Source organism: Pseudomonas sp. AC016 (genome assembly GCF_979253365.1).
The window spans coordinates 3377501-3435171 of the sequence record NZ_CEEDCC010000001.1 but is presented as its reverse complement, the minus strand read 5'-3'; the positions used below and the strand labels follow the sequence as shown (position 1 = coordinate 3435171).

Below are 57671 nucleotides of genomic sequence, written 5' to 3'. Positions count from 1 at the left end.
CAGCATATCCAGCAAGGTGCTCTTGCCACAGCCGCTTGGGCCGACCAGCGCGTAATGCTGCCCGGCCTTGAGCTCCAGGCGCGGCACCACCAGACGATAGCGCTGGCCTCCCTGGCCTCGGGACTTATGCACTTCGCGCAGACTCAGCATTACGGCAACGTCGACAAGGGAACGCGGTACAGCGCATCACCCGGCTCGGCATCGCCGAAACGTACCCAATTGGCCAGATCGTTGTGGAAGGTTTCATAAAGACGGATCTTGGAGTCCAGCTCGTCGATGAAATCTTCCTGCTCGGCCACGCTCAGGGACAGCCACAGGTCCTGAGTCATGTTCAGCGATTTGCTGCGGTACGGCAGGCCTTCTAGGTATTCACCCAGCACACCGCCTTCGGCGAGATTGCCGCCTTTGCGCAAGGCGGACGGATCACGGCTCATGTAGGCACTGGCACTGGCGATTTCCTGAAAGAAATCCTTCGGCGAAGTCTGAGTCTTGCGTGCGGCATCGACGATCAGTTTCAGTGACTGCTGCAAGTCGTTGAGCTGCAGTTTGGTGAGCATCACGCACACCTGAAACGCAGGCAGCGCCAGGTTGGTCACGTCACGATCAGCTGTCCAGGCGCTGACCAGCTGTGGAGCCTGACTGGCCGACTTGCGGCCCAGGAAATCCATGTGCATGGCGTAACCGACTGCCGCCGATTTTTCAGCGACACTCGGCGCGGCATTCAACGTCGGTACAGTCTGCGACGGGTTGCTGCGTACCTGATGCACAAGGTCGGCAAAGGACGAACCGATTTCGTCGACGCGCTCGCCGAATCGGCGCACATCCCCGCCTTCCACCGGCACATACAGGTCACCGATCTGCGGGTTGGCATCGGCCGTCAGGGTGCGGTACTGCTGCTCGGCGAATGCATGATTTTTCTTGCCGGCGTCCGTGCGCAGGTGCAATGCGTAAATCTTGATCTGTTTGCCTAGCGCGGCCTGGCGCACTTCAGCTTCGTTCATCTGGGTGCTGCTCAATGGGTCGTTCTTGCGCAGCGAGCCGGCGTCGGTTACCAGCAGGATCAGACGTCCGCCGTAGCCCGACCAGTCCATGCCATTGACCGCCTGCATCACGCCGGCAAAGGCGTCTTCATTGAACGCATGGCTGGAGACGGACGTGGCCTTGACCTGTTGCGCCAGTTCCATGAAGCGTTGAGGGTCGCGGCCCTGATCCAGCGTCACCAGCGTTTTGGTCAGGTACTGAAGGCCGGGCGTTTTGGTGGTGTTGTTGCGAAAGCCCACCAGCCCGAAGCTGACGCTGTCCAGTTCACCGCGCTGGCCAATTTTTTCCTGCAGTTCATGCACCACATCGCGCACCCGGTCGATGTAGGGCTGCATCGACACGGAGGTGTCCACCACCAGCACCACTGCGGTACGGAACGCATCGGCGCTGACGGTTTTTCTGACCTCGTTGCCCGCAGTCTTCTGCGGCAGGTTGCCCGGATCGATCGAAGCCACGTTCAGCAACTGAACCGGTTGGCCGTTTTCATCGAAGCTTTCCCGCGACTCGAAAATCGGCAGCAGGTAAAACTGATCTTGCGGCACGGCACTAGCGGCCGGCTCCAGCGCCACCACCTGGGCATTATCATCAGGGTTTTTCTGCGCCGTGAGCAGCAGGTTTTTTGCCTTTGCAGGGTTCTCGATCAGCGTTTCCAGTTGCTCTGGCTGGCGCACGAACATCACCGGTGCCCGGCCTGAGCGCTCGGTGAACTTGAGCACCAGACTCTGCTTCCAGTCGCTGACCTGTTCGGCGGGCAACCAGCCCTCGCTACGCCCATCGGTGGCTGCGCCCACGCGCAGCCACGCACGGCCATCGATTGTTGTGCGCTGGTAGACATACAACACGGAAAACGCAGGCAATTCCTTGTCGGCCGTCGCGCCCGGCTCAGCGGCAAAGCGGGCGCCGGGCTTGCTCAGTACGCGTTGAAACAGGGTTTTCTTGCCGGGCATCAACAAGGGACGCTGGCCGCCATCGCTGTCTGGGGGTGATACAGAGGCGCTTGCCGAGGTGGCCTGGCCTGCGCGTACGGTCGTGGCCGCAGGCGGCGAAACAGGAGGCGTAACCGCAGCGTTCGTCGATGCCTTGATATCGGTTCTGGCCACCGGCGCATCCGCCCGCAAGAACCAGTAGCCGCCCACGCCAATGGCCGCCGCCACGGCAACCGCCAGCAGAGCCAACGGCAGAACGCGGCGTTTTTGAGGTTCCGGGGTTTTATCAAGGCTCAGGCCCGGGGCGGGTGGCAGCGTTGGCGCAGGAGGCTGCGGCGGACCGCTCGGAATGTCGATGGAAACCGGCGTCATTCCCGCCAGGTCGTCCTTCTCGACAGCAGGTTTTACCAGCGGCTGAAAGACCGTGCGTTCGGCGTCGTTGAGCGCCAGGGCGTCCAGTGCAACCAGCAACGCCTTGGCGTGCGGATACCGGTCAGCCGGGTCCTTGGCCAGCAAACGCGCGAGAACGTCCTGATAGCGGCCGTGATGAATCGGCAACTCGGGCAACGGCTCGGTCAGGTGAGCAAGCGCCGTGGACAAGGCATCGATACCGTTGAACGGCAGCTCTCCGACCAGAATCTCGTAGAGCACGACACCCAGCGCATAGAGATCGGCACGACCGTCGATATCCTGACCACGCGCCTGTTCGGGGCTCATGTAACTGGGCGTACCGACCGCGAAACCCGCCTGGGTGAACTGGGTACGGTCGTCGAGCGATTTGGCGATGCCGAAGTCGGACAGCACGGCATTGCCGTCGGCACGAAACAGGATGTTGGCGGGCTTGACGTCGCGGTGAACCAGCCCCTGCTCGTGGGCATAGCCCAGTGCCGAAGCGATCTGCCGGATGTACAACACGCCCTGCTCTGCGCTCAAGCCTGACGCTATACGCTCTTTGAGCGTGCCATTGGGCAGGTACTCCATGGCCATGTAGTACAGCTCATCGACGTTGCCGATGTCATGGATGGTGACGGTATGAGGATGAGACAGGCGCGCCAGCGTACGACCTTCGCGCAGGAAGCGCTCGCAGAAGCTCGGGTCAGCCGCCAGCGAAGCGGCCATGACCTTGAGCGCCACCTTGCGCTGCAGCGAACGCTGAGTCGCCAGGTAAACGGTCGCCATGGCGCCTTCACCAATTTCACCCTCTATGTCGAACCCGGGAATCTCTATGCGCATGTGTGTATTTTTCAACCGGCTTTAACGACGATGGCTGTAATGTTGTCCGGAGCACCCCGGGTCAGCCCCAGGTGCACCAGGCTGCGCACGACTTCGTAAGGATCCTTGTGGCCCAACACGTCACGAATTTCATGATCTTCGGCGGTTTTGGTCAGGCCATCGCTGCACAGCAGGTAGCTGTCGCCGGGCAGGATCTGCAGGCGGGCCATGGACAGTTCAAGCTGGTCCTGCACGCCAATGGCACGCGTGACAATATTGGCGCGAGGATGCACGCGAGCCTGGGCTTCATTGAGCAGGCCGCTGTCCATCAGGTCCTGCACATAGCTGTGGTCGCGCGAAATGCCGTCCAGCACGCCATCACGCAAGCGATACAGACGGCTGTCGCCAGCCCACAGACAAACACCCTCATCTTCACGCACGGCCATCACCACCACGGTGCTGCCCATGACGCTGACGCCACGATGATGTGTTTCTTCGCGCACCGTGGCATTGATTTCATCGAGGCGCAGGCGCAACTGCGCTGCGCAGGTGTCAAGCGCGGAGGCCAGTTGAATGCTGCGCAGGGTATCGACGATCAGGCTACTGACGTAGTCCCCGGCCGCATGCCCGCCCATGCCGTCGGCTACAACCCAGAGTCCATCCGCAGGCATCTCCAGAAACGCATCTTCATTGATCTGGCGAACCATGCCGACGTGGCTGAAGCTGGCCGATCTGTAGGTTATTTCAGCGGCTGGGTTCATCAGTGCTCAGCCCCCTTGCCCAACAAAAAACTGCCAAAGTCCGCAGCTGCGGGCAGCCCCTGACAACGCAGCAGGCCCGGCTCGATACACTCCGAGCCTTTGCCCCACCACAGGCTGCTGCCTTCACAGGCTCGTTCGACGAGCGCCGCAGCACGCGCTTGGGGCGTGACGCTGGCAAAACGCTGCAAGCCGGAAAACTCGCTGGTCGGCTCACGGAGTGACAAGGCGGGCGTACCCAGCGCCTGCAGGCCGGAGTCGAAGGATTCGAACGTCGTGTGCGGCTCAAGCGTGGCCAGCAGCAGTTCCTCGACTTGCTCGAACCAGTCATCCGCGCCGCCGATCAACGCACCGGGCGCATGTTCGCCTTCCAGCGTAAATGCCACGGTCAGCGGGAAATAACGTCCGACGCGGTCGATACTCGGCATCAAGACGCCCGCGACGGCATCCGGCCCGCATACACCCGCAGCCAGTACGAAGCGCCATAGCGGGCTGATCAGATAAGCATCGAGCCACTGGCCGCCCAACTGTTGCTGGCTGGCGAGCAGACCGGCAGCCAGCCAGTTGTCCCATGGCTGAATGAAACTCTGCGGCAGACCACGGCTGACAAAATCGCCCCGGCTCGCCAGTTTTCCGTAGAAACCCACCGTCGTCATAACCGCTCCGGCAGACTGAAACCGCTGAGTATTCGGCTCTTGAACGGGTTGAACGCGCTGTTGGCGCGCAGCTCGTACGAAATACTCGCACCGTCCACACGCAGACGCAGGTTGAAGCGGTCGGGCGAGTTGCCCGCGGTCAGGTCCGACTGCTCAAGCAGGCGAAACCAGGCCCAGGGGCCATCGAGCGTCACGCCCGAACGACCGCTGGCCGAAGGGGGTGAGATCGACAGCCGCACCACGCCGATGCTGCCTGGATTGGGCCACTGCATGGCGACCGGCCGGCTCGGCCCGTGGTCGTAGCTGATCTGCTGACCATCCAGGTCCAGCAGGAACTGGGTGATGGTTGCGTCCATCGCCACGGGCTTGAGTTCGAAACGTACGGTCGGCTGTGTGCCGCCAGAGCGGAAGAACGCATCACGGATGGCGCTCGCGCGCTGGAAGGTCTGCAGCACACCCGCATTAATGCCCAACTTCTGCGCCGCACCCGGCTGCCAGCGCCAGGTGCTCGCGGACGTATCGACATAAGGTTGCAGGTATTTGCGGAAATAGCTGTCCATCACGCCGCCCACGCCGAAGAACTGGCCGAAGTCATCCAGCGTCGCATCGCGTGCACTGCCAGGCGACATGGGATAGCGACCGCTGAGGGACTGGCGGTAGACGTTCACCACTTCGCTGACCCAGGCGGCGTTGAGCTGATTGCGCACGCCGCCCATCATCGTGTTGGTGGTGGAACTGACCACTGATTTGACCAGCCCCTGAACCAGCGGCGGCTGACGCTCCGCCGTCAGGCTGACTCGGGCAGCGGCCGCCGTTGCCTGATTCTTGGCTTCACCCAGCAAGGCATCGCCGCTGGCACCAACCATCGCACTGACTTGCACGTAAAGCGCATTCATATCGGACAGCAAAGCGTCGATGGCCGCAGGCTCGCCCTCGCCTTTGCTGACCAGGCTTTTGAGGTCGGCAAAGTGCGCGCTGACCGGATCCTGCGTGGCCGCCGGCGCTTGCACGGCTGCCGCCTGCTGCTGACCGAGAAGCGAGCCCAAACGCTGCTTGAGCTGATCGACATTGCCATCGACCTTCTGCCCCTGCGCTGCGAGAAGTTTTTCTTCCTCCTGCAGATCGGTTTCCCTGGCAACAGCCGCCAGCAACTTCTTCAATGGCGAGCTGGGGCCAGAGATCACCCGCAATACATCGGCCGCCTGCGCAACGCTGGTGATCGGCACAAAGTCGATGTCGGCCAGCAGCGCATCCCATTGGCGAACGTAGTCCTGAAAGTACAGACGCCGCACTTCGGCCGCGAGACTGGCAACGTCCTGCTGCTCGGCCTGATCGCGGCCCAGTACCCACTGTTCTTCTGCCAGCGTCGAGGCCTGATTCAGGCTACTGAGCAAAAAGCCTTCTCGATAACCCTTGGCGGTGAACAGCCCGCTGAGCGGTTCCGTCAACGGCTTGCCGCTCTTGCGACTGAACACCAGTGCCGCGTCCCGTCCGCCGGCCTCACTGATACGGAAATCCGGCACGCCATCGGGCAGCTTCTGACGCTTGACCCGATCGTAGACCCGCTGCGCTACCGGTAATTGTTGCAACTGGCGTCGCAAGTCGTCGATCAAGCGTTGATCCAGGCGGGCCTTGGGCGGATGCCGCTCGAACAGCGCCTGCAAATGCTTGCCCAGTGCGGCACGCTGCTCCGGCGGCAGGTCGCGAGGCAGGCTGCTGTCCCAGTCCAGCGCAATCCAGGCCTTGATGAAATCGGCGTCGTAATGCTCGTTATCGGCCAGCATCAGGTAAGCCTTCAGGCCTTCATACAGAAAGTCCGAAGAACCACCGCTCTGCAATTGTTCCTCAAGACGGGTGACCAGCCTTGGCGCGAACACAGCGATCAGCAGCTTGCGATAGACGCTGCCCGACTCGGCTTCAAGCATGTCGCCCTGATACAGCCCCGACCCTTGCGCCCAACCCGGCGGGTCACTGGCCAGATGCCGGACCGCATTGAGCAGCGGCAACACCGCCAGCACGTCGCGCTGGGCCGGGCTGAGGTTCTGCACGCTCTGTCCCAGCGGCGCGACTTTCTGGTCCACTTGCGCAATGTAAGCCTGGTTGGCGTTATAGCTCACGAGCCATAGCGCACCCACCAGCAACACCACGGCGACGGTCGCAGCCAGTACGCCACGGGCGATCCACTTGCGACGTCGCTCCACCTTGGGGTCGACGCCCATCAGGCCCTGCTCGGCAAACGCCACCGCCGTGAACAGGCGTTCGATGAAGTAACTGCGCCCGGTGCCGGTCTGACGTGCCAGTTGCTGGCGATCGAGGTTCATGCTCTGAGCCATCGAGCCGATCAGCCGGTCGATGGGGCTGCCTTCCTGCGTACCGCTGGTGAAATACACGCCGCGCAACAAGGCACGTTCTTCGAACGCGTTGGGCTTGAACACACCATCGAGAAAGCTTTGCAGTGATTGGCGCAGCGCAGCGAACTGCTGCGGGAAGCCATAAATCAGATCGCGCCGCGCCGGATCACGCTCCTGCTGCAGACGCTCCACCAGGCGCTCGTTAAGTCGAAGCTCCAGACCCGCGAATTCTTTCTGGAAGTCCTGCAGCGGGCCGTCCACACTCTTGCCGTCATCCAGCGCAAAGGTCATGCCCCAGACCTGCGCACGGTCTTCCTTGCTCAGCGCGTCGAAAAACTCCATGAAGCCAGGCACCAGATCCAGCTTGGTCAGCATCAGGTAGATCGGGAAGCGCACACCCAGTTGCGTGTGCAGCTCCTGAATACGCAAGCGAATAGCCGCCGCGTGGGCAGCACGTTCTGCGTCAGTGCCCAACAGCAGATCGGACAGGCTGATGGCAATGAACGCCCCGTCGATAGGGCGGCGCGAACGCTGGGTCTTGAGCAGATCGAGAAAGCCCAGCCAGGCCGCCTTGTCGACCTGGGCGTGACTGTCCTGAGTGGTGTAGCGACCTGCCGTATCGAGCAGCACCGCCTGATCGGTAAACCACCAGTCGCAATTGCGTGTACCGCCCACGCCGCGAATGGCGCCGGCACCCAACTGTGCCGCCAGCGGAAAATGCAGGCCGGAATTGACCAGCGCCGTGGTCTTGCCCGAACCCGGAGGGCCGATGATGACATACCACGGCAACTCGTACAGGTTACGACGCTGATCGCCGCCCAGCCGGGCTTTCTTGAGCAGCGTCAGCGCTTCGTCCATGCGCTGGCGCAGGGTCGCCAGTTCTTCCGCCGTCGCAACGCTGGCAGGGTCAGGCGCCGTCTCGGCGGCCAGGCTTTGCATCACAAGGGCGGCCTGGCGGCGGGCCTGAATGATGCGAAACACGCGGTAGCCGATCCAGGCTGCGAACAGCACGATGATCAGCGCCCAGCGACGTCCTTCGGGCACCAGCACTTCAAGCAGAGGACCGACGAACCAGATGATCAGACTCAGGGCAACAAGGCCCAGCAACGGGACGAGCCAGCGAATGACAAAACCGAAAAAAACCTTCACTCGACCCCCTCCGCCAACACAGTGATTTCAACCCGACGGTTCTTCGCCCGTCCTTCGGCAGTTGCATTGGAGCCCAAAGGCTCAGTATCGCTACGACCTTCTGCGGTGAAGCGTTGCGGCTGACCGGTCTTGGCGGCAAGAATCTGCAGCACCTGTTCGGCGCGAGCCTGGGACAAAGCCCAGTTGGACGGGAATCTCAAGGTTGCGATAGGCCGGTTGTCACTGTGGCCGGTCACACGCACATCGCCCTTGACCTTGCGAATGGCCTCGGCAATACGCAGCATCAACGGCTGGAAATCATCGACGATGGTGGCGCTGCCCGACGCGAACAGCTCGTCACCGCGAATGGTCACCACCGAGCGATCTACAGCATCTTCGACGGCCACTTTGCCAGCCTTGATTTCTTCGGCCAGAAAGCCCGCCAGACGCGGCCGTTCGATCAGCTTGGGCTGGACAACCGGCCGGTCGATGGACTGCACCGGAATCTCGCCCAGCGCGTGAATGTTCTTGAAGACCGGCTCTGCATCCGACGCCAGTTTCAGACGCAGAACGAACAACAACAGCAGCAACAGCGCCAGCCCGATGGCGACACCCACCCAAGGCGGCATGAACTGGGTCAGGCGGTCACGGGCCAGCGTCAGCCCGCGCCAGTGGGGCGACAGTTCTCGCTCATGTTCACCGCGCGCACTGCGAATCGCCGCGCTGGTGCGTTCCCGCAGGGCTTCAAGTTCACTGCGTCCGTTGTTCATCACCCGGTAGCGACCTTCGAACCCCAGGCACATACACAGGTACAAGAGCTCGAGCAGGTACAGCCGCTCGCGTGGGCTTTGCAGGCAATGGTCGAGCAACTGGAAGACCTTTTCACCGCCCCAGGCCTCGTTATGCACCGTAATCAGCAGGCTCTGCTTGCCCCACTCACTGGTGCTGCCCCACGGCGTGCTCATGACCGCTTCATCCAGCGCGGTGCACAACACGTAACGCCCCAGCAGCACTTCATTGCGCGCCACGCCGGCCGCCTCGGCCCGCTCCTCGAACTGACGCAGGTAGGCCAGCAGTTGCGCCCGCAGACTGGCAGGCGCGGGGTGTGCGATGGTATTGCGCAGCCGGGTCAGCAGCGCCAGCAACGGACCGGCAGCGCTTTCCAGCGGGTTGAGACCATGCGCCTGACCGCTCGCCAATGGCGCTGCCGCCATGCTCAGCGGGGGGGTCGGATCCGAGTTGCCGGTTGGCGCACTGCGCCCGCCCGGACGCGGCATGAACTGGGTACGATCACTGGCAGGTGGAGACGAACCGTCGTCGTTGGAATGCATCGCGACTTATCCTCGAATGGCCCAGAAGGCCAGGTTCAGCCCGGGGAATTCACCCGCAATGTGAAAGGCAAAACCGCCCGAATGCATCAGTTGCTTCCAGTGCTCACTGCCGCGGTCAAGCTCGTAGTACGTCGATCCGGCATGAAACGGGATCTGACGCGGAGCCACTGGCAGCGGCAACAGACCGATACCGGGCAGTTGCAGGTTGACCAGATCCCGGATGTGCTCCACCGAACCAATCTTGCTCTGTTGGCTGAAACGGCCGCGCAGAGTTTCGCTCGGGATGTCGGCGCGGACCACCAAAATGAAGCTGGCCGCGTCGATCAGGGTCTTGTCCGCCAGCATCGCCACATGAATGCCATAGGCCTTCTCGACAATCGGAATCGGCGTGGCCTTGCTGTCGATCAGCATCGACAGTGCTTCGCGCAAGGCATGCATGACCGGGGTGAAGCTGAGCGTCAGGTCGTCATGCTGATAACGGGGAAACTCTTCAGGGCGACGCGTGCTGGACGAGAAGGTCGCAAATTCACCCGCCAGGCTGACCAGCTCGCTGTAAAACCGTTCGGGGTGCAAAGGGCTCAACTGGCTGAGGTGGTTGATCAGCGGCTCAGCACGATTCACCAGTTGCAACAGCATGAAGTCGGCAATTTCCGAGGCGCCACCCGCGCCGGATGCGACGACTCGTCCGGCAAGCGCCTCACCACGCTGACGCAGCAGACCTTGCAGCTCGCTGCGAAAGGCTGTGAGCGGCCTGCTCGCTGCCACATCGAGGACCGGTGGAATGTAGCTGTCGTCCAGCACCAGCGCACGATCAGCGCGCTTTTCCTTGATCCGCACTACGCCAATGCTCGCGTAATCGGTCAGACCATCCTGAGCCGTCAACAAACGCAGGGCCCGGGAGCCAACGGCTACCGGCGCGCGGTTTTCAAAAGGTGCATTGTCATCACGCACTTCGCGGACCTGACTGCGATAGCGCGCGCCACCCAGCTCTTCGCCTTCATCGACAGTATCCCGAACGCCAGCGCGCTTGAGCGGCAGGGCCAGGTAGACGACGCCATCGCGCAGGCTGTCATCAATGTTCAACGGGCTGGGCGCCAGATCGTCATGGGGAATGCTGAACGGCGTGCCGTCAGGCAACAAGCCTCGTGCCGACACGATTGCCAGCTTGCCCTGCGCCAGCAGGCCCTGGTCGATCAACAGTTCGGAAAAGCCCCAAGCCCCCGCTGACAAAGGCCGGCTGCGTGCATCGATCAGGTTTTCCAGATAACGGTCATGCTGCTGGAAGTGCTGCGTTCCGATGAACATGCCTTCCGACCAGACCACTCGATTGTTCCAGGACATGGATACTCCGTTTGCCTATTGAGCCGGGCGGGATGGGTTGGCGACAACGTCAGTGCGCACGGCATGCACATCGAGGCTGATCTGATATTCGCTGGCTTGCCGCGCGGGTATGTCGAGCACCGCACGCCACTGGGCGCGGTCGATTTCCCGATAGCCGACCACAAGGCCGACATGACGCGTTGCAGAGTCCAGATGACGTACCACGCTCTGCAATTGGCCAGGCTGGATCAGGACTTCATCCTGATCGATCAGGTCGACGCCCAGCGTGGCAGTTGCCCGGTCGGCCAGCGCGAAATAGTCCGCACGCAAAAAAGACGCGGTGTTTTTCAATTCGTAGATCCGCACCCGTACAGGCGCGGCCTGACCCGAGGAGCCGGGATTCAACCCCGGGATCGCCTGAAAGTTGAGCGTGACGATGCTCTCCGTACCGGCCGCGGGCGCGTCCTTGGGAGCTTGCACATCCTTGGCACAGGCACTCAGCAGCAATACGGTGAGGGCTGCCGATACAACGCTGCGAAACATCCTTAATCCTCAATGCAGTTGTGGCTGTCTATGGGTCAAACCGGCCGCTCAGGAGCGACGTACGCGTGCACTGTGTTCCTCGTATGCACGACTGAATTCGCGCCCGAAAAGGTCTTGAAAGTCGTCTTCCGCTTCGCGCGAGATGCTGCTGTAGAGCGCGGTGAATTGCTGCCAGTACTGTGCCTGACGCGAACCGCTGAACAGGCTCGACAAGCCACTGGAAGGCGCACCCAGGCGCGCTTCCAGTTCGGCAGGCTCGAAACGCTTGAGCAAGTGTTTGATAGCGGCCTGCACGCCGGCCATGACCGCCAACTGGTGCGCGCGCAGGTCATCGAAACTGTCAGTCACAGCCTGCTCCGGCCCCATGAAAGCCTGATTACCGTGACGCAGGAGCAATAGCATCGCCTCGTCGGCATTCGGTGCAAACTTGAGCGGGTTGTTTTCCACAGGTCCGATCATGGTCTGTTGCATGCGAAATTCGGACTTTAGGCTACTGCGTGCACGCAACACGTCGATCAGACCCTCGACCATCAGCCGGTAACTGCGACCGATATCGTGCATCTGCGCCTCGGCCTGAGCATTGTCGATTCGCAACTGGTCGAGACCGGCACCGCGCAGAAAGGCTTGCAGTAAGTCAGGCTGCCCTGAAACCGAGGCCTGTACCTGATGCGGCTCAATCGCAGGGGGCGTGACAGGGGGTGGCGTCTGGACAGGCTCGGGTGCAACGGACACAGGCTCGATCACAACAGGCGTTACAGGCGCGGGTACGAAAGCCTCTTGAGGACGGGGTGCGGCAGGAGGCACCGAGGGTTTGGCGATATCCGCAAACGGATCCCAGTCATCAGGGATGAGCCCCGCTGCCGGAGCCGGAGCAGGCGCAGGCGCAGGCGATACAACGGGAACAGGTTTAGCCAGCGGTGCAGGCGCACGAAAATCGTGCTGTTCAGCCGGCACATGATCGGGTTGGGTGGGTGGCGCGATACTCGACGGAGAAAGGAAGTCGAACAGATCAGGAAAGGTGTCCTGAGCCGAGCCACCTTGAAACTGCGCGGTCACGGGCGGGCTGCTGAATGCGGATGAGGGCGAAGGCGTTGGCGCGGGAGCACTCTGGCGTCCCATCAGCGCTTCGAAACTGTTGGACGAGTCCACGCCTGCCGCACCGATATCGACCATCTGCACTGCGGAATCGATTCGTACCTGGATTTCGTATTCACCTATGCGAATGATCTCGCCATCGGCAAGCGGCTCGCTGTTTCCACGGCGCAAACGCACGCCCGCATTGACCAGTTCGACGCCATTGGTGCTGTAATCGGTCAGGTAATAGCGGCCGTCTTTATATTGAATGACGCAGTGTTTCTGGGAAACAAGCCGTTCCGGGTCAGGAAGTACCCAGTCATTCTCTTGACCACGGCCAATTGCCATCACCCCCATATCCATTGATTTTTCAGGACATTGCCCGGGGGTAATCTTGTGGTAACTAGTAATCGTCAAGCACAGCGACATCCTGCCTCCTTGCTTATATCGCACCCAAAGAACAACCGGATTAACGCAATAGAGAATCGCGACCTACACCGACGAAAAACGTTCAAAAATATTTGAATTATTTACTGTCATTAAAGCGCACGACTTTAAGCATAAACTTGCGGCGCTGATACGGCCCGTCCGGGAGTACCGTTCATCCTGACGTCCCCGTCACAACTGCACGAAACGGGCGTATCTTAACCTTGACAAGCGATATGTACTACACCAAAAATGCTCAACGCCATCATCAGCGTGATTTCATATTGATATCACACAGAGGCAGGCGCAACAAAGCTTGAAAAGTTGCTCATAGAAATTTCCTACCGCGCAGCACTACATCATCTGATTTGATAAGGAGATCGGTTTTGGTGGATGTTCCGTTGTTGCTGGCTGTCGTTTCCACGCACTTGCCTTGTGGCGAGGACCTGGAATATGACCCGGACTTTCTGCAGTTGGAGCGAGACGCCAAAGGCAAGCCCGAGCGCGCCATGGGTGACTCGGTGCAGCCCGCCGAACCGCCTCAATGGCGCGCGATCGAACAGTCGAGCGTGGCGCTTTTAAAGCGCAGCAAAGACTTGCGCATCACTCATTTCCTTATGCAAAGCGCGCTGGCCCTCGACGGGTTCGCGGGTGCGAGCAATGTGCTGACGCTCGTCAGCGAATTGCTCAAGCAGTACTGGGCAGACATCTACCCGCAGCTTGATGCCGATGATGACAATGATCCGACCGTCCGCATCAACGCACTGTCAGGCCTTGCCTGTGAAGCCAATGTGCAACTGTTGCGCGAAAGCCCACTGATCCGCTCCCGCGCCTTTGGCACGATCAGTCTGCGCGCGGCGCTCAACGCCAGTGGTCTGCAGATGTTTCACGACGAAACCCTGAGCAGCGAGACCCTGGCCGGCGCCATGCGCGACAGCGACCCCGAGCAACTCAGTGCCACTCGCACGGCATTGAGCGAGGCGCGCAATGCGGTCGACTTCATCGAGAGGTTCGTCTCCGAGCAGGTGGGTTCGGCGCAGGGCGTCGACCTGTCGGCCCTCAAGCAACCGCTCAGGCAGGCTATGCAGATTCTGGGCGAACACGCCCCCGCCAGCGTTGAAACCGATTCAGCCGCCACAACGCCTGCTGAAACGAATGACAGCTCTGCGCATGCGTTTTCTGCGCCCATTTCCGTCGCTGCCCGCTCGGCCGAAGACATCGCCAATCGCGACGACGTGCTGCGCAGCCTTGATCGAATTCTGAACTATTACAGCCGCCACGAGCCTTCCAGCCCGCTGCCGGTGCTGTTGAACCGAGCGAAGAATCTGGTGCATGCCGATTTCGAAACCATCGTGCGCAACCTGATTCCAGACGGTATGTCCCAGTTCGAAAACTTGCGCGGACCCGAGGCTGACTGACTTGCGCACGAAGTCTCAACCCGGATCACGCAATCCCGTTACCGGCAACGACCGATGACGCCAATACCGTCGCAGCAGCGACCAGGAGGAGCAACGTGGCGAAAACCAGTTCTCAGAAATTCATCGCGCGCAACCGCGCGCCTCGAGTTCAGATCGAATACGACGTGGAGCTTTACGGCGCCGAGAAGAAGGTCCAGTTACCTTTTGTCATGGGCGTCATGGCCGATCTGGCCGGCAAGCCGGCAGAGCCGCTGGCTCCGGTGGCTGATCGCAAGTTCCTGGAAATCGACGTCGACAACTTCGACTCGCGCCTGAAGGCCATGCAGCCGCGCGTGGCGTTCAACGTGCCCAACGAGCTGACCGGCGAAGGCAATATCAGCCTGGACATCACGTTCGAGAGCATGGATGACTTCAGCCCTGCGTCCGTTGCACGCAAGGTGGACTCGCTGAACAAGCTGCTTGAAGCGCGCACTCAGCTCGCGAACCTGCTGACCTATATGGACGGCAAGACCGGGGCTGAAGAAATCATCATGAAAGCCATCAAGGATCCCGCGCTGCTCCAGGCCCTGGCGAGTGCGCCAAAGCCTCAGGACTCCGAGCCCAACGCGTAATCAGGACCACAGATCATGACCGAATCGAGTCGCGAAAATCAGGTACAACAGGGCACCACTGAGCAAACCAGTGAGTTCGCCTCGTTGCTGCTGCAGGAATTCAAACCCAAGACCGAGCGTGCTCGCGAAGCGGTTGAAACCGCTGTGCGCACCCTGGCCGAACAGGCTCTGGCGCAAACCGACCTGGTGTCCAACGATGCGATCAAGTCGATCGAATCGATCATTGCCGCCATCGACGCCAAGCTCACCGCTCAAGTGAACCAGATCATCCACCACCAGGATTTCCAGCAAGTGGAAAGCGCTTGGCGTGGCCTGCATTATCTGGTGAACAACACTGAAAGCGACGAGCAATTGAAGATCCGCGTGCTCAACATCTCCAAACCGGAGCTGCACAAGACCCTGAAGAAATTCAAGGGCACGGCGTGGGACCAGAGCCCGATCTTCAAGAAAATGTACGAAGAAGAATACGGCCAGTTCGGCGGTGAACCCTACGGCTGCCTGGTGGGTGACTACTACTTCGATCAGTCGCCTCCTGACGTAGAGTTGCTGGGCGAACTGTCCAAGGTCTGCGCAGCCATGCACGCCCCTTTCATCGCCGCGGCATCGCCGACCGTGATGGGCATGGGGTCGTGGCAAGAGCTGTCGAACCCGCGTGATCTGACCAAAATCTTCACCACACCGGAGTACGCCGGCTGGCGTTCGCTGCGCGAATCGGAAGACTCGCGTTACATCGGCCTGACCATGCCGCGCTTCCTGGCGCGTTTGCCGTACGGCGCCAAAACCGATCCGGTGGAAGCCTTCGCCTTCGAAGAAAACACCGAAGGGGCCGACAGCGCCAAATACACGTGGGCCAACGCTGCCTACGCAATGGCCGTGAACATCAACCGTTCGTTCAAGCACTATGGCTGGTGCTCGCGTATTCGCGGTGTCGAATCGGGTGGTGAAGTCGAGAACCTGCCGGCTCACACCTTTCCGACCGACGATGGCGGCGTGGACATGAAGTGTCCGACCGAAATCGCGATCTCGGACCGTCGCGAAGCCGAACTGGCCAAGAACGGCTTCATGCCGCTGTTGCACAAGAAGAACACTGACTTTGCAGCGTTCATCGGCGCGCAGTCGTTGCAGAAGCCTGCCGAGTACGACGATCCGGATGCCACTGCGAACGCCAACCTGGCAGCCCGCCTGCCGTATCTGTTCGCGACATGCCGTTTCGCTCATTACCTCAAATGCATCGTGCGCGACAAGATCGGCTCGTTCAAAGAGAAGGACGAAATGCAGCGCTGGCTGCAGGACTGGATTCTCAATTACGTCGATGGCGATCCGGCGCACTCCACCGAAACCACCAAGGCCCAGCATCCACTGGCTGCGGCTGAAGTGGTGGTCGAGGACGTCGAGGGCAACCCGGGTTACTACAACTCACGTTTCTACCTGCGTCCGCACTATCAGCTTGAAGGCCTGACCGTATCACTGCGTCTGGTCTCCAAGCTGCCGTCGGCCAAAGGCGCCTGACATCGTCGGGGCATGAGGTCGGGCTGCTGGCTGGTTACGACGTCACGCACTGACCGGTTTCGCGAGTGCACTCCACTCGATCGCGGGCACGCCGTGCGCCCATGGGGGCGCGCGGCCAGTCAACAGAACAGTGGTTCACACCACATCAGGAGAGAACATGGCTGTCGATATCTTTATCAAGATCGGTGACATCAAGGGCGAGTCCAGGGACGAGAGCCATAAAGATGAAATCGATGTACTGAACTGGAGCTGGGGCATGTCCCAGACCGGCAACATGCACACCGGCACCGGTGGCGGCGCGGGCAAAGTCAGTATTCAGGATCTGTCGATCACCAAGTACGTCGACAAATCCACTCCGAACCTGATGATGCATTGCTCCAGCGGCAAGCACATCGACAAGGTCAAGCTCACCGTGCGCAAGGCCGGTGGCGAAAAGCCGGTTGAGTACCTGATCATCAACCTGGAAGAGGTGCTGATCACTTCCCTGAGCACCGGCGGCTCGGGCAGTGATGATCGCCTGATCGAAAACGTCACGCTGAACTTCGCTCAGGTTCTGGTCGATTATCAGCCTCAGAAAGCCGACGGCACCAAAGAAGGTGGTCCGGTCAAATACGGCTGGAACATCCGCTCCAACACCAAGCGTTGAGTACTGGCGCTCCCGGTCCTGTCGGCCGGGAGCGCTCGGTTGGTAACTTCATGCCTAGCGGTAACTGAACCATGGCCAAGCCTTCGTTTGTCAGTTTGTGGAACGAATATCTCAAGATATGGGCAACGTTCGAACAGGGAAAACCTTGCGACGGGCCTTGGGAAAACCAGTGCGCCATACGCATGAGCTACACGCTGAATGCGGACAGGACCATCAAAGTCAACAAGTCCACCTACACCGAGCCCAAGTGCAAGCATGAACATGCGCGCGGGGCCGAATCACTGGCCAACTGGCTGTGGAAACATCATCTGGGGCGTCCACTCATCCTCGGTGGCACGGCTCAGGACCGGCTGAAGCTCAAAGACAAGACCGGCATTGTTTTTTTCAAGGACTGCTTCGCACAATCGGGCCAGTCCGCAGACGCCAGGACCGGCGATCACATCGACCTCTGGAAATACGGACTGACCGCGGGCCGTTACGACGATCCCCGGCACATGGCCCGGCAGATCTGGTTCTGGGAGCTGGCATGAGCCTGTTTTTTCGCGCGCCATTGTTGTTGAGCGGCCTGCTGGCCAGCCTGTGCGCCTGCGCGCAGGCACCGGCCACACCGACGTCTGCCAATGACTATCCGGTGCAGGTCAGCCTGGCCGGAAAAACCTACACGCTGGGGAACGACGAGCAGCGCTGCACCCTGCTCAAACCGGACCACAGCGTATTGCCGCTGGACATGCCATGGCCCTGCCATTTCAGCATCGGCAGCGACGGCAAGGCGCATGTCGAGACCTATAACAATGTACCGATCGTGATCGTGCTGCATGTCGAACCCATCGCGCAGAACAGCCTTGAGTGCCGCTCCGAATACCGCGCCATACGCCTCAACAAAGAACAGCTCGAACCTTCGGTCACTGCCCGGAGCGCCAGTTGTCTGCGTGGCAGCGGAGATCGGAAAGACTACACAGCGCTGTTTGACTGGTGAACGACCTGACCCTGCGCGAGCGCCTGCAACCTTCGTTGCTGGACCGCCTGACCGACGATGAACCGGGCAATCCGCAGGAAAGCCCGGACAAGCGCGTGTTGTCGTTGAACCAGCTCAAGGCGTCAGTGCTGCGCGATCTGGCGTGGCTGCTGAACACCACATCGCTGCTGGACGCCGACGCTACGCTGCATACCCCGGCGGGCACATCGGTGATCAATTACGGCCTGCCGGCACTGGCGGGAAACAGCGCGTCGAGTGTCGATGTGAGCCTGCTCGAGAGCCTGATACACCGCGCCATCGTCACATTCGAACCACGCATTCTGCCCCATACCTTGCACGTGAAAGCCCATGTCGGTCGAGATGAAATGAACCATAACGCCATGAGCTTCGAAATCCAGGGCGACCTGTGGGCACAACCTGTTCCCTTGCCGTTGCTGCTGCGCACCGAGCTTGATCTGGAGTCCGGGCATGTGCGGGTGATGCCCGCCGAGCAGAGGCGACGCCCATGAATCCGCGCCTGCTGGGCCTGTACAACCAGGAATTGCAGCACATTCGCGAGAGTGCTGCCGAGTTCGCCAAGGAGTACCCGAAGATCGCCGGGCGCCTGACCTTGTCGGGTCTGGACTGCGCAGACCCTTACGTCGAGCGACTGCTCGAAGGCTTCGCCTACCTCACCGCACGCGTACAGCTGAAACTGGACGCCGAGTACCCGACCTTCACCCACAACCTGCTGGAAATCGCCTATCCGCATTACCTCGCACCCACGCCGTCGATGACCGTGGTGCAAATGCAGACCGACCCGAACGAGGGTTCGTTAAGCGACGGCTTCACCCTGCCCCGCGACAGCGTAATGCGTGCCAGCCTCGGGCGCGACTCGCAGACGCCCTGCGAATACCGCACCTCCCATGAGGTCGCGCTGTGGCCGCTGCAAGTCACCCAGGCCGATTATTTTGGCAACCCCTCGACTGTGCTCGGACGTCTGGCCGCCAGCGAACCCAAGGCCAAGGCTGCTCTGCGCATCACATTACGCACTGGGGCGGAACTGACATTCGACAAGCTGGCGCTGGATAACCTGCCACTGTATCTGCACGGCGCCGACGAACAGCCGTTCCGTCTTTATGAGCAACTGCTGGGCAATACCTGTGCAGTGTTCGTGCGTCAACCGGGCGCTGACTGGGTCGAGCGTCTGCCCGCCGATGCTCTGAAACCCTGCGGTTTCGATGATCGTGAAGCAGCGCTGCCCGTGGTTCCTCAGGCTTTTCAGGGCTATCGGCTGCTGCAGGAGTACTTCGCCCTGCCCCAGCGCTATCTGTTCGTCGACTTCACGTGCCTGAGCCGCGCAGTACAGCGGTGCGCAGGTCAGGAACTGGAGCTGATCGTCCTGTTCAACAGCTTCGATCAGAATCTGGAAAGCAGCATTGGCGCAGAGCAGTTCGTCCCGTTCTGCACACCTGCGATCAACCTGTTCCCGCGTCGCCTGGACCGCATCCATCTGTCCGATCGTGTCCATGAACACCACGCCATTGCCGACCGTACCCGACCGATGGATTTCGAGATTCATTCGCTCAAGAGCGTGACCGGTCATGGCACAGGTCCGCACCAGCCGTTTCTGCCGTTCTATGCCGTGCGCGACCCGTCACGCTATGGCCACGACAAGGCCTATTACATCCTGCGCCGCGAACCACGCGTGCTGTCCAGCGAGCAGCGGCGCAACGGCACGCGCTCGAACTACGTGGGCAGCGAGACGTTCATCAGCCTGGTCGACAGTCAGCAGGCCCCCTATCGCCATGACTTGCGACAGTTGGGCTTGAGTGCGCTGTGCACCAACCGCGACCTGCCGCTTTTCATGAGCGTGGGCAGCGGCAAGACCGATTTCACGCTCGCCGACAGTGCGCCGGTCTCCGCCATTCGCTGCCTGGCCGGCCCTAGCCGCCCGCGTGCCAGTCACGCGCACGACAACAAGGCCTGGCGGTTGATCAGTCAGTTGTCACTCAATTACCTGTCTCTGAGCGAGCAGGGTCAGGGTGCCGCAGCTTTGCGCGAACTGCTGCGGCTGTACGGCGACGATAACGATGCAGCGCTGCAATTGCAGATAGAGGGCTTGCGCGAGGTCAGCAGCAAACCCTGCACCCGCCGCCTGCCGATGCCAGGACCTATCGTGTTCGGGCGTGGCCTGGAGATCACTCTGGAGTTTGACGAGAACGCTTTTCGCGGCACCGGCGTATTTCTGCTGGGCGCCGTGTTCGAGCGTTTCCTGACACGTTATGTGTCGATCAATAGCTTTACCGAGACGGTGTTACGTACCACCGAACGCGGCGAGATCATGCGATGGAAAGCCAAACCCGGACGCCGTCCGACCCTTTGAACACATTGACGGCGATGCAGAGCGAGCCCTGGGAATATGATTTTTTCCAGGCATTGCGCCGTATCGAGTGCGAAGCACCGGACCTGCCCAGGTTAGGCCACTCCGTGCGCCTGGCCGACGACCCGTTGCGCCTGGGTCAGCAGCCTGAAAGCGCTTTCGCGCCCTCGACGCTGGCATCGATGACGCCGCCCGGCGACGGCAAACCGGCACGCCTGGAACAGTTTTTCTTCGGCCTGGGCGGCCCCAATGGGCCGTTGCCGCTGCACATCACCGAGTATGTGCGCGAACGTCAGCGCAACAACGCCGACAGCGCCAGCAAGCGTTTTCTGGACGTGTTCCATCATCGCCTGCTGAGCCTGTTCTACCGGGCATGGGCCGAAGCACGCCCTACCGTCAGCCATGATCGGCCGGACGATGATTACTGGTCAGCACGCCTTGCGGCGCTGAGCGGGCGCGGTATGTCGAGCCTGCTTGAACAAGGGCTGATCGCCGACACGGCCAAACTGCATTTCAGCGGTCACCTCGCAGCACAGACCCGCTACCCGGATGGCCTGCGGGCCATTCTGTCCGAATATTTCGGCCTGCCGGTGCAGATCGAGGAGTACGTCGGTCAGTGGCTCGAACTACCCGAGCGCAGCCGCGTTGGCGTGAGCTCGAATCAGTTGGGCGTCGATTTCTGTCTGGGCAGCCACGTCTGGGATCGCCAGCACAAATTCCGCATTTGCCTGGGCCCGCTCAAGCTGGACGACTACATGAGCATGTTGCCCGATGGTCAGTCGTTCAAGGAGCTGGTGGCCTGGGTCGCCGAGTACCTGGGGCACGAGCTGGACTGGGATCTGAATCTGATCCTCGAACAGCCCCAAATCCCCGCCTTTCAACTCAACGGACGTCAACGGCTGGGCTTCAACACCTGGCTCGGCCAACCCGACAAAGATGCCAAAGACCTGGTTCTGGACCGGCATTACGCCGAGCAGACCACGCCAGCACACACATCAAGGAGCAGTAAACATGGGTGAGATCAGTCGCGCCGCGCTGTTTGGCAAACTCAACAGCGTGGCTTACAAGGCCATCGAAGCCGCCACGGTCTTCTGCAAATTGCGGGGTAATCCGTATGTCGAACTGGCGCACTGGTTTCATCAACTGTTGCAGCTCCAGGACTCGGACCTGCACCGCATCATCCGCCAGTTCAACGTCGAACCCGCACGCCTGGCCCGCGATCTGACCGAAGCGCTGGATCGACTGCCGCGCGGCTCGACGTCAATCACCGACCTGTCATCTCACGTCGAAGAAGCCGTTGAGCGTGGCTGGGTATACGGCAGCCTGATGTTCGGTGAAAGCCAGGTACGTACCGGTTATCTGGTACTCGGCATTCTCAAGACCCCAAGCCTGCGCCACGCGTTGCTGGGGCTGTCGTCCGAATTCGACAAGGTGAAAGCCGAAACCCTGAGCGAACGCTTCGATGAATACGTGGGCGACTCGCCGGAAAACGCCTTGAGCGCCAGCGACGGTTTCAATGCCGGCGCCGTACCGGGCGAGGCCAGCGGCGCCATGTCGCCCAGCGCGATGGGCAAGCAGGAAGCGCTGAAGAAATTCACCGTTGACCTGACCGAACAGGCGCGTACCGGCAAGCTGGACCCCATCGTGGGCCGTGATGAAGAGATCCGTCAAATGGTGGATATTCTGATGCGTCGTCGCCAGAACAACCCCATCCTGACAGGCGAAGCCGGGGTCGGTAAAACCGCCGTGGTCGAAGGTTTTGCGCTGCGCATCGTCGCTGGCGATGTACCGCCCGCACTCAAGGACGTCGAGCTACGCAGTCTGGATGTCGGCCTTCTGCAGGCAGGCGCCAGCATGAAAGGTGAATTCGAACAGCGTCTGCGTCAGGTGATCGAGGACGTGCAGGCATCACCCAAGCCGATCATTCTGTTTATCGACGAAGCCCACACACTGGTCGGCGCCGGTGGTGCGGCAGGCACGGGAGATGCCGCCAACCTGCTCAAGCCCGCGCTCGCACGAGGTACCCTGCGCACCGTAGCGGCGACCACATGGGCGGAGTACAAGAAACACATCGAGAAAGACCCTGCGCTGACCCGACGCTTTCAAGTGGTGCAGGTTGCCGAACCTTCAGAGGACAAGGCGTTGCTGATGATGCGCGGCGTGGCCTCGACCATGGAGCAGCATCATCAGGTACAGATTCTGGACGAAGCGCTGGAGGCATCGGTAAAGCTGTCTCACCGGTATATTCCGGCGCGCCAGCTGCCGGATAAATCGGTGAGTCTGCTGGACACCGCCTGCGCCCGCGTTGCCGTCAGCCTGCACGCGGTTCCAGCCGAAGTGGACGACAGCCGTCGACGCATCGAAGCGCTGGAAACCGAGCTGCAGATCATTGCCCGCGAACACGCCATCGGTATCGTGACGGGCACTCGTCAGGCACACAGCCAGACATTGCTCGATGCCGAGCGCTTACGTCTGACCGAACTGGAAACACGCTGGGCTGACGAAAAGGCACTGGTCGACGAACTGCTCGCCCTGCGTGCGCAATTGCGCGACAGCGTCGGCGTTGTCGACAGCGATGTCGTGAGCGAGCAAGGCCAGGCCCTGCGCGAACAACTGATCGACCTGCAAAAGCGTCTCAGCGATCTGCAAGGCGAGAACCCGTTGATTCTGCCGACCGTGGATTATCAGGCCGTCGCTTCGGTGGTTGCCGACTGGACCGGCATTCCGGTGGGTCGCATGGCCCGCAACGAACTGGAAACCGTGCTCAACCTCGACAAGCATCTGAAGAAGCGCATCATCGGCCAGGACCATGCCCTGCAAATGATTGCCAAGCGTATTCAGACTTCCCGCGCCGGACTGGACAACCCGAGCAAGCCGATCGGCGTCTTCATGCTGGCGGGCACCTCGGGTGTGGGTAAGACCGAAACCGCGCTGGCACTGGCCGAGGCCATGTACGGCGGCGAACAGAATGTCATCACCATCAACATGAGCGAATTTCAGGAAGCGCACACGGTTTCGACGCTCAAGGGCGCGCCACCGGGCTACGTGGGTTATGGCGAAGGCGGCGTGCTGACCGAAGCCGTGCGTCGCAAGCCGTACAGCGTCGTGCTGCTGGATGAAGTGGAAAAAGCGCACCCTGATGTGCACGAAATCTTCTTCCAGGTCTTCGACAAGGGCGTGATGGAAGACGGCGAAGGTCGCGTGATCGACTTCAAGAACACGCTGATCCTGCTGACCACCAACGCTGGCACCGAGCTGATTTCACACCTGTGCAAGGACGCGCTGAACGTCCCGGACCCTGAAGACATCGCCAAGGCGCTGCGCCAGCCATTGCTGGAAATATTCCCTCCAGCCCTGCTCGGCCGACTGGTCACCATTCCGTATTACCCGCTCAGCGACACCATGCTCAAGGCGATCACCGTTCTGCAACTGAACCGCATCAAGAAACGTGTGGAGAGCACCCACAAGGTCGCATTCGATTACGACGAGGCCGTCGTCGATCTGATCGTGTCGCGCTGCACCGAAACCGAAAGTGGTGGACGCATGATCGACACCATTCTCACCAACACATTGCTGCCGGACATGAGCCGCGAATTCCTCACCCGCATGCTGGAAGGCAAGGCGCTGGCCGGTGTGCGCATCAGCCAGCGCGATAACGAATTGCACTACGAGTTCAGCGATGCAGCGGCCTGACGCCAGGCACCTGCTCCGGGTGAACATTGAACAGGGCTGCTCATGAATTTCCAGCAACTCACCCGTCTGGCACAGGTCACCAGCCCGCTCGGCCCGGATGTGCTGCTGCTCAAGGAAATGAGCGGCGGCGACGAACTGGGTCGGTTGTTCAACTATGACCTGCAATTGACGTCCGTCGACGGCTCGCTGGACCTCAACCAGTTGCTCGGCAAGCCCATGAGCCTGTCGCTGCAACTGGACGGCGGCGCGCAGCGCTATTTTCATGGCATCGTCGCGCGCTGCAGCCAGAACGTGACCCGCGATCAGTTCGCCAGTTATCAGGTCACGCTGCGGCCTTGGCTGTGGCTGCTGACCCGCACGTCCGACTGCCGCATTTTCCAGAACCTGACGATCCCGCAGATCATCAAGCAGGTGTTCCGGGACCTCGGTTTTTCGGATTTCGAAGACGCCCTCAGCCGCCCGTACCGCGAGTGGGAATACTGCGTGCAGTACCGCGAGAGCAGCTTCGACTTCGTCAGTCGCCTGATGGAACAGGAAGGCATCTACTACTTCTTCCGGCACGAAAAAGATCGTCACGTGCTGGTGCTGGCCGATGCCTACGGCGCCCATCAACCGGCGCCCGGCTATGAGTCGGTGCCCTACTTTCCGCCCGATGGGCAGCATCGCGAGCGCGATCACATCAATGACTGGCGGCTGGCGCAGGAAGTCCAGCCCGGTTCGCTGGAGCTCAACGACTATGACTTCCAGCGCCCCAGCGCCAGCATCGACGTACGTTCAGCCATGCCACGTCCGCACACGGCGGGTGACTATCCGCTGTACGACTATCCCGGCACCTACGTGCAGAGCCAGGACGGCGAGCATTACGCCCGCACCCGACTTGAAGCGCTGCAAAGCCTGCACGAACGCATCGAACTGAGCGGCAACGCCCGCGGCCTGGGGGCCGGGCATCTGTTCAGCCTGACCGGCTTCGGCCGACAGGACCAGAACCGCGAATACCTGATCGTCGGCGCCCGCTACTACGTCGCTCAGGAAAGCCTGGAAAGCGGCGGTTCGGGCGGGGGCGCGCAGTTCGAACTCGGCCTGAGCTGCATCGACGCGCAGCAGAGCTTCCGGCCGCTGGCCAACACCCAGCGTCCCATCGTCAAAGGACCGCAGACTGCGCTCGTGGTCGGTCCTGCCGGAGAAGAAATCTGGACCGACCAGTTTGGCCGGGTGAAGGTGCATTTCTATTGGGACCGCCACGACCAGTCCAACGAAAACAGCTCATGCTGGATTCGCGTGTCACAGGCATGGGCCGGCAAGAACTGGGGCTCGATGCAGATCCCGCGCATCGGTCAGGAAGTGATCGTCAGCTTTCTGGAAGGCGACCCGGACCGCCCGATCATCACCGGCCGCGTGTACAACGCCGAACAGACCGTGCCTTACGACCTGCCCGCCAACGCGACTCAGAGCGGCATGAAAAGCCGCTCCAGCAAAGGCGGTACACCGGCGAACTTCAACGAAATCCGCATGGAAGACAAGAAAGGCGCGGAGCAGTTGTACATCCATGCCGAGCGTAATCAGGACATTCTCGTCGAGAACGATGAAACCCACTGGGTCGGCCACGACCGCAGTAAGACCATCGATAACGACGAAACCGTACACGTCAAACACGACCGTACGGAAACCGTTGATAACAACGAAACCATCACTGTCCATGCCAACCGCAGTAAAACGGTGGATCGCAATGAAACCGTTAAAATTGGCATGAACAAGTCGGAAACCATTCTCATGGCGTCCCTACAGAATGTCGGCCTGGGGCGCTTGGAAAACGTGGGGCTGGGCTACAGCCTCAACGTCGGCATGGCGATGAATACCTTTGTGGGCCTTAGCCAGACCACTCAGGTGATCAAAAAGAAAACATTGTCGGTGGGTGAAAGCTACACGTTGAGCGTGGGCGCAAAGGATGACGGCTCGACCATTACGCTCGACGGGAAGAGCATTCAATTGGGCAGCAAAACCATTGAGGTGATCGCAGATCAGGAAATCCGTCTCACCTGCGGACAGAGCACCATTCGCATCACCCCCTCCGAAATAGAGATTCTTTCGCCCAATGTCGATATCAACTGTTAGTCCAGTCGCTGCTGCTTTCCCTGCTTTGGGCACGGTGCTTGAAGGGTTGAGCCGATTGCACGTGGCAGGGAGATCGATATGAGCGGCCTTCCCGTTTCACATGTAGGAGAAAAGGTTTCAGGAGGCGTCATCGCGACCGGGTCGCCCACGGTGCATGTGGGCAGCTCAGGCGTTGGCATGGCCGACCGCGTTTCCGCCTGCGTGCCGAACGTCGGTCAGCCGGTCAATCCAATGCTGGGCTGCAAATTGCTGCCCGAAGAAGTGGATTTTGCTCTCGCAGCGCCGGACACGCTAAGTTTTGGGCGCGGTTATCTGTCCAGCAACCCGCGCATAGGAAAGCTGGGACAAGGATGGTGGCTACCGGGCGAAAGCATGGTGCTGGAACTGGACGCTGATACCTGCGTGCTGATCGACGCCCAAGGGCGGCGAATCACGTTTCCGGCGCTGACGCCAGGCAAGGAGTTGTACTCCGGGAGTGAGCAATTGTGGCTGCGTCGAGGAGGCATCCAATCCGAAGCGCAATCACTCCCCGCCTGGAAAGGACGCTGGGCGGCTGTTCCGACTGAACTGCAATGCCATGAGGGTGCGGTAGTCTTACTGGCCGACAGTAGCTATCTCTGCTTCATGCAGCAACCTGACGGCATCTGGCGCTTGCATTTGACATTCGGGCGCAATGGCTACCGAACCGAATTCGGCTGGAGCCGTCGTGGTTTTCTCACCAGCATCCGCGACAGTGCCGGGCGCAGTTACGTGCTGGTGTATCAGCATGCCTGCGACCCCCGGCCCGGCGATGATGGCATCCGGCTGTGTGGCGTGATTCTGGCCAACCTGGACGGCCCGGTACCCGAGCATTTCGACCCTCAAACTTATGGTCACGACTGGCTGGTTCGCTATCAATTCAACGAAGCGGGCGACCTCATCGCAGTACGCGACCGGGCGGGCGAGATCGTGCGGGTGTTCGCCTGGAACAATCACATCATGATTGCCCACGGTGAACCGGGTGGTCAGGAAGTGCGTTATGCCTGGGATGTTCACGGTCCTGAAGGTCGGGTGATCAAGCAAAGCGAGGCGGACGGCCTTGTTCGCGAGTTTCGCTATAACGCCGACGCAACCGACGTGGTCGACAATCTGGGACGCGTTGAGCGCTACGAGTTCAGCGGTGAGGCCGGACAACGACGCTGGACCGCGCTGGTTCGTGCCGATGGCAGCCGCACTGAGTTCGAATACGACTTGTTCGGTCGCCTGGTTCTCATGCGCGATCCACTGGGACGCGAAACGCGTCGGCGGCTGGATGGTCAAGGTAGGCTGCTTGAAGAACTGTCACCCGGCAAACGTCGCTACTGCAAAACCCTGGATGAGGAAACCGGCCAGCTCAAGGCCTTGCTCGACACGATGGGGCGTCAATGGACGTTCACGCGTGACGAGCGCGGCAACATGGTGAGTGTCGTTGCGCCCAACGACACGACCCGTTACCACTATGACGACCCTGCCCTGCCTGACAGGCCCACGCGAATCATCGACAGCAAAGGCGGCGTGAAAACGCTGCAGTGGAATCGCCTCGGCCTGCCCGTCAGTGTCACTGACTGCTCCTCCCAGACTCGACGCTATGAGTACGATGGCGAAGGCCGGGTGATTGCCGAGACGGACCCGACCGGACAAGTGTCTCGTACGCAGTACGACCTGCTTGGCCAGGTCATCGGCCTGAGCTTCGCTGACGGCGCCAGCTTCGTGTACCGATACGATGCCCAGGGTCGGCAAACCCACATGACGGACAACCAAGGGCATTGCACACAGTTTTTCTGGGACCGGAACGGACGTCTTCTGCGAGCCAGCGATGCGGCAGGATATGAGTTGCGCTACCTCTATGACGAGGCTGGGCGTCTGTGCAGTACCACCAATCAGAACGGCGTACAGGCACGCTTTACCTACGACATGCTTGATCGTCTCATCGAAGAAATCGGCTTCGACGGACGTCGCCAGCAGTATCGCTATAACCTGGCTGATGAACTGATCATGCGCATCGATGCTGATCAGGGTGAAACGCACTACCGGCACGATCTCGACGGACGCCTGCTCAGCACCACTTATCCTGCCACTCAAGGCGCAGCAGCTTTCATCGAACAGTATGACTGGATGCCAGATGGACGATTGGCAGCGGTCCGGAACTCTGAGTGCGAAGTACGCTTTGTCTACGATGAAGCAGGCAATCTGTGCTTGGAAAATCAGGTGCATGCCGATGGCTGGGTTTACGCCGTCGAACACCAACATGATTCGCTGGGCGTACGCGAGAGCAGCCGATATGGCGACGCGCCTGTAGTGAACTGGCTGACTTACGGGTCGGGGCATCTGCATGGCGTTGTGGCCGCCCATGTCGAGATCGGCTTCGAACGTGACGCGCTGCATCGCGAGCGTTGCCGGGACGCACGACTCAAGGGCGGGCCGGACACGCTGTTCAATCTGCAACGTGAGTACGATCCTACCGGCCGCCTGGTGCAAAGCCACCTGAAGCTGGCAGCCACTGAAGCGTGGAAGCGCGCTTACCGTTATGACCGTCTGGGCCAATTGATGCAGGTCGTCGACAACCAGCACCCGGACCTTCGCTATGCCTACGACCTCAGCGGCGCAATGGTGGCCAGCCAACGGGGCAACGCTCCTGAGCGGCGCTATCGTTTCGATCCGGCCGGTAACCGGCTCGATACGGATGATGAAGAGTCGGCCCAGCGCCAGACCTACTATGAACACAACGAGCTCTATCGCTCGGGTTATACCGGCTCCAGTCATGACGCCACTCAGCTGAATCTGGCTGCACAGCGTTGGGCAGGCAATCGGATAGAAACCTTCCGGGGCAGCACTTACCGCTACGACGCCGTTGGAAACCTGACCGAGCGCACCGACCCTGATGGCAGCCGACTGAGGTTGACGTACGACGGCGCGCAGCGACTGGTACGCCTTAAAAGACAGCGCCCGGATGGTATACGTGTAGAGGCTAATTATCGCTACGACGCCTTGTCCCGGCGGATAGCCAAAACTGTTCGTGTGGGCGAGGCACTGAGTCTGGTGCGCTACGGCTGGGACGGCGGGCGTCAGTGTGCCGAGGCGTTTGACGGGATGTTGCGCACAACCGTGCATGAACCGGACAGCTTTGTGCCTTTGCTGCGTTTAGAGCAGCATTGCGAACCCGATAGTCCCGACTTGCTGGCCGTTCGTAAAGACATGGCTGCAGCGGGCGAGCCGTTGCCGGCGCAATGTCGTCCCGAGTTGGGCGAGCCCATTTTCAGCTTCTTCCACACCGACCATATCGGTACGCCGCTGCAGCTAAGCGATGAACACGGCCGGGTCACCTGGCAGGCAAGGCCCGACGACTGGCGTGCGGTTGCACATGAGCAAGGTTCCACTGACCAGCCGATCCGCTTTCAGGGTCAGTACCACGACGAAGAAAGCGGGCTGTACTACAACCATCATCGCTACTACCTGCCGGATATCGGCCGTTACGCCAGCCAGGACCCGGTTGGTTTCAGGAGCGGGCCGAACGCTTATAGCTATGCATTGAACATTCCTACCATTGCCTATGATCCGAGCGGGCTTTTTGTGCCCCTAGTGTTCCTTGGCGGCCTACTGCTCAAGGCCGCAATCGGTGCGACCATTGATGCCAGCCTGCAGGCGGGACCTCAGATTTTGGGGCAGATAAAAGACAACTGGGACGAAGGTCATTTTCTGCTGGATATCAAATGGCGGTGTATTGATATCGACATGGGTTCGATTGGAGTTTCGGCTGCAGCGGGTGCAGTCGCGCCTAGCATGATTGCCGGAGGCAAGAGTGTGTACAAATCGGCTAAAGCGCTTAAAACGCTTTCAGGTCAAGCAGCCAACACAGCCAACAGAGCGGCAAAACTGGCCGCCCGTAAGGCCGCGCACAAAGACACCATCAAAAGTATCGTCGCTACCCAAGCGGGATGGCAAGCAGCCAAGGCAGTCGGTAAATGCGTGTTCCAGCAGCCAGAAAAGGAGTGCGAATAATCATGATTAAACAGTTTCTATTCATTTTTTTGCTAGGCATTCCCTTTGCCTGTCTTTACTACGCGTTGGAAAATTATTTACCGAATTCCTGGATCCCTGCTGTAACAGTCATGGTCCTGATGGTGATTGCAAGAGCGGGCTTGTACCTCTATCGCCGCTCCAAGGGCATAAAAGACCCGTGGCTTAATGAATGAGCGCTCCGACTACACGCCCCTTTTCGCAAAAAGCATCAGAAAACATGAGCAGGCTCTTGCAGCGGGTATGCAAGCAATCAGGCAGACGAGAGGCAAGGGGATCAACGAAGCGTGATAAAAGAACTCATGATCATCTTCGGCTGGGGTCTGGTTATCGTATGCCTCATCCATTTTCTGGAGAAATACCTTGGTGAGACATGGCTCATGGTGCTTATCAGTGTTGCGGTGATTGTCGCCTTGCGCACCGGTTTGTACCTCTACCGACGCGCCAAGGGCCTTAAGGATCCCATTGAAAATGACAGTTGGTTCTAGGGTACGGATGAGATTTCTTTTATGAGCGCAGGAAGACATCACTCATGAATTTCCAGCAACTCACCCGTCTGGCACAGGTCACCAGCCCGCTCGGCCCGGACGTGCTGCTGCTCAAGGAAATGAGCGGCGGCGACGAGCTGGGGCGGTTGTTCAACTATGACCTGCAGCTGACATCCATCGACGGCTCGCTGGACCTCAACCAGTTGCTCGGCAAGCCCATGAGCCTGTCGCTGCAACTGGACGGCGGCGCGCAGCGCTATTTTCATGGCATCGTCGCGCGCTGCAGCCAGAACGTGACCCGCGATCAGTTCGCCAGTTATCAGGTCACGCTGCGGCCTTGGCTGTGGCTGCTGACCCGCACGTCCGACTGCCGCATTTTCCAGAACCTGACGATCCCGCAGATCATCAAGCAGGTGTTCCGGGACCTCGGTTTTTCGGATTTCGAAGACGCCCTCAGCCGCCCGTACCGCGAGTGGGAATACTGCGTGCAGTACCGCGAGAGCAGCTTCGACTTCGTCAGTCGCCTGATGGAACAGGAAGGCATCTACTACTTCTTCCGGCACGAAAAAGATCGTCACGTGCTGGTGCTGGCCGATGCCTACGGCGCCCATCAACCGGCGCCCGGCTATGAGTCGGTGCCCTACTTTCCGCCCGATGGGCAGCATCGCGAGCGCGATCACATCAATGACTGGCGGCTGGCGCAGGAAGTCCAGCCCGGTTCGCTGGAGCTCAACGACTATGACTTCCAGCGCCCCAGCGCCAGCATCGACGTACGTTCAGCCATGCCACGTCCGCACACGGCGGGTGACTATCCGCTGTACGACTACCCCGGCACCTACGTGCAGAGCCAGGACGGCGAGCATTACGCCCGCACCCGACTTGAAGCGCTGCAAAGCCTGCACGAACGCATCGAACTGAGCGGCAACGCACGAGGCCTCGGCGCCGGGCATCTGTTCAGCCTGACCGGCTTCGGCCGCCAGGACCAGAACCGCGAATACCTGATCGTCGGCGCCCGCTACTACGTCGCTCAGGAAAGCCTGGAAAGCGGTGGCTCGGGCGGGGGTGCGCAGTTCGAACTCGGCTTGAGCTGCATCGACGCACAGCAGAGTTTCCGGCCGCTGGCCAACACCCAGCGCCCCATCGTCAAAGGCCCCCAGACCGCCCTGGTGGTCGGCCCCGCTGGCGAGGAAATCTGGACCGACCAGTTTGGCCGGGTGAAGGTGCATTTTTATTGGGACCGCCACGACCAGTCCAACGAAAACAGCTCGTGCTGGATTCGCGTGTCACAGGCCTGGGCCGGCAAGAACTGGGGCTCGATGCAGATCCCGCGCATCGGCCAGGAAGTGATCGTCAGCTTTCTGGAAGGCGACCCGGACCGCCCGATCATCACCGGCCGCGTGTACAACGCCGAACAGACCGTGCCTTACGACCTGCCCGCCAACGCGACCCAGAGCGGCATGAAAAGTCGCTCCAGCAAAGGCGGCACGCCGGCGAACTTCAACGAAATCCGCATGGAAGACAAGAAAGGCGCGGAGCAGTTGTACATCCATGCCGAGCGTAATCAGGACATGGTGGTTGAGGTCGATGAGAGCCACGTGGTCGGCCATGACCGGGTCAAGAGCATCGGTCATGACGAGACAGTACTGATTGGCAACAACCGGGTGCGCATCGTCAAGCAGGAGGATGTGCTGGCCGTCGGCAAGAACAAGACCGACAGCATTAGCCAGAGCTACATCATCGAGGTAGGCGAAAACCTGCGGCTGGTGTGCGGCAAAAGTGTGATCGAGCTGAACGCCAGCGGCCAGATCAACCTCTGCGGCGTGCAAATCAGCCTGCACGCCAGTGGCGATGCCCAGTTCAACACCGGCGGCGTGCTGCACCTGAACAACGGCAAGGGCGCGGATGCTGCGCCCGACGGCCAGGGCGTCAAGGCTGCCATCGATGCCAATATCGCCAGCGCTTTTCCCAAGCCTAAATAACGAGATTTCAAACCCATGGCTTATCGCATCAACGAACTTCAGTTCCAACTGCCCGAGAGCGAGCTGCTGGACGCCACGATCAACATTCTCAAGTTCCCGGCACTGGGCACTTCACTGATCGTCAGTCGTAGCCAACTGGCCGAAGGCGAAACATTGCACAGCAACTTCGACACACAATTGAAGCGGTTGGAGCAGCAGGTTCAGGACTTGCGTTATCAGCCTGTTCAAAACACACGCCTGGGCGCAGATCAGTCCATTGACGGGATCGAGCTGCGCAGCCAGTTCAGCAAGGGCGCGGAAAAGGTTTACCAGTTTCAGCTCGCCTTCGTATTGCCGGGCACTCGCAAGATGATTGCGCTCAGTTACGTGAAGGCTCAACCGCTGGGCGATGCGGAGGCAGCCCACTGGGCGTCCCTCAAGCAGACGCTGACCCTGGCATGATGAGCGCTCTGAATGTCTGACGCGCTGTGGGCCGCCCGACTGGGTGACGGGCTCGAGCACAGCTCGATGATGGCCGATATTCTGGGCGGCGTTCTCGAGGTAGCGGCCTACGCGGCGATTGGTTCGCTGGCGACCATGGCCGTGGTAGCGGCCACCGGGATTACCGTGGCGACCGGCGGGTTGGGCGCGTGCGTGCTCGGTGCTGTCGTGGGGGTGATCGTCGGTCTGGCGATGAGCAAGACCGGAGCCGACAAAGGGCTGAGCAGTATATGCGAGTCCATTGCCAACGGCCTTTTCCCGCCCACGGTACAGGCCACCATCCTTACCGGCTCCACCGATACGCTGATCAACTCAATCCCTGCGGCACGCGCAGCCGGTGCCGTGCCGGCGCACATGAACCCGATGGCGTCGCTGCACAGCGATGACAGCGCCGATGAAGCGGTAGAAGACGAAGAGACCGCGCCCGCCAGCCCCGACTCGATGGCCACGAAAAGCCTTGCCGCGCCTGAAGAGGAAGGCTTTCTGGACATGGCCAAAGGGTTTTTCTCGCAGCTCTGGCAGCCCACCGTCGCGATGCCAGCGCCCGGCGCGGTCCCCAAGCCGCTGGATCTGGTTGCCTGCATGAAGCACCCGCCGATGCCGCCGCAGTTTCTGGCCGAAGGGTCGGAAAAGGTCAGCATCAACGGCCAGCCCGCCGTACGCAGTGGCGATCGCAGCACCTGCGAGGCCAAGGTGGTTTCCTCCGGCATGGTCTCCTCCAATGTCACCATCGGCGGCGGCTCAGTGGTGGTGCGGGAAATCCGCAGCGGCAAGACACCTGGCGTCGGCCTGGCGCTGACGGTGCTGATGATGCTCAAGGGCGGCAAAGGGAAATTCCGCGCCAACCTGCCCTGCATGTTGCTCGCTGGCGTCAACTCCTTCGTTGTCAGCCAAGTGACCGGGGCCATCACCAACGCCGTGGCAGGCTCGCCCAATCCGGTGCACGCGGCGACCGGTGCCAAGGTGCTGGGCGGCGTGGACGAGCTGGATTTTGTATTGCCGGGCGTGCTGCCCATTGACTGGCAGCGCTTTTACAACAGCCGTGGCGAACGACGTGACGGGCTGCTCGGTGCCGGCTGGAGCGTGACGTATGAAGTCAGCGTGCACATCGAGCCACACCCCGAGGGCGGTGAACGCCTTATCTACATCGACGAGCAGGCGCGCCGTATCGACATGGGCTCCATCCCCTTGGGCGGCGCAGTGTTCAGCGCGGGCGAAGGCCTGGCGGTCAAGCGCAGTGACAGCGGGCAACTGCTGATCGAGAGTGATGACGGGCTGTATCGATTGTTCGAACCGATGCTGGCCGACCCAACCCTGCTGCGCCTGAGCCAGTTGGGTGATCGTAACGACAACCGGGTCTACCTCGACTACAACGATGCTGGAAAGCTGATCCGCCTGCGCGACACCGACGACATCGTGCAAGTCGAGCTGATCTACAGCGCGCAATGGCCAGATCGCGTTCAACACCTTGAACGCCTTTATCCCAACCAGCAGCGCGAAACACTGGTCAGCTACGACTACGACGCTCAGGGTGATCTGGCCGAGGTGCGCAATGCGTTGGGGCAGGTCCAGCGCCGTTTCGCCTACGACTCGGGTCGGCGCATGGTCGAGCACCAGTTGCCCACAGGAATGCGCTGTTTTTATGAATGGGCGCACATCGAGGGCGTCGAGTGGCGCGTGGTTCGACACTGGACCGACGCCGGTGACCGCTATGCCTTCGATTACAACCTGAGCCAGGGCGTCACGCGAGTCATCGATGGCCTTCAGCGCGTCAGTCTTCGTCACTGGAACCTTCAGTACCAGATCACCGAATACACCGACAATCTGGCCAATACCTGGCGTTTTGAGTGGAACGATGAGCGCCAGTTGCTGGCTGCCGTGGACCCCAAGGGCGGTCAGTATCAATACAGCTACGACGACGCTGGCAACCTGAGCGAGACGGTTGACCCCTTGGGTCGTCGTGAATCGGTTCTTTGGCTGGAATTGTGGTCGCTGCCGCTGGTAGAGACCGACGCGGCAGGCAACAGCTGGCAGTATCGCTACGACAAACGCGGCAATTGCACTCACGAAATCGACCCGTTGGGCCAGACCACGCGCTATCGCTACGATGAGCGCGGCCAGACGGTCGAGATCATCGACGCCACCGACAAGCACAAAACGCTGGAGTGGAATGACCTTGGCCAGTTGATCGAACACATCGACTGCTCGGGTTATCCGACCCGCTTCGGCTATGACCGACACGGCTACCTTCAGGTTGTGACCGACGCGCTGGGCGAACGCACGCTGTATGAACATGATCGACAAGGCCGTCTGCTGCGCTGCGAATTGCCGGACGGGCGCATCGAACAGTATCTGCGAGACACCAGCGGCCAGCTCAGCGGCTATATCGACCCGGCTGGACACACGACGCGGTATCAGTACGACCTGCGAGGCCAGGTGCGCCAACGCATCGATGCAGTCGGCCGCCCAGTGCAGTTCAGTTACGACGCCTATGGGCGCCTGCAGGCTCTGACCAACGAAAACGGTGAAAGCTATCGCTTCGCCTGGGACGCGGGCGACCGTCTGACCCAGCAGCAGGATCTGGACGGCAGCGCTCGTCTCTACGCTTACGATGCGCTGAGCGATGTCATCCGCATGACGTATTCCCCTGCCCCCTTCGGCAACGGGCTGGCCGTGGTGCCGAACGAACCGACTCCCCCCATCGTCCATCACCTGGAGCGCGATGCCGTAGGACGATTGATCGCCAAGGTTACGGACGATGGCCGAACGCAGTATCAGTACAACCCGGTGGACGACCTGACCGAGGTCGCGTTTGCCAGCACGTCGGGTGAGGAACAGAAACTCGGCTTTGCCTATGACGCGCTCGGTCAGTTGCTGGACGAGCAAAGCGCTGCTGGCAGCCTGAAATACCATTACGACGAGCTGGGCAACCTGACCCAGACCCAGTTGCCCGATGGACGCTGGCTCAACCGGCTGTACTACGGCAGCGGCCATCTGCACCAGATCAACCTGGACGGTCAGGTCATCAGCGACTTCGAGCGCGACCGGCTGCACCGCGAAGTACTGCGAACTCAAGGGCAGCTCAGCACGCGCAGCGAGTACGACCGCAGCGGCCGCCTGCGATCACGCAAACGCCGGCTCGCCAGCCAGTCGCCGATTCTTCCGGCACCCGCCCAGAAACACTTCGACTACGATCCGGCGGACAACCTGATCGGTCGGCTCGATCAACAGCCGCGCGGCGACCAGCGCCAACTGCTGCACTACGACGCTACCGGCCGCATCATGGCCAGCCAGGACAGCATTCAGGGCCAAAGCGAGACCTTTGCCTACGACGCCGCCGCCAACCTGCTCGACGGCCCGCCCGCCAGCGCAGGTCTGGTGGTGCACAACAAACTGCTGACCTATCAGGACAAGCGCTACCGCTACGATGCTTTCGGCCGGATGATCGAAAAACGCAGCGGCAGCAATAAGGTGCAGCGCTTTGCCTACGACGCGGAACATCAATTGATCGAAGTCCGCACCGAGCACGGCGGACGAACCAGCATCGTAAAGATGACCTACGACCCGCTGGGTCGGCGCATCGGCAAGAGCGAACACGAAGACCACGGTTTTCCGCTGGGTGAAACGCGCTTCACCTGGGACGGCATGCGCCTGCTTCAGGAACACAAACACAGCCAGACTAGCCTGTACGTCTACGCCGACGACAGCTACGACCCCCTCGCCCGCGTCGACGGCAGCGGCGCCCTGCAAAAAATCCGCTACTACCACAACGACCTCAACGGCCTGCCGGAACAACTCACCGAAACCGACGGCCACACCGTCTGGCAGGCCCGCTACCGGGTCTGGGGCAACACCGTCGAAGAAATCCGCGAGCCCTACTACCTCGAAGAACAGAACCTGCGCTTCCAGGGCCAGTACCTTGACCGCGAAACGGGGCTGCACTACAACACCTTTCGGTTCTATGATCCGGATATCGGACGGTTTACCACGCCGGACCCGATTGGGTTGGCGGGTGGGATTAACCTGTATCAGTACGCGCCGAATCCGGTTGGGTGGGTGGATCCATTTGGATTAAGTGCAGAAATTCTGGCAGCAAATATGCTGGCGTCTGGTAGACCACTAGCACCTGGACAGACTGCCCATCATGCGGTTAAAGAAAATGCGACTAACGTTTATGCTGCGGGCTCTCGGAAGATACTTGCTGATGCCAAGTTAGTTCCAGACACACCTGAAAATGGAGCCCGGCTTTGGGGAACACATCCAAATCAAGTTGCACAACCCGGCCACCCGGGCAAGGATTTAGCGAAGGCGGCAGGAAACTATCATGGCGGGAAACATATTCATGGAAAAGAAAACGACAAATTAATCTATAAAATATTAAAATCTGCAAACCGCAAAGGGGCGAATATCAGAGGGGTGCTTTCGAATATCACCAACAGAATGGAAACGGGCTCCTGGAAAAAATCGTTCAATGCATGCGGGGGGAAGACTTAATGAACATTGCAAACAACCCAGAAATTGAAAGAAAATGCATAAAATTAATAGAAGCTTTCAAAGACTTAGCAACTCATATAAACAAATACTTCGCCGACATTAAAAACATAATTACTTATTGGCAGCACTCACTAGGGCCTACACATGAATTTATTCCGTACGAACTCATAGTGCCTAGCATTTCAAAGGAAGGAAAAAAGCTTAAAACCTTGACAGACGCCAGTAAAAAATCGAAAAATCTTATAAGCTACGGTTTCAATCAGAACGATGAGCTAGTTATGGCCATCAGAAACTATGGCGGCGACGCAGATAGCTTGGGGATGAACGTTAGATTTTCCACGAAGATTGATGGAAAAACCTACATACTTAATGCTCATATATTTGAAAGCAGCCCAAATGAGTCCAAATTAATTTCAGCCTGCGAAATTCACAGCAGCGAGACTCACACTCAATACATCTCGATAACCCCACCCTACGATCGATATGTGAGAATAGATCATAAGATAGACAACAGAATAGTTAACACATCGACATGGGCCACTAGTTGGTTCAAGCCTCTCAGTTATGCGTTTATTTATGATGAAAATGACCAACTTTCAGAAATTATGATTGACGAGCACTGCCATTGGAGCAATAAAACTTGACCCGGCGGACAACCTGATCGGTCGGCTCGATCAACAGCCGCGCGGCGACCAGCGCCAACTGCTGCACTACGACGCTACCGGCCGCATCATGGCCAGCCAGGACAGCATTCAGGGCCAAGGCGAGACCTTTGCCTACGACGCCGCCGCCAACCTGCTCGACGGCCCGCCCGCCAGCGCAGGTCTGGTGGTGCACAACAAACTGCTGACCTATCAGGACAAGCGCTACCGCTACGATGCTTTCGGCCGGATGATCGAAAAACGCAGCGGCAGCAATAAGGTGCAGCGCTTTGCCTACGACGCGGAACATCAATTGATCGAAGTCCGCACCGAGCACGGCGGACGAACCAGCATCGTAAAGATGACCTACGACCCGCTGGGTCGGCGCATCGGCAAGAGCGAACACGACGACCACGGTTTCCCGCTGGGTGAAACGCGCTTCACCTGGGACGGCATGCGCCTGCTTCAGGAACACAGGCACAGCCAGACCAGCCTGTACGTCTACGCCGACGACGGCTACGACCCCCTGGCCCGAGTAGACGGCAACGGCGCCCTGCAAAAAATCCGCTACTACCACAACGACCTCAACGGCCTGCCCGAACAACTCACCGAAATCGACGGCCACACCGTCTGGCAGGCCCGCTATCGGGTCTGGGGCAACACCGTCGAAGAAATCCGCGAGCCCTACTACCTCGAAGAACAGAACCTGCGCTTCCAGGGCCAGTACCTTGACCGCGAAACGGGGCTGCACTACAACACCTTTCGGTTTTATGATCCGGACATCGGGCGGTTTACCACGCCGGACCCGATTGGGTTGGCGGGTGGGATTAATTTCTACACTTATGGGCCAAATCCATTTACGTTTATTGATCCGCTAGTGTACTGTCTCAAAAATAAATGCTCTGTAAAATCGTCTATGCTTGCTCGTTGATTACACCGTTGGAGGCGAAGAAATGAGCGCCCAAGATATCGTCCTGAGTCCTGAAGAAAGCGCCGAGCTGAGCCGTCGCACACGATCAGCCACCATCAGTCAGCGTGACGGTCGCCGCGCGAGGGTCATCCTGTTAGCTGCTCAAGGTTGTTCAAGGGTTGAGATAGCCCGCCTGGTTGGATTCTCTCTTCGCTCAGTCACTCTTTGGTGCAAGCGTTTTCAAGAACAGGGACTAGACGGTTTGATCGATAAGCCTGGCCGCGGACGTAAGTCATCCTTGCCGCCAGACGCTATGGCTCGAGTGCTTGAGCAAGTGGTTCAACCTCGTATTGGCCAACCTCGCTGGAGCTGCCGAAGCATGGCGCAAGTCGCAGGTATTTCTCCGGCCAGCGTCCAGCGTATATGGGCTGCCAATGACATAAAGCCGCACCTGACTCGTACGTTCAAGCTGTCCAACGATCCCAACTTCGAAGAGAAATTCTGGGACGTCATCGGGTTGTATCTGGACCCGCCAGACAAGGCACTGGTGCTGTGCTGCGATGAAAAAAGTCAGGTTCAGGCCTTGGAGCGTACCCAGCCGGGACTGCCTCTGGGCATCGGCCATATCCGCACGCAATCGCACGATTATATTCGTCACGGCACCGTAACCCTCTTCACTGCGCTCGATTACCTTGAGGGGAGGTTGATCAGTTCTATCGAGCGCCAACACCGGCATCAGGAGTGGCTGGACTTCCTCAAGAAAATCAATCGAGAAACGCCCAGGCACCTTCAATTGCACCTGATCGTCGACAACTACGCCACGCACAAACATCCGAAAGTGAAGGCCTGGCTCGAAAAGCACAAGCGCTTCCATATGCATTTCACCCCGACCTCAAGTTCGTGGATGAACATGGTTGAGCGCTTCTTTCGTGACATCACGGTATACCTGCGCGACGGTAGTTTCAGCTCGATTCGCGAATTGGAAAGCTCAATCACCACATTTCTGGCACTACGAAATGCCCAGCCGACTCGCTACGTTTGGAACGCCAAGGGAGAAGACATTTTGAACAAAATACAGCGAGCCCGCGCGGCAATGACCACGCAGGCATGAGAGAAGTTAATTTTGAGACGATACACTAGGATGGACAGGCACTTACATATTCACTGACGGCACAACATCTTATATCGGTAAAGGCCCGAGAAATAGAGCTCTCAGCTCTATGCGCGCCCGCATAGCAGGTCGCGCAAATGCAACAAAATTCGCTCACGCGGACTATGGAAATAGTAAGCTTGGCTTTATGGTTGAGCATCGATTAATGGAGAAATACGATGCACGTCAATCGCCAGCATTTGCCAATGACGCGTTGAAAAACTCCCCAGGGAAAAAACTTTATGATGCCGCAGATATCAAGACACAAAGAAAGGTCAACAGGCTCGCAAATAAATTAGACAAAGAATTCAAAGCATCCAAAGGATGCGGAAAGGTATGACATGAAAAAATTCGCCTACAACGAGAATATTCAATCCCTGGAAGTGTCAGAGCTTTTTTTCGCTGACGGACTTAAGCATGCTCAAAAAAAAGGCTACAAGAGGATCAGAGTCCTAAAAGACTCCTCGTCCAGCAGCAACGTTTTAGACCTGAGCCCTCTCTCCGAGAATGACATAATCGAATCGCTTAACATATCACAGGATATTATTCTAAGAAAAGTTGATTTCTCGCCTCTCTACGTATGCACCTCGCTACAAGAATTGATGACACCCTATATGCATGGCGCAATTGACTTCTCAAAGATTCCTCAGTTGCGCACCTTGTACCTCAGCAGTGCAAAAAATGAATTAATAGATTTAAATCTTATTCAGGTCACCGATCTTCTGCTCGCAGGTATTAAGGATAAAAACTTGAATTTCATTACCGCCCCGAAACTCAAGACACTCAGGTTAAGCGGGGGGAGCCTGAACTCACTTCAAGGCTTAGAGAAATGCGAAAACCTGAGAGAATTGGACATCAGTCACTGCAGTAAAATTTCAGTTATGGACACCTTGCGCGATTTAAATCTAACGAAGCTTTCTATAGAAAAATGTAAGGAGCTTCGTGATTACTCGGTGCTTTCTGGCCACCCGACCTTGAAAGAGCTATTCATTTCAGAGCTGGATTCGCTTGCATTCGTAACGTCCATGAAAGCAATTGAATATCTAAAGTTTTGGGATGTTAAAGATGGCGATCTCAGCCCTCTCCTGAAGTCAAAATCGCTCAAAACTGTTGACTTTTCCCCACAGAAGAAGCACTACACACATTCGAATGATGAGATCAACCTACTGTTAAAAAACGCGACAGCTCGTTAGCTTTTTAACGGTATGGATCTGCGTTCGAGGTGCGCATCGAGATATCGGTGCCGCCAAACTCGAAAATTTTACAGGCGATGCTGCTACTGTATATCCATTACTAGTCGATTAAGAGGAATCGCGCAGCCTCTTGCGGTCTCTGTTTTCTGCTCTTCTTCGAGCTCAACATTGAGCGCTCAGGCTCACAGGCGAGATTGATGGATGATCAAAAGCAGCCTAAATAGATTAACGCTCTTTATGTTCTACACACTGGCGATAAAAACAGAAAAAAGTTCCCCGGTATTCCTTGATGGCGTACTGACTGAGTCCTTCTCCGCGCGGGCCTACAATGAAGGCATGTCAGGAGACTGGTATTACGCTGAACCGGGAGAGACGTTAGCAGCGCTTCCAAGCAAACTTGTATTCATCACCAAGGATAAAGGCTATGACTTTGACTTCCGAACCAAGTTTGGAGGTCATATCGTAAGCGAGCGCTTTCTCTCGTACTTTAAATCGATGAAAACCAGCAAATGGGAAATAGCCGAGCTGACAATTGTCAATCCAAAAGGCGATCAGGTGTGCTTGAAAAAATACCACTTTATCCGTCAAGTCATGCAAGAAAAAGAATCAGTCGACATTATCAATCTGGAGCGGTCAGCCATTAACTATAGAAATAATGGCGATATAAAAAACACTCTATCACTTGCCATTAGAGAAGAAGTCAAGCTGGACTTTTTCAGCGTGTTTGAAATAAGTCTCCTTGGATACACTTTTCTATCTTCAAACGCTGCCGAAGCCATTCAAAAAGAGGACTGGAAGGGCTTTGAACTCGTGAGTACTGATAAAATTGGCACTGTCAGACACGCCTGATTGCCGATCCATCTCATCTCACTGAAGGGCATGCATCACGGGCACGCGTACTGAAAATAGCGCCTGCGTCTATCGCATTTTTTCTTTGCTTGGACCATTGCCACTGCGGCACGTACCTGCTGTCAGGCCACTGACAGCACTTCGCCTCCTGTCAAAACTGCCAGTAGATGTCCTGCTGCTTTTTTGCACAATGTACGGGTTTATCCGACAGGCCATCTGGCGGTCGAGCCTTACGTGCAGGAGTTGCGTTCATGGATGCGCTGAATGTCATCAATGTCGGCACCGACAAGGTCAATTCGCTGCTCAACATCGTTCTGCAGTATGGGGCGACGATCGTTCTGAAGCTGGTCATCGCGGCTTTTCTGTGGATCTTCGGGCGCTGGCTGATCGGGGTGCTGGTCAGGATGGTGCAACGCTCGCTGACTCGCCAGCGATTCGACCCGACGGTTCTGCGCTACGTGGGCTCGTTCATTACGGTCACGCTGAACATTATTCTGGTGATCGCGATTCTGAGTTACTGCGGAATAGAGACGACCAGCTTCGCAGCGCTACTGGCGGCGGTCGGGCTGGCGATCGGCATGGCGTGGTCGGGTTTGCTGGCGAATCTGGCGGCGGGTGGTTTCATCATTGTGTTGCGGCCGTTCAAGGTCGGCGATGCCATTACGGCGGCGGGTGTGACAGGGACAGTGGTCGAGATCGGGCTATTCGTGACATCCATCAACACTTCGGACAACGTGCTCAATCTGGTCGGCAACAACAAGATTTTCGCCGACACGATCATCAATTATTCCAGCAATGATTTCCGGCGCGTGGAGCTGACAGCCAGTTTGCCGAGTTCGGAAGACGAACAGGCAGTCATCTCGCGGCTCAAGGATCAGGTGGGCAGCCTTCCCAACGTGCTGACCAGCCCTCAGGTGGATGTGCAATTGTCCGCTGCGACAGCGGATGCGATCACCCTGTCGGTCAGGCCGTGCTGCCATCATGACCATTACGGGACGGTTTACCGCCAGACGCTGGAAGTCATAAGAACGCTGATGCGCGACGCGTCCCTGAAGAAGGCATAGCCCGGGGCTGCGGTTGCAGCCCCGAACGACATGCAGGCTTACTGGGCGCCCAGTGCGCCGACTTTGCCCATCATCGTCGCCATGAACTGCTGCAGGGTCATCTTCTGGCCGTTGAAGTCGACCATGTTGTTGGCGTAATGCAGGTCGGAGACGATGTTGTCACCGTCGACCTTGGCCAGTTGCATCATCTCGGCCATCGCGCTGGCCATGTCACTGGCAGCGCTGGCCTGATCGGCGATGGCCTTCAGGTCGGTCTGGCCTTCACGAATGGCCTGCTGGGTGACGATGTCGCGGATCATCGGCTTCGAAAGCACGACCTTGGCGTTGACCTCGCCTACCGTTTTCACCGCCAGCGCATCGGCGGGCTGATCAAGCGAGCCCGGATCGGTCAGGTCCACCGCAATTTGCATGTGGCTTTCGCCGTTGGCGGTCTTGAGCGAGAGCTTTTCCAGTTCGATACGAGGCTTGCCAGCCAGCAGCGTTTTCGTCTGGGTGTTCATCACTTCACGCTCGGCAGGCGTCAACTCGAGCTGCAACGGACGCTCGGCCAGAATCGCGGCCTGCTGTTGCGGCAGGACGGTGTTCTGGTAGAGCTGGTACAACGCCTGAGTGGCCACCGCATTGAAGTTGGCGATCTTGATGCCCAGATGGGCAGCACCGACGTCCTTGCCGCCATAGGCGATCATGCCGATGTCGTAGTTGACCTGCGCGGCAAAGTTACCGGCATCTTCCTGAGCGAGGTTGGTGTTGGTGAAATCCTTGAGCTGCACCTGCGGCTTGCCGACCAGCTGGAACGCGGCGGCCTGGATTTTCATGTTGGTGTGACCCAGATAAAACCCGGATTTACCCTTGGTGCCGCCGGTGTCGAACGTCATGCCTTTGACTTCGATGTTCACCGGACCATCAGGCGACAGGACATTCAGCTGCAGGTTGTCCAGGCTGCCGTCGAGGTCGAACTTCTGAGCGTCAGCCGAGGAAGCAGCATTCACGGTCATGCCGGAGAATTTGAACGTACCGTCAGTGTCGTTCATTTCCAGCGGCGCCAGCTGCACCCAGCCTTTGGTGGCGCGGTCATAACCGATGCTGGCCTGACCCTTGAGGGGCGATACGTCCTTGCTCAGCGCAAACCATTTTTCCGAGCTTGGGCTTTTCTCCATCTCGAAATTGCTCAGCGCCATCACCGGCAGCAGGTTCAGGGTCTTCAGTCGGGAGAGCGGGATCGGCCCGTGCTGGATGTGATCGACGAACAGAAACTGCCCGCCCTGGGTGCTATCGGACAGGTTCTGGATATCGACGCGGTAGTGCGCGGTGCTGCTGAAGAAATGGCGCTCAAGGGAGAGCATTTCGAGCTTGACGCTGGTGTCGGTGCCCTTGAACGACTTCGCCAGTTCCTGGTTGGCCTGGCTGATGGAGTCGTTCAACGCGCCTTCCAGTTGAGTACCGGTGTACCAGGCGCCAGCCGTCGCCAGAGCTCCTGCCACGACGATCACGCCAACCGCTATACCTGCTGATTTATTCATAGTGACTCGAAGATGTCCGTTCTGATGATGAGAAGTCGTCCCTGAAATCACAGTGTGTTCACACCTGTGAGTCGCGGGTCGACAGAGCCTGCAGCGCTGCCGAAAAGTCGCGAGAGATTATCACCGCCAGCTCGCGACGGCCCAGCATTGTTGGTCAGTTCTGTGTGCGGTTGCACTTATTGAGGCCCTTTGGACATGGCCTTCTGCCTTTTGTTGCGAACAGGCCGTTCCGAAACTGCCTTCAAGACACGCTCCTTGAAACATGGGGTAGCCATGGTCTTGGCGGAAACGTTAGGCTGAAACGAATTTGCTGACCGGACGGAATCACATGAGCACGACGCAGAACCCACGCGGCCCGATCAAGGCCGTCATTTTCGATATGGACGGCCTGCTGCTCGACAGCGAAGGCATCTACACCGAAGTTACCCACGCCATCGCCAGCCGCCACGGCAAGACGTTTGACTGGGCGATCAAGCAACACACCATCGGCCGGGGTGCCACCGACTTTGCGGAGTACGTGACCAAAACACTCGAGCTGCCGATGACCGCCGAGGAGTTTCTGGAGATTCGCCAGCCGATGCTCGACGAGCGCTTCCCGCATTCGCCTGCCATGCCGGGTGCCGAGACGCTGGTGCGTCATCTGGCCGAGCACAACATTCCGATCGCCGTGGGCACCAGTTCGTCGGTGCATTACTTCCACGCCAAGACCACGCTGCACCGCGCCTGGTTCGAGCTGTTCGAAACCGTGGTGACCGCTGATGACCCGGACGTGACGGCCGCCAAGCCGGCGCCGGACATTTTTCTGGTAGCCGCACGCCGTCTGGGTGTGGACCCGGCCGATTGCCTGGTGTTCGAGGACTCGCCTTTCGGCGTCACCGCAGCCAAGGCGGCGGGCATGTATGCCGTAGCCGTGCCTGATTCGCACATGCCGCGTGAACAGTATGAGCATGCGGATCTGGTCATTGATTCGCTGGCCGAGTTCTCGCTCAAGGATTGGGGGCTGCCGGATATCCGGTAAGCAGCCCTGTCGCTGACCGCTCGGCGTTATACACAAGTCCTCCTGGAGGAATACGATGATGATCGTTCCTACGCTCTGCGTGGGAATGCCTCCCAGGACGCTCCGCGTCCGCTCTGGAATGTGGCGCAGATGTGTGCCCAAGCTCCAGCGTTATCCACGTCATGCGCTCGGCTTACTGAGTCCTCAGTCTGTGCCATTTGTGACGCGGAGCGTCACGGGAGGCATGCCCACGCGGAGCGATGGGCACGATCAGTGTCGAGACGGACTTGTGTATAACGATGAGCGCTGACCGTGGGTAGACTCACCTTTTCAATGCCTCGGCATACGCGCCAGTATGTCCGACTGATCCCGCGTGAATGACAAGGAGGATGTTAAACATGAATTATCGTGTTCTTGGCCAGTCCGGCCTCAAGGTTTCAACACTGACTCTGGGCTCGATGATGTTCGGCGAGCAGACAGGCGCCGACGAGTCCTTGCGCATCATCGACAAGGCCTGGGATCAGGGCGTCAATTTCGTCGACACGGCGGACGTGTACAACGGCGGCCGCTCGGAAGAGCTCGTGGGCCAGGCCATCGCCTCGCGTCGCAGCGACTGGGTGCTGGCCACCAAGCTCGGTTACAGCGCTCCGAGTGACATCCCCAATCGCGCAGGCCTGAGTCGCAAACATGTGTTCAACGCCATTGAAAACAGCCTGCGTCGGCTGAATACCGACTATGTGGATATCTATTACCTGCACAGAGAGGATCACGACACCCCGCTGGAGGTCACGGTATCGGCGATTGGCGAGTTGATTCGTCAGGGCAAGATCCGCTACTGGGGCGTCTCCAATTTCCGTGGCTGGCGGATCGCGGAAATCGTCAACGTCGCGCAGCGTCTGGGCGTGGACAAGCCGGTCGTCAGTCAACCGCTGTACAACATCGTCAACCGTCAGGCAGAAGTCGAACAGATCACTGCCGCTGCGTTTTACGGACTCGGCGTTGTGCCCTTCAGCCCGTTGGCGCGTGGTGTGCTCAGCGGCAAGTACGCGCCCGACGTCACACCTGACAGCAGCACCCGTGCCGGACGTCAGGACAAGCGGCTGCTGGAGACGGAGTGGCGTGTGGAGTCCTTGCGCATCGCGCAGCGCATCCAGGCGCACGTGCAGGAAAAAGGCGTCGGCATGGTTGAGTTCGCCATTGCCTGGGTACTGAACAACCAGGCCGTCGCCTCCGCCATCGTCGGCCCTCGGACCGAAGAGCAGTGGGATGGCTACACCAAGGCACTCGACGTCGTCATCACCCCGGAAGACGAAGCGTTCATCGATTCGCTGGTGACGCCCGGTCACGCATCGACACCCGGCTTCAACGACGTTCAGCATTTTGTGTCAGGACGTATGCCACGCAGTTAAGGGTCGGGGCTGGCCGCACCTGGGCGCTGGCAGTGATCTGCCAGCACGCTCAGCGGTGAAAACACAGCTGAAAATGGCTATGTGTACAAATGCTCATTCGGCACTCGGCCTGATGGGCGCTAAGATAGCGTTGAACGTATCTACGATTGCTCACCAAAATGCGACTCATGTGCTCCACTAAAAATACTGAACATACCTCTACGCTCGCGACTTTCTGGCAAGTCTTGGCTAGTCTGTCGGCAGTCCAGCTAATTATTGGATCCTATCTTGCCGGGTTGATGAAGAAGTATGGCGATGCGTAAATCAGACAGAGAAGCCTTTTTAAGCTCGGTACTGGGCAACGAGCAGCCTGCAGCCAATGTTGCACGGGCTGTTATCGAAGAAAAACTGCGCAATGCAATCATCGACGGCAGCTTGCCGAGCGGTACTGCGTTGCGCCAGCAGGAACTGGCAACACTATTTGGCGTGAGCCGGATGCCGGTACGTGAAGCCCTGCGGCAACTTGAAGCGCAGTCCCTGCTGCGGGTGGAAACGCACAAGGGTGCCGTAGTAGCCCCGCTCATCACCGAAGATGCGGTTGATGCCTACTCCTTACGCATCTTGCTGGAGTCCGAAGCGCTGCGGCTGTCGATTCCCCACCTGACCGCAGAAGATCTGGCAGCCGCCAGAAGCTATATCGAGCAGCTCGAAGTTGAGACCGATTACACCCGGATCGGCAGGCTCAACCGTTTGTTTCACATGTCGCTGTACGCCAAAACGCGCAACAAGCGCCTGATGCAACTGGTTGAAGAAGGTCTGAACGAAGAAGAGCGTTTCCTGCGCTTCAATCTTTCGTCCATGGGCCTTGGCAAACTGTCCCAGGATGACCACTGGGAACTGCTTCGCCTCGCAGAAGCGAAGGCCGTCGAACCGACCGTGGCAGCACTGCAATATCACCTCAATCGCGGCGTTCAGGCCATCACCCAATACCTGAACAGTAAAGCCAGCGAAGAAAAAACCGTACGCCCCCGCAAAAAGACTCACGACTAACCTCCCTCCTGCGGCTTTCCATCCGGATCAGCCGCTGTTGCCTCCCCTCTCCGTCCAGCGCCCGGCACCGTGTCGTCGGGCGTTTTTATATCTATTTTCCAGGGCCGTCGGGTGGTCGGTCGCCTGAATAAGGCAAACTCGGCCATGACCTCGATGGATCCAACCGGAGGGTTCAATGCTGGTCGGGATTCACTGCCTGCGCGTTATCAGGGCGGTGATATCCGTTTATGTGAACGCCACGAAAAGGAGTCAGCGCAACGGGCAGAGAGACATTGGAAGTCGTTTCCGATATCGCCCACCAAAATACTATTCATTCTAATTGTTCGGCATTACGGCAACGCTGAACGAGGCATTCGTTCATTATTTACAATTCTGGCCCTTATCGACCGGAAGGGTTGCCTACACCCATATAAAACTTGAAACCCACGTTTTATATGGCAACTTTCAGCCTTGACAAAGTGCAACTTTAAATAATTACAGAAACCAATTGCACAAGTACTTAATTGTGTTTTAACTTTTCTTCGCAGTCCTTGCGGAGTTTGCTTTAACAGCGCAAACCCACGTCTTCAAGGGCTGACGGCGCCAGCACATGGCGCCGCCCAACTAATGAAGTGGCATAGAGAACGTTGACGATTCGAATCGTTTCAACACGCAGGCCCTCGCGTGTCCGTTATTCCAATGACGGACAGATGCGAATAAACGCTGCGTATCGATAGGCCAACTTTCATTTATCCAAACATGATCAAGAGATCTCGCCATGCCTTGCCAAAAAACAGTATTGGACCAAAAGAAACTCGAACTTAGCCGTCATCCGATATTCAGTGAAATCACGTCTCTGGACGTGCTGAGACGTTTCATGGAAACCCACGTATTCGCGGTGTGGGACTTCATGTCACTCACCAAACGCCTGCAACAGGAACTGACCTGTACACAGCTGCCTTGGCTGCCGCCGAAAGATTCCGCTGCCGCCAGACTGATCAACGAGATCGTGCTGGGAGAGGAATCCGACGATCGACTGGAACGGGGCCACTACAGCCATTTCGAGCTGTACCTGGATGCCATGCGCGAGGTAGGCGCCAGCACTCAGCAGATCGAGCGCTTCATCGAGCTTCAGCATCAGGGAGTGCATTACACAACCGCCCTGCAGCGCGTCAACGCAGGCCAGGCGGCATCGGTGTTCGTGACAAGCACCCTTGAGACGGCACTGCATGCGCCGGCTCACAGCGTGGCGGCTGCATTTCTGCATGGCCGCGAGAGCGTCATCCCCCTGATGTTCCAGAGCATCCTCGATGACTGGGGCATCACCGGAAGTCAGGCACCGACGTTTCGCTATTACCTGGAACGCCACATCGAAGTCGACTCCGAAGACCACGGCCCGGCCGCAGAGCATCTGTTGGCACGACTGGTGGCGGGCGATCCGCAACGCGAAAAAGAGGTGTACCAGGCCGCCATCGCAGCTGTGGAAAGCAGGGTTCAGCTGTGGGACACGCTGCGACTCAGCATGCGCGCACCGCTGATGCAGGTAAGCGCCTGACACCGGTCAGTTCCCGAGAGCTGCCTCAACGGTCAGCGCTCAAGCCTCTACAAGGAAGCCATCATGAAAGCAGAAGACTACAGCTCGTTCATCGATGCGTGGGAAGGTCGCGCCACGATTCGCACTCGCCCACGCCGAATCGTCGAGAACGATGAAAAATTGATCTACCCGCTCAGCCGCCAGCCACTGGTGCTCAGCGAAACCTTCAGCCGCGAATGTGCGCATTTGCGTGATTACGCGCTGGTTCAGAGCCTCTACAAATTCATCAATGATGTGGTGATCTTCGAAACCGAGATCGTCGACAAGACCGCGCGCAGTATCGCCAAGGACAACTTCGCCATTCGCTTTCCCTTCGCCTGCCGCTACGACGCCATGACGGTGGTGGTGGATGAGGACTACCACGCGCTGGTTGCCATGGATTTCATGCAGCAGACCATCGCGCTGACCGGCATACAGCCCATCGAACTGCCGGGTGAAATCGAACTGAGCCGGGCGATCCCTGCGGCGCTTGCACTGGCACCGGAACACCTGCGCAGCGCCGTGGAGCTGATCTGCGTCGCGATTGCGGAAAACACCGTGACCAACGATGTGGCGGCCTTTGCCAGGGACGACTCGGTCAAACAGTCGGTCAAGGGCCTGATGGCCGACCACCTGCTGGACGAAGGCCGTCATTCAGGCTTCTGGGCGCGGCTGGTGCGTATCTACTGGCACACGGCAAGCGAGGCGGACCGCCAGTGCATCGCTGACATCATGCCGGTGTTCATCGCGCAGTACCTGACCAGCGACATACAGCACGGCTTTGACTTCACGCTGATCGAGCATCTGCCGGTCGCTGAATCGGTCAGGCAGGCACTCAAGGCCGAATCCCTGGCGGTCAGCTTTCCGATCAATCGCCATCACCCACTGATCGGCAACATCATGCGCTTTTTCAAGGCCAGCTCGATGCTGGACGCCCCGTGTGTACAGAAAGCGCTGGCCGATTACCTGCCCGCCCAGGGGATGCTGCAATGAAACGCCTGGAGATCGTGCTTCTCGGTCACAGCCTGACCCTGAGCGAACTGAATACCGAACTGCAGGCTCACGGTCATACCGTGCAACACCTGACTGACCTGGCCGCGCTGCAATCACAAAGAACGACTCATGCCTCGATGCTGATTGAGGACGGCAGTCTGGTGTTGGGCAGTGAGGACCTGAAAGGATTTGGCCAGCCAGCGTTGCTGAGCCTACGTGTCGGGCTGAATAGCACCGCCGGATCGCTGCCGAGACTGGAGTTGCTGTGTTGGCATGGATCAGCCAGGGCACAGCGTCTGATTGTCCGCGAATGGCTGCCTGTAGAGCCTTCGGGCAATGGTCGAAGGCTGCGCGACGAGGCTGTTGCCGCGTGGCTGGACATCATCGCCCTGCAGGTGAGCCGACGCTCACGGGACGATCATTACTTCGTTGATCTGCCCGGTGCGCAGCCTGCTCAGAGCGAGCGCCAGGACGGCTTGCAGGCCATCGATGCGCTGCTGTTCGAGCATCAGTTCAACCAGACCGCGCGACCGGACCTGTTGCAGCTGGCGGAAACGCCGCTCACCCGGCAGCTGGCGCTGGCCTTGCAGACCTTTGCTGAACGGCCAGCCTTGTCGGTTCTGGGTCAGTCGTACAGCTATCGCGAACTTGCCACGCACAGCGCCGCCATTCAGCTTCATCTATTGCCGCTCATTGCACAGGCTGGCAACACGGATATGCCACCCGTGATCGGTATCTGTCTGCCCAAGTGCGCGGCACTGTATGCCGGCGTGCTCGCGATCCTGGGTTGCGGAGCGGTTTACCTGCCGCTCGACCCGGCTCTGCCGTTGCAGCGGCAGCAGTACATCCTCGAAAACGCCGGGGCGATGCTTTTGCTGCATGACGGCTCGCACCCATTGGCAGCCGCCGAGTTTCCCGCATTGAACATCGCTGCCATGCAGATCCCGGAGACAGTCCCTCTCGCAGCAAACGCTTACCCTGCCTGCGATGCGCCGTGCATGGCGCTTTATACATCGGGCACGACGGGACACCCCAAGGGCGTTGTGCTCAGCCAGCGCAACCTCAGCCATTTCACGGCCTGGTATGCGAATTATGTGGATCTGAATCAACGCAGTCGGGTGCTGCAATTCTCGACCCTGAGTTTCGATTCATCCGTGATCGACATTTTCCCGACCTGGCTCAGTGGTGCCGAACTGGTGGTGCCCGACGAAGATCAGCGGCGTGATCCGCTGCAACTGGTCAGCGTCTTGAAAGCCGGACTCACCCATGCGTTTCTGCCACCCGCATTGCTGAGCATCCTGCCGTTGGATCAGCCATTGGGGCTCAAGCATGTCGTGACCGGCGGTGACGTCTGTGAGCCTCACGTGATCGTGCAGCTCACCGGGCAGTGTCAGTTTCACAACCTGTACGGGCCGACCGAAGCGACGGTGCTGGTGACGGCCGCGCAGTTCCAGCCGAACAGCAGCAACCGCAATCTGGGCAGGCCGATCGCCAACAGTCAGGTCTGGATTCTCGATGATCAACTGCAGCCTGTGCCACAGGAGGTTCAGGGCGAGCTGTACATCGTCGGACCCGGGGTTTGTCTGGGCTACCTCAACAATCCCGAACTGACGGCTGAGCGCTACGTGTGGCTGACGCGCCCGGACGGTGAGCGAATGCGCGCCTATCGCACCGGGGACATGGCCAAGTGGACCATGGATGGTATCGAGCTGAGTGGGCGCCGGGATAATCAGGTGAAGATTCGCGGCTTCCGGGTCGAGCCTGAAGAGATCGAGCATTGTCTGCGTGCCAGTCAGCTGTATCGCCAGGTCGCAGTGGTCGTCGATGTGCAGCGGCGCATTCTGGCCTTTGTCGCTCAGCCTTACGGTGCCCAGAGTAATGACTCGACGCTGAGCGCGTTGAAGGCTCATACCCAGCAGTTGCTGCCTGACTATATGCACCCAGTTGCCTATACCAAGGTCGATGCCTTGCCATTTGCCAGCAATGGCAAGACTGATCGCAAGGCGTTGCTGGAGCTGCCGGTGAGCTTCAGCGATCAGCATTCACGACGCTTGCCGGAAAACGAGCGGCAGGAACAGCTATTGGCGTTGTGGGGCGAGTTGCTTGAGCTGCCACCCAGTGATATCTCGACTGACGAGAGTTTTTTCAATCTGGGTGGCCACTCGATTCTGCTGTCACGCATGCTGCTGGGCATTCGCGAGCGGTTCTGCCGCAGTATCCCCATCAACCGCTTCATAGAAGCACCGACCGTACTGACGCTCGCAAGCCTCCTCGATAGCGAAGGCAGCTCGACCCACACCATCAGCCCGAAAGCGCTGCTGGATGCCAACCCGGACGTTCAGGTAACGGCGCTGCCTGTGAGCAAGCTGGGCGACGTTCACAAGGTGATCGTGACCGGGGCCAACGGGTTTCTGGGTGTGCATATCGTCCAGGCGCTGCTGGACTGGGGCGCAACCGAGATTGCGTGTCTGGTGCGTGAATCGGCCGGGCATAGCGCACAGGAGCGCTTCGAACAGTCGCTGGCGGAGAACAGACTCGGGCATCTGGACTTGAGTCGGGTGACGGTCTATCCAGCCGATGTCACACAGCCGCATTTGGGTTTGAGCGAAGCGGTGTATGAGCGGCTGGACCGTGACTTCGGCGCTCTGGTCCATAACGCAGCCAACGTGAACCACGTTCAGGATTACGAAGCGCTATTCAAGGACAACGTTGAGCCTGTCTTCGAATGTCTGAAGTTGTGTGAAGGACGCAGCAAGAAGGTTTTCAATTTCGTCTCGACCTTGTCTGCCTGCAGCGCAATTGATGGCACCGGCGCCGTGCTTGAACAACCGGCTGCCGCTACGCCGCCTATCTACATCAAGAACGGTTACAACCTCACCAAATGGGTCGCTGAACGTATTTTGCAGCATGCCAGGGATCAAGGCGTGTGGGTCAACATCTACCGACCCGGCAACATCGCCTTCAACTGCCGCACTGGCGTTTGTCAGCCGCAGAAGAACCGCTTGATGCTGATGCTCAAGGGGTCCCTGCAGTTGGGTCAGGTCCCGGCGTTCGACATCAACTTCGACCTGATGCCGGTGGACTTCCTCGCGCGCTTCATTGGCTTCCATGCCAGTCGCTATCAGCCCGAGCGCGCCGTATTCAACCTGCATAACCCTGAGCTGTTGAGCTGGAACCACTACGTGGAGTCGTTCCGCGAGGCGGGTCGCGAGTTCAAGTTGGTCAGCGTTGCTGATTGGCAGACGCAACTGAGCCAGGTCGACAGCGATAACGCCCTGTTTGGCGTACTGGGCTTCTATCTGGACGGCTTTGAAGAAGACATCGGGGACATCTCGATGATCGAGCACCAGAACACCCTGGCTGGCGTCCGCCAGATGGGCGAGCAGTACCCGCAGAAAACCCCCGCGCTGTTGCGCAAGGGCTGCGATTACCTGAAGGAAATCGACTTCATCTGAGTCGAGTCATCAATAAGCGAAATGGAGAACGACATGAACACGATCCACAACAATCTCAAGCCTGACACCCTCATCAAGAACCCGACGCAGTGCCGTGTGTCGGCAGCGGTGGAGATCCCGAGCGATGCCAACAGTGTGTGGGCAGTCGTAGGAGACTTCGGTGGCTTTCAGGCATTCATTCCTGCGTTGGAGAGTACTGAAGTCACCGGCAAAGGTATTCGCTCGGTGCGCAAGAAGCTGTTCAAGGACGGCAACTTTGCGATCGAGCAATTGAACAGCCGGGATGATCACGCGCTGTACATGACCTGGTCGCTGATACACACCAGTTTGCCTGTCGGCAATCTGTGGGCCTCCATGACGGTGCAGCCCAAGGGTGACAACGAGTGTGTTGCTACCTGGACAATCATTGCTGAACCCGATCAGGGAGGTCCTGAAACATTGCCGGACTTCGAGGCGTTTCTACAGGGGTTCGCAGACAGCGCCATGAGTAACGCACGCAGTCTGTTTGCCTGACTCTGCAGTTATTCAGAGCCGGAAAAGACAAAACCCCTCATCGCGTAAGCGATGAGGGGTTTCGGAATTTAATCTTGACGATGACCTACTCTCACATGGGGAAACCCCACACTACCATCGGCGATGCATCGTTTCACTGCTGAGTTCGGGATGGGATCAGGTGGTTCCAATGCTCTATGGTCGTCAAGAAATTCTGCAGCCGATCCGTTAGTAATAACGTGTCAGCGAAAATGGTGACTTCTACTAAAAGACAAAACCCCTCACCGCGTAAGCGATGAGGGGTTTCGGAATTTAATCTTGACGATGACCTACTCTCACATGGGGAAACCCCACACTACCATCGGCGATGCATCGTTTCACTGCTGAGTTCGGGATGGGATCAGGTGGTTCCAATGCTCTATGGTCGTCAAGAAATTCGGGTACCGAAGCGTGCCGTGCGGCGCGATTCAGCAAAATGGGTATGTGATAAAGGTATTGTTCGTGACGCAAACTTTCGGTTCGTGTCGTCTTCACAGTCACCACAATCTGTGCTCAATCGAGTCGCAGATTGCTTGGGTGTTATATGGTCAAGCCTCACGGGCAATTAGTATTGGTTAGCTCAACGCCTCACAGCGCTTACACACCCAACCTATCAACGTCGTAGTCTTCGACGGCCCTTCAGGGAACTCAAGGTTCCAGTGAGATCTCATCTTGAGGCAAGTTTCCCGCTTAGATGCTTTCAGCGGTTATCTTTTCCGAACATAGCTACCCGGCAATGCCACTGGCGTGACAACCGGAACACCAGAGGTTCGTCCACTCCGGTCCTCTCGTACTAGGAGCAGCCCCTCTCAAATCTCAAACGTCCACGGCAGATAGGGACCGAACTGTCTCACGACGTTCTAAACCCAGCTCGCGTACCACTTTAAATGGCGAACAGCCATACCCTTGGGACCGGCTTCAGCCCCAGGATGTGATGAGCCGACATCGAGGTGCCAAACACCGCCGTCGATATGAACTCTTGGGCGGTATCAGCCTGTTATCCCCGGAGTACCTTTTATCCGTTGAGCGATGGCCCTTCCATACAGAACCACCGGATCACTAAGACCTACTTTCGTACCTGCTCGACGTGTCTGTCTCGCAGTCAAGCGCGCTTTTGCCTTTATACTCTACGACCGATTTCCGACCGGTCTGAGCGCACCTTCGTACTCCTCCGTTACTCTTTAGGAGGAGACCGCCCCAGTCAAACTACCCACCATACACTGTCCTCGATCCGGATAACGGACCTGAGTTAGAACCTCAAAGTTGCCAGGGTGGTATTTCAAGGTTGGCTCCACGCAGACTGGCGTCCACGCTTCAAAGCCTCCCACCTATCCTACACAAGCAAATTCAAAGTCCAGTGCAAAGCTATAGTAAAGGTTCACGGGGTCTTTCCGTCTAGCCGCGGATACACTGCATCTTCACAGCGATTTCAATTTCACTGAGTCTCGGGTGGAGACAGCGCCGCCATCGTTACGCCATTCGTGCAGGTCGGAACTTACCCGACAAGGAATTTCGCTACCTTAGGACCGTTATAGTTACGGCCGCCGTTTACCGGGGCTTCGATCAAGAGCTTCGCTTGCGCTAACCCCATCAATTAACCTTCCGGCACCGGGCAGGCGTCACACCCTATACGTCCACTTTCGTGTTTGCAGAGTGCTGTGTTTTTAATAAACAGTCGCAGCGGCCTGGTATCTTCGACCGGCGTGGGCTTACGCAGTAAATGCTTCACCCTCACCGGCGCACCTTCTCCCGAAGTTACGGTGCCATTTTGCCTAGTTCCTTCACCCGAGTTCTCTCAAGCGCCTTGGTATTCTCTACCCAACCACCTGTGTCGGTTTGGGGTACGGTTCCTGGTTACCTGAAGCTTAGAAGCTTTTCTTGGAAGCATGGCATCAACCACTTCGTGTTCCAAAGGAACACTCGTCATCAGCTCTCGGCCTTGAGACCCCGGATTTACCTAAGATCTCAGCCTACCACCTTAAACCTGGACAACCAACGCCAGGCTGGCCTAGCCTTCTCCGTCCCTCCATCGCAATAACCAGAAGTACAGGAATATTAACCTGTTTTCCATCGACTACGCTTTTCAGCCTCGCCTTAGGGACCGACTAACCCTGCGTCGATTAACGTTGCGCAGGAAACCTTGGTCTTTCGGCGTGGGTGTTTTTCACACCCATTGTCGTTACTCATGTCAGCATTCGCACTTCTGATACCTCCAGCAAGCTTCTCAACTCACCTTCACAGGCTTACAGAACGCTCCTCTACCGCATCACCAAAGGTGATACCCGTAGCTTCGGTGCATGGTTTGAGCCCCGTTACATCTTCCGCGCAGGCCGACTCGACTAGTGAGCTATTACGCTTTCTTTAAAGGGTGGCTGCTTCTAAGCCAACCTCCTAGCTGTCTAAGCCTTCCCACATCGTTTCCCACTTAACCATGACTTTGGGACCTTAGCTGACGGTCTGGGTTGTTTCCCTTTTCACGACGGACGTTAGCACCCGCCGTGTGTCTCCCATGCTCGGCACTTGTAGGTATTCGGAGTTTGCATCGGTTTGGTAAGTCGGGATGACCCCCTAGCCGAAACAGTGCTCTACCCCCTACAGTGATACATGAGGCGCTACCTAAATAGCTTTCGAGGAGAACCAGCTATCTCCGAGCTTGATTAGCCTTTCACTCCGATCCACAGGTCATCCGCTAACTTTTCAACGGTAGTCGGTTCGGTCCTCCAGTCAGTGTTACCTAACCTTCAACCTGCCCATGGATAGATCGCCCGGTTTCGGGTCTATTCCCAGCGACTAGACGCCCTATTAAGAC

At 58.6% G+C, this 57671-nt stretch carries 41 protein-coding genes and 3 rRNA genes (2 of these 44 running past the window's edge); 31 read left to right on the top strand and 13 right to left on the bottom strand.

What is annotated here, in order from left to right:
• The 9 genes in view from AC0IXS_RS15570 to tagH are tightly spaced (at most 48 nt apart) and all read right to left on the bottom strand, a layout consistent with a single transcriptional unit that may run on beyond the window.
• A protein-coding gene (locus AC0IXS_RS15570) for an ABC transporter ATP-binding protein (protein ID WP_122690350.1) crosses the window boundary here: on the bottom strand, window positions 1-150 show its 5' portion. It extends 567 nt beyond the left edge of the window; 150 of the gene's 717 nt are visible here — the first part of the coding sequence; its start codon is at window positions 148-150; its stop codon lies off the left edge, out of view.
• Window positions 150-3200, bottom strand: a complete 3051-nt coding sequence (locus tag AC0IXS_RS15565; RefSeq protein ID WP_471825070.1) for a serine/threonine-protein kinase — start codon at window positions 3198-3200, stop codon at window positions 150-152. Before AC0IXS_RS15565 ends, AC0IXS_RS15570 begins: the two co-directional genes overlap by 1 nt.
• A gap of 11 nt (window positions 3201-3211) precedes the next feature.
• The gene (locus tag AC0IXS_RS15560; RefSeq protein ID WP_191954989.1) at window positions 3212-3940 is read right to left on the bottom strand and encodes a PP2C family protein-serine/threonine phosphatase; all 729 of its coding nucleotides are present in this window, start codon (window positions 3938-3940) and stop codon (window positions 3212-3214) included.
• The gene (gene tagF / locus AC0IXS_RS15555; RefSeq protein WP_137203366.1) at window positions 3940-4593 is read right to left on the bottom strand and encodes a type VI secretion system-associated protein TagF; all 654 of its coding nucleotides are present in this window, start codon (window positions 4591-4593) and stop codon (window positions 3940-3942) included. Before tagF ends, AC0IXS_RS15560 begins: the two co-directional genes overlap by 1 nt.
• Entirely contained in the window at window positions 4590-8093 is a 3504-nt protein-coding gene (tssM, locus tag AC0IXS_RS15550) for a type VI secretion system membrane subunit TssM (RefSeq protein WP_471825068.1), read from the bottom strand. Before tssM ends, tagF begins: the two co-directional genes overlap by 4 nt.
• Window positions 8090-9403: a DotU family type VI secretion system protein gene (locus tag AC0IXS_RS15545; RefSeq protein ID WP_137203364.1), complete on the bottom strand. Its 1314-nt coding sequence runs from the start codon at window positions 9401-9403 to the stop codon at window positions 8090-8092. Before AC0IXS_RS15545 ends, tssM begins: the two co-directional genes overlap by 4 nt.
• 6 nt (window positions 9404-9409) lie before the next feature.
• Window positions 9410-10744 (bottom strand): type VI secretion system baseplate subunit TssK, encoded by a 1335-nt coding sequence (tssK, locus tag AC0IXS_RS15540; protein WP_210076690.1) that lies wholly within the window; start codon window positions 10742-10744, stop codon window positions 9410-9412.
• A 15-nt stretch (window positions 10745-10759) separates the two neighbouring features.
• Window positions 10760-11266: a type VI secretion system lipoprotein TssJ gene (tssJ, locus tag AC0IXS_RS15535; protein WP_471825065.1), complete on the bottom strand. Its 507-nt coding sequence runs from the start codon at window positions 11264-11266 to the stop codon at window positions 10760-10762.
• Window positions 11267-11314: 48 nt separating this feature from the next.
• The gene (gene tagH / locus AC0IXS_RS15530) at window positions 11315-12769 is read right to left on the bottom strand and encodes a type VI secretion system-associated FHA domain protein TagH (protein WP_471825063.1); all 1455 of its coding nucleotides are present in this window, start codon (window positions 12767-12769) and stop codon (window positions 11315-11317) included.
• A gap of 386 nt (window positions 12770-13155) precedes the next feature.
• Here tagH and tssA point away from each other — a divergent pair, with 386 nt between their 5' ends.
• The 24 genes from tssA (at window position 13156) to AC0IXS_RS15410 (ending at window position 43376) form a co-directional block, all read left to right on the top strand.
• The gene (tssA, locus tag AC0IXS_RS15525; protein ID WP_471825060.1) at window positions 13156-14184 is read left to right on the top strand and encodes a type VI secretion system protein TssA; all 1029 of its coding nucleotides are present in this window, start codon (window positions 13156-13158) and stop codon (window positions 14182-14184) included.
• Window positions 14185-14279: 95 nt separating this feature from the next.
• Window positions 14280-14795, top strand: coding sequence for a type VI secretion system contractile sheath small subunit (gene tssB, locus AC0IXS_RS15520; protein ID WP_449126192.1), 516 nt, complete (start codon window positions 14280-14282; stop codon window positions 14793-14795).
• Between the two features lie 15 nt (window positions 14796-14810).
• Entirely contained in the window at window positions 14811-16304 is a 1494-nt protein-coding gene (tssC, locus tag AC0IXS_RS15515; protein WP_122690339.1) for a type VI secretion system contractile sheath large subunit, read from the top strand.
• A 157-nt stretch (window positions 16305-16461) separates the two neighbouring features.
• The gene (locus AC0IXS_RS15510; protein WP_122690338.1) at window positions 16462-16950 is read left to right on the top strand and encodes an Hcp family type VI secretion system effector; all 489 of its coding nucleotides are present in this window, start codon (window positions 16462-16464) and stop codon (window positions 16948-16950) included.
• Window positions 16951-17021: 71 nt separating this feature from the next.
• Window positions 17022-17480, top strand: a complete 459-nt coding sequence (locus tag AC0IXS_RS15505; protein ID WP_122690337.1) for a type VI secretion system amidase effector protein Tae4 — start codon at window positions 17022-17024, stop codon at window positions 17478-17480.
• Window positions 17477-17926: a hypothetical protein gene (locus AC0IXS_RS15500; protein WP_191954983.1), complete on the top strand. Its 450-nt coding sequence runs from the start codon at window positions 17477-17479 to the stop codon at window positions 17924-17926. Before AC0IXS_RS15505 ends, AC0IXS_RS15500 begins: the two co-directional genes overlap by 4 nt.
• Window positions 17923-18435: a type VI secretion system baseplate subunit TssE gene (gene tssE, locus AC0IXS_RS15495; RefSeq protein ID WP_414709196.1), complete on the top strand. Its 513-nt coding sequence runs from the start codon at window positions 17923-17925 to the stop codon at window positions 18433-18435. The genes AC0IXS_RS15500 and tssE overlap by 4 nt, the downstream gene beginning before the upstream one ends.
• Entirely contained in the window at window positions 18432-20291 is a 1860-nt protein-coding gene (tssF, locus tag AC0IXS_RS15490; protein ID WP_471825055.1) for a type VI secretion system baseplate subunit TssF, read from the top strand. The genes tssE and tssF overlap by 4 nt, the downstream gene beginning before the upstream one ends.
• Window positions 20255-21307 carry a type VI secretion system baseplate subunit TssG gene (gene tssG / locus AC0IXS_RS15485; protein WP_191954982.1) on the top strand — a complete coding sequence of 351 codons (1053 nt, stop codon included), beginning with the start codon at window positions 20255-20257 and terminating at the stop codon, window positions 21305-21307. The genes tssF and tssG overlap by 37 nt, the downstream gene beginning before the upstream one ends.
• On the top strand, window positions 21300-23981 hold the full coding sequence (gene tssH, locus AC0IXS_RS15480; protein WP_471825053.1) for a type VI secretion system ATPase TssH: 2682 nt from the start codon (window positions 21300-21302) through the stop codon (window positions 23979-23981). The genes tssG and tssH overlap by 8 nt, the downstream gene beginning before the upstream one ends.
• 42 nt (window positions 23982-24023) lie before the next feature.
• A complete protein-coding gene (tssI, locus tag AC0IXS_RS15475) occupies window positions 24024-26093 on the top strand; it encodes a type VI secretion system tip protein TssI/VgrG (RefSeq protein ID WP_449126194.1) in 2070 nt (689 codons plus the stop codon).
• Between the two features lie 78 nt (window positions 26094-26171).
• Complete coding sequence (locus AC0IXS_RS15470) at window positions 26172-30110, top strand: RHS repeat-associated core domain-containing protein (protein WP_122689509.1); 3939 nt, start codon at window positions 26172-26174, stop codon at window positions 30108-30110.
• Between the two features lie 2 nt (window positions 30111-30112).
• Window positions 30113-30304, top strand: a complete 192-nt coding sequence (locus AC0IXS_RS15465; protein WP_122689510.1) for a hypothetical protein — start codon at window positions 30113-30115, stop codon at window positions 30302-30304.
• 111 nt (window positions 30305-30415) lie between these two features.
• Complete coding sequence (locus AC0IXS_RS15460) at window positions 30416-30616, top strand: hypothetical protein (protein ID WP_240045228.1); 201 nt, start codon at window positions 30416-30418, stop codon at window positions 30614-30616.
• 44 nt (window positions 30617-30660) lie between these two features.
• A complete protein-coding gene (locus AC0IXS_RS15455; RefSeq protein WP_471825050.1) occupies window positions 30661-32595 on the top strand; it encodes a type VI secretion system Vgr family protein in 1935 nt (644 codons plus the stop codon).
• 15 nt (window positions 32596-32610) lie between these two features.
• Entirely contained in the window at window positions 32611-33036 is a 426-nt protein-coding gene (locus tag AC0IXS_RS15450) for a DcrB-related protein (RefSeq protein ID WP_122690152.1), read from the top strand.
• 12 nt (window positions 33037-33048) lie between these two features.
• Window positions 33049-37569 (top strand): RHS repeat-associated core domain-containing protein, encoded by a 4521-nt coding sequence (locus AC0IXS_RS15445; RefSeq protein WP_471825048.1) that lies wholly within the window; start codon window positions 33049-33051, stop codon window positions 37567-37569.
• Window positions 37569-38213 (top strand): hypothetical protein, encoded by a 645-nt coding sequence (locus AC0IXS_RS15440; protein WP_137203598.1) that lies wholly within the window; start codon window positions 37569-37571, stop codon window positions 38211-38213. Before AC0IXS_RS15445 ends, AC0IXS_RS15440 begins: the two co-directional genes overlap by 1 nt.
• Window positions 38179-39141 (top strand): RHS repeat domain-containing protein, encoded by a 963-nt coding sequence (locus tag AC0IXS_RS15435; RefSeq protein ID WP_471825046.1) that lies wholly within the window; start codon window positions 38179-38181, stop codon window positions 39139-39141. Before AC0IXS_RS15440 ends, AC0IXS_RS15435 begins: the two co-directional genes overlap by 35 nt.
• A 22-nt stretch (window positions 39142-39163) precedes the next feature.
• Window positions 39164-40231 carry an IS630-like element ISPsy32 family transposase gene (locus tag AC0IXS_RS15430; protein ID WP_137203601.1) on the top strand — a complete coding sequence of 356 codons (1068 nt, stop codon included), beginning with the start codon at window positions 39164-39166 and terminating at the stop codon, window positions 40229-40231.
• A 109-nt stretch (window positions 40232-40340) separates the two neighbouring features.
• A complete protein-coding gene (locus AC0IXS_RS15425; RefSeq protein WP_471825044.1) occupies window positions 40341-40610 on the top strand; it encodes a hypothetical protein in 270 nt (89 codons plus the stop codon).
• A gap of 1 nt (window position 40611) precedes the next feature.
• Entirely contained in the window at window positions 40612-41463 is an 852-nt protein-coding gene (locus tag AC0IXS_RS15420) for a leucine-rich repeat domain-containing protein (protein WP_137203583.1), read from the top strand.
• Between the two features lie 201 nt (window positions 41464-41664).
• Entirely contained in the window at window positions 41665-42312 is a 648-nt protein-coding gene (locus AC0IXS_RS15415; protein ID WP_240045229.1) for an Imm43 family immunity protein, read from the top strand.
• 251 nt (window positions 42313-42563) lie between these two features.
• Window positions 42564-43376 (top strand): mechanosensitive ion channel family protein, encoded by an 813-nt coding sequence (locus AC0IXS_RS15410; protein ID WP_449117006.1) that lies wholly within the window; start codon window positions 42564-42566, stop codon window positions 43374-43376.
• Between the two features lie 38 nt (window positions 43377-43414).
• On the opposite strand, the gene AC0IXS_RS15405 is transcribed toward AC0IXS_RS15410, so the two are convergent.
• Window positions 43415-44896, bottom strand: coding sequence for a YdgA family protein (locus AC0IXS_RS15405; RefSeq protein ID WP_449117007.1), 1482 nt, complete (start codon window positions 44894-44896; stop codon window positions 43415-43417).
• A gap of 328 nt (window positions 44897-45224) precedes the next feature.
• Here AC0IXS_RS15405 and AC0IXS_RS15400 point away from each other — a divergent pair, with 328 nt between their 5' ends.
• From AC0IXS_RS15400 to AC0IXS_RS15370, 7 genes are all read left to right on the top strand, one after another.
• On the top strand, window positions 45225-45914 hold the full coding sequence (locus AC0IXS_RS15400; protein WP_122447032.1) for an HAD-IA family hydrolase: 690 nt from the start codon (window positions 45225-45227) through the stop codon (window positions 45912-45914).
• A 377-nt stretch (window positions 45915-46291) separates the two neighbouring features.
• Window positions 46292-47302 carry an aldo/keto reductase gene (locus AC0IXS_RS15395; RefSeq protein WP_471825041.1) on the top strand — a complete coding sequence of 337 codons (1011 nt, stop codon included), beginning with the start codon at window positions 46292-46294 and terminating at the stop codon, window positions 47300-47302.
• A gap of 294 nt (window positions 47303-47596) precedes the next feature.
• On the top strand, window positions 47597-48331 hold the full coding sequence (locus AC0IXS_RS15390) for a GntR family transcriptional regulator (protein WP_025996259.1): 735 nt from the start codon (window positions 47597-47599) through the stop codon (window positions 48329-48331).
• 757 nt (window positions 48332-49088) lie between these two features.
• Window positions 49089-49865 (top strand): DUF3050 domain-containing protein, encoded by a 777-nt coding sequence (locus AC0IXS_RS15385; protein ID WP_191955086.1) that lies wholly within the window; start codon window positions 49089-49091, stop codon window positions 49863-49865.
• A gap of 63 nt (window positions 49866-49928) precedes the next feature.
• Window positions 49929-50876 (top strand): diiron oxygenase, encoded by a 948-nt coding sequence (locus AC0IXS_RS15380; protein WP_057409698.1) that lies wholly within the window; start codon window positions 49929-49931, stop codon window positions 50874-50876.
• Window positions 50873-54331 carry a thioester reductase domain-containing protein gene (locus AC0IXS_RS15375; RefSeq protein ID WP_471825038.1) on the top strand — a complete coding sequence of 1153 codons (3459 nt, stop codon included), beginning with the start codon at window positions 50873-50875 and terminating at the stop codon, window positions 54329-54331. The genes AC0IXS_RS15380 and AC0IXS_RS15375 overlap by 4 nt, the downstream gene beginning before the upstream one ends.
• A gap of 33 nt (window positions 54332-54364) precedes the next feature.
• A complete protein-coding gene (locus tag AC0IXS_RS15370) occupies window positions 54365-54844 on the top strand; it encodes an SRPBCC family protein (protein WP_057409696.1) in 480 nt (159 codons plus the stop codon).
• Between the two features lie 72 nt (window positions 54845-54916).
• Here AC0IXS_RS15370 and rrf (AC0IXS_RS15365) read toward each other — a convergent pair.
• The 3 genes from rrf (AC0IXS_RS15365) to AC0IXS_RS15355 form a co-directional block, all read right to left on the bottom strand.
• Window positions 54917-55032 (bottom strand): 5S ribosomal RNA (gene rrf / locus AC0IXS_RS15365).
• 107 nt (window positions 55033-55139) lie between these two features.
• Window positions 55140-55255: ribosomal RNA gene (gene rrf / locus AC0IXS_RS15360) — 5S ribosomal RNA — on the bottom strand.
• Window positions 55256-55406: 151 nt separating this feature from the next.
• Window positions 55407-57671, bottom strand: a 23S ribosomal RNA gene (locus AC0IXS_RS15355) (it continues 628 nt past the right edge of the window).

Excerpts from the sequence above, each read along its gene's own strand:
- AC0IXS_RS15565 (WP_471825070.1), bottom strand. The coding sequence starts at position 3,200 with ATGCGCATAGAGATTCCCGGGTTCGACATAGAGGGTGAAATTGGTGAA.
- AC0IXS_RS15560 (WP_191954989.1), bottom strand. The coding sequence starts at position 3,940 with ATGAACCCAGCCGCTGAAATAACCTACAGATCGGCCAGCTTCAGCCAC.
- tagF (WP_137203366.1), bottom strand. The coding sequence starts at position 4,593 with ATGACGACGGTGGGTTTCTACGGAAAACTGGCGAGCCGGGGCGATTTT.
- AC0IXS_RS15545 (WP_137203364.1), bottom strand. The coding sequence starts at position 9,403 with ATGCATTCCAACGACGACGGTTCGTCTCCACCTGCCAGTGATCGTACC.
- tssK (WP_210076690.1), bottom strand. The coding sequence starts at position 10,744 with ATGTCCTGGAACAATCGAGTGGTCTGGTCGGAAGGCATGTTCATCGGA.
- tssJ (WP_471825065.1), bottom strand. The coding sequence starts at position 11,266 with ATGTTTCGCAGCGTTGTATCGGCAGCCCTCACCGTATTGCTGCTGAGT.
- tagH (WP_471825063.1), bottom strand. The coding sequence starts at position 12,769 with ATGTCGCTGTGCTTGACGATTACTAGTTACCACAAGATTACCCCCGGG.
- tssC (WP_122690339.1), top strand. The coding sequence starts at position 14,811 with ATGACCGAATCGAGTCGCGAAAATCAGGTACAACAGGGCACCACTGAG.
- AC0IXS_RS15510 (WP_122690338.1), top strand. The coding sequence starts at position 16,462 with ATGGCTGTCGATATCTTTATCAAGATCGGTGACATCAAGGGCGAGTCC.
- AC0IXS_RS15505 (WP_122690337.1), top strand. The coding sequence starts at position 17,022 with ATGGCCAAGCCTTCGTTTGTCAGTTTGTGGAACGAATATCTCAAGATA.
- AC0IXS_RS15500 (WP_191954983.1), top strand. The coding sequence starts at position 17,477 with ATGAGCCTGTTTTTTCGCGCGCCATTGTTGTTGAGCGGCCTGCTGGCC.
- tssF (WP_471825055.1), top strand. The coding sequence starts at position 18,432 with ATGAATCCGCGCCTGCTGGGCCTGTACAACCAGGAATTGCAGCACATT.
- tssG (WP_191954982.1), top strand. The coding sequence starts at position 20,255 with ATGGAAAGCCAAACCCGGACGCCGTCCGACCCTTTGAACACATTGACG.
- tssH (WP_471825053.1), top strand. The coding sequence starts at position 21,300 with ATGGGTGAGATCAGTCGCGCCGCGCTGTTTGGCAAACTCAACAGCGTG.
- tssI (WP_449126194.1), top strand. The coding sequence starts at position 24,024 with ATGAATTTCCAGCAACTCACCCGTCTGGCACAGGTCACCAGCCCGCTC.
- AC0IXS_RS15470 (WP_122689509.1), top strand. The coding sequence starts at position 26,172 with ATGAGCGGCCTTCCCGTTTCACATGTAGGAGAAAAGGTTTCAGGAGGC.
- AC0IXS_RS15465 (WP_122689510.1), top strand. The coding sequence starts at position 30,113 with ATGATTAAACAGTTTCTATTCATTTTTTTGCTAGGCATTCCCTTTGCC.
- AC0IXS_RS15455 (WP_471825050.1), top strand. The coding sequence starts at position 30,661 with ATGAATTTCCAGCAACTCACCCGTCTGGCACAGGTCACCAGCCCGCTC.
- AC0IXS_RS15450 (WP_122690152.1), top strand. The coding sequence starts at position 32,611 with ATGGCTTATCGCATCAACGAACTTCAGTTCCAACTGCCCGAGAGCGAG.
- AC0IXS_RS15445 (WP_471825048.1), top strand. The coding sequence starts at position 33,049 with ATGTCTGACGCGCTGTGGGCCGCCCGACTGGGTGACGGGCTCGAGCAC.
- AC0IXS_RS15440 (WP_137203598.1), top strand. The coding sequence starts at position 37,569 with ATGAACATTGCAAACAACCCAGAAATTGAAAGAAAATGCATAAAATTA.
- AC0IXS_RS15430 (WP_137203601.1), top strand. The coding sequence starts at position 39,164 with ATGAGCGCCCAAGATATCGTCCTGAGTCCTGAAGAAAGCGCCGAGCTG.
- AC0IXS_RS15425 (WP_471825044.1), top strand. The coding sequence starts at position 40,341 with ATGCGCGCCCGCATAGCAGGTCGCGCAAATGCAACAAAATTCGCTCAC.
- AC0IXS_RS15420 (WP_137203583.1), top strand. The coding sequence starts at position 40,612 with ATGAAAAAATTCGCCTACAACGAGAATATTCAATCCCTGGAAGTGTCA.
- AC0IXS_RS15415 (WP_240045229.1), top strand. The coding sequence starts at position 41,665 with ATGATCAAAAGCAGCCTAAATAGATTAACGCTCTTTATGTTCTACACA.
- AC0IXS_RS15410 (WP_449117006.1), top strand. The coding sequence starts at position 42,564 with ATGGATGCGCTGAATGTCATCAATGTCGGCACCGACAAGGTCAATTCG.
- AC0IXS_RS15405 (WP_449117007.1), bottom strand. The coding sequence starts at position 44,896 with ATGAATAAATCAGCAGGTATAGCGGTTGGCGTGATCGTCGTGGCAGGA.
- AC0IXS_RS15400 (WP_122447032.1), top strand. The coding sequence starts at position 45,225 with ATGAGCACGACGCAGAACCCACGCGGCCCGATCAAGGCCGTCATTTTC.
- AC0IXS_RS15395 (WP_471825041.1), top strand. The coding sequence starts at position 46,292 with ATGAATTATCGTGTTCTTGGCCAGTCCGGCCTCAAGGTTTCAACACTG.
- AC0IXS_RS15390 (WP_025996259.1), top strand. The coding sequence starts at position 47,597 with ATGCGTAAATCAGACAGAGAAGCCTTTTTAAGCTCGGTACTGGGCAAC.
- AC0IXS_RS15385 (WP_191955086.1), top strand. The coding sequence starts at position 49,089 with ATGCCTTGCCAAAAAACAGTATTGGACCAAAAGAAACTCGAACTTAGC.
- AC0IXS_RS15380 (WP_057409698.1), top strand. The coding sequence starts at position 49,929 with ATGAAAGCAGAAGACTACAGCTCGTTCATCGATGCGTGGGAAGGTCGC.
- AC0IXS_RS15375 (WP_471825038.1), top strand. The coding sequence starts at position 50,873 with ATGAAACGCCTGGAGATCGTGCTTCTCGGTCACAGCCTGACCCTGAGC.
- AC0IXS_RS15370 (WP_057409696.1), top strand. The coding sequence starts at position 54,365 with ATGAACACGATCCACAACAATCTCAAGCCTGACACCCTCATCAAGAAC.